This window comes from Bradyrhizobium sp. CCBAU 65884, from assembly GCF_028128835.1.
Taxonomy (GTDB): domain Bacteria; phylum Pseudomonadota; class Alphaproteobacteria; order Rhizobiales; family Xanthobacteraceae; genus Bradyrhizobium; species Bradyrhizobium ottawaense.
On sequence record NZ_LBJU01000130.1, the window covers coordinates 56,589 to 114,259 of the forward strand.

Annotated in this window: 26 protein-coding genes and 2 pseudogenes (2 of these 28 cut by a window edge); 14 read left to right on the top strand and 14 right to left on the bottom strand. The window is 58.3% G+C overall.

The genetic code is table 11. From position 1 onward, the window contains the following. Positions 1 to 6,921, bottom strand: partial view of a neuraminidase-like domain-containing protein gene (locus tag XI03_RS32210; protein WP_271594353.1) — the 5' portion only. 3,231 nt of this gene lie to the left of the window's left edge; the window shows 6,921 of its 10,152 coding nt (coding positions 1-6,921); its start codon is at positions 6,919 to 6,921; its stop codon lies beyond the left edge, outside the window. Between the two features lie 84 nt (positions 6,922 to 7,005). Next, a complete protein-coding gene (locus XI03_RS32215; RefSeq protein WP_271594354.1) occupies positions 7,006 to 14,430 on the bottom strand; it encodes a SpvB/TcaC N-terminal domain-containing protein in 7,425 nt (2,474 codons plus the stop codon). Between the two features lie 226 nt (positions 14,431 to 14,656). Here XI03_RS32215 and XI03_RS32220 point away from each other — a divergent pair, with 226 nt between their 5' ends. After that, the gene (locus XI03_RS32220) at positions 14,657 to 15,352 is read left to right on the top strand and encodes a hypothetical protein (RefSeq protein WP_271594355.1); all 696 of its coding nucleotides are present in this window, start codon (positions 14,657 to 14,659) and stop codon (positions 15,350 to 15,352) included. A gap of 341 nt (positions 15,353 to 15,693) precedes the next feature. Here XI03_RS32220 and XI03_RS32225 read toward each other — a convergent pair whose 3' ends face one another. Continuing rightward, on the bottom strand, positions 15,694 to 16,497 hold the full coding sequence (locus tag XI03_RS32225) for a hypothetical protein (protein WP_271594356.1): 804 nt from the start codon (positions 16,495 to 16,497) through the stop codon (positions 15,694 to 15,696). A 588-nt stretch (positions 16,498 to 17,085) separates the two neighbouring features. Between XI03_RS32225 and XI03_RS32235 the strand changes: the two genes are divergently transcribed. Then, positions 17,086 to 17,598 carry a hypothetical protein gene (locus XI03_RS32235; protein ID WP_271594357.1) on the top strand — a complete coding sequence of 171 codons (513 nt, stop codon included), beginning with the start codon at positions 17,086 to 17,088 and terminating at the stop codon, positions 17,596 to 17,598. 264 nt (positions 17,599 to 17,862) lie between these two features. On the opposite strand, the gene XI03_RS32240 is transcribed toward XI03_RS32235, so the two are convergent. From XI03_RS32240 to XI03_RS32250, 3 genes and pseudogenes are all read right to left on the bottom strand, one after another. Continuing rightward, positions 17,863 to 23,817 carry a DEAD/DEAH box helicase gene (locus XI03_RS32240; RefSeq protein WP_271594358.1) on the bottom strand — a complete coding sequence of 1,985 codons (5,955 nt, stop codon included), beginning with the start codon at positions 23,815 to 23,817 and terminating at the stop codon, positions 17,863 to 17,865. Beyond that, positions 23,814 to 27,128 (bottom strand): hypothetical protein, encoded by a 3,315-nt coding sequence (locus XI03_RS32245; protein ID WP_271594359.1) that lies wholly within the window; start codon positions 27,126 to 27,128, stop codon positions 23,814 to 23,816. Before XI03_RS32245 ends, XI03_RS32240 begins: the two co-directional genes overlap by 4 nt. 410 nt (positions 27,129 to 27,538) lie before the next feature. Then, positions 27,539 to 27,964: pseudogene (locus XI03_RS32250) on the bottom strand (DinB/UmuC family translesion DNA polymerase); the annotation flags it as partial. A 181-nt stretch (positions 27,965 to 28,145) separates the two neighbouring features. Here XI03_RS32250 and XI03_RS32255 point away from each other — a divergent pair. After that, the gene (locus XI03_RS32255; RefSeq protein ID WP_271594360.1) at positions 28,146 to 29,330 is read left to right on the top strand and encodes a cytochrome P450; all 1,185 of its coding nucleotides are present in this window, start codon (positions 28,146 to 28,148) and stop codon (positions 29,328 to 29,330) included. A gap of 482 nt (positions 29,331 to 29,812) precedes the next feature. On the opposite strand, the gene XI03_RS32260 is transcribed toward XI03_RS32255, so the two are convergent. After that, complete coding sequence (locus XI03_RS32260) at positions 29,813 to 30,094, bottom strand: hypothetical protein (RefSeq protein ID WP_271594361.1); 282 nt, start codon at positions 30,092 to 30,094, stop codon at positions 29,813 to 29,815. Positions 30,095 to 30,389: 295 nt separating this feature from the next. Here XI03_RS32260 and XI03_RS32265 point away from each other — a divergent pair, with 295 nt between their 5' ends. From XI03_RS32265 to XI03_RS32285, 5 genes are all read left to right on the top strand, one after another. After that, the gene (locus XI03_RS32265) at positions 30,390 to 33,566 is read left to right on the top strand and encodes an AAA domain-containing protein (RefSeq protein ID WP_271594362.1); all 3,177 of its coding nucleotides are present in this window, start codon (positions 30,390 to 30,392) and stop codon (positions 33,564 to 33,566) included. Then, a complete protein-coding gene (locus XI03_RS32270; protein WP_271594363.1) occupies positions 33,532 to 34,905 on the top strand; it encodes a hypothetical protein in 1,374 nt (457 codons plus the stop codon). The genes XI03_RS32265 and XI03_RS32270 overlap by 35 nt, the downstream gene beginning before the upstream one ends. Before the next feature lie 15 nt (positions 34,906 to 34,920). Further along, positions 34,921 to 36,873: an McrB family protein gene (locus tag XI03_RS32275; protein ID WP_271594364.1), complete on the top strand. Its 1,953-nt coding sequence runs from the start codon at positions 34,921 to 34,923 to the stop codon at positions 36,871 to 36,873. Positions 36,874 to 37,367: 494 nt separating this feature from the next. Further along, positions 37,368 to 38,453, top strand: a complete 1,086-nt coding sequence (locus XI03_RS32280; protein WP_271594365.1) for a DUF2357 domain-containing protein — start codon at positions 37,368 to 37,370, stop codon at positions 38,451 to 38,453. Then, entirely contained in the window at positions 38,450 to 40,861 is a 2,412-nt protein-coding gene (locus XI03_RS32285; protein WP_271594366.1) for a hypothetical protein, read from the top strand. Before XI03_RS32280 ends, XI03_RS32285 begins: the two co-directional genes overlap by 4 nt. Positions 40,862 to 41,123: 262 nt before the next feature. Here XI03_RS32285 and XI03_RS32290 read toward each other — a convergent pair whose 3' ends face one another. From XI03_RS32290 to XI03_RS32300, 3 genes and pseudogenes are all read right to left on the bottom strand, one after another. Next, positions 41,124 to 41,723, bottom strand: a complete 600-nt coding sequence (locus XI03_RS32290) for a hypothetical protein (protein WP_271594367.1) — start codon at positions 41,721 to 41,723, stop codon at positions 41,124 to 41,126. Positions 41,724 to 41,787: 64 nt separating this feature from the next. Further along, positions 41,788 to 42,105 (bottom strand): hypothetical protein, encoded by a 318-nt coding sequence (locus XI03_RS32295; RefSeq protein WP_442869761.1) that lies wholly within the window; start codon positions 42,103 to 42,105, stop codon positions 41,788 to 41,790. Between the two features lies 1 nt (position 42,106). Next, positions 42,107 to 42,338: pseudogene (locus XI03_RS32300) on the bottom strand (hypothetical protein); the annotation flags it as partial. A 59-nt stretch (positions 42,339 to 42,397) separates the two neighbouring features. On the opposite strand from XI03_RS32300, the gene XI03_RS32305 reads away from it, so the two are divergent. Then, positions 42,398 to 43,465 (top strand): hypothetical protein, encoded by a 1,068-nt coding sequence (locus XI03_RS32305; protein WP_271594368.1) that lies wholly within the window; start codon positions 42,398 to 42,400, stop codon positions 43,463 to 43,465. Positions 43,466 to 43,530: 65 nt separating this feature from the next. Further along, positions 43,531 to 44,514 (top strand): helix-turn-helix transcriptional regulator, encoded by a 984-nt coding sequence (locus XI03_RS32310; RefSeq protein ID WP_271594369.1) that lies wholly within the window; start codon positions 43,531 to 43,533, stop codon positions 44,512 to 44,514. 17 nt (positions 44,515 to 44,531) lie between these two features. Here the strand turns inward: XI03_RS32310 and XI03_RS32315 are convergent, their stop codons facing one another. Beyond that, the gene (locus tag XI03_RS32315) at positions 44,532 to 45,212 is read right to left on the bottom strand and encodes a hypothetical protein (RefSeq protein ID WP_271594370.1); all 681 of its coding nucleotides are present in this window, start codon (positions 45,210 to 45,212) and stop codon (positions 44,532 to 44,534) included. Positions 45,213 to 45,229: 17 nt separating this feature from the next. Continuing rightward, complete coding sequence (locus tag XI03_RS32320) at positions 45,230 to 46,282, bottom strand: agmatine deiminase family protein (RefSeq protein WP_271594371.1); 1,053 nt, start codon at positions 46,280 to 46,282, stop codon at positions 45,230 to 45,232. A 274-nt stretch (positions 46,283 to 46,556) separates the two neighbouring features. Between XI03_RS32320 and XI03_RS32325 the strand changes: the two genes are divergently transcribed. The 4 genes from XI03_RS32325 to XI03_RS40605 all read left to right on the top strand — a co-directional run bounded on the left by XI03_RS32325 (position 46,557) and on the right by XI03_RS40605 (position 53,897). Continuing rightward, on the top strand, positions 46,557 to 49,109 hold the full coding sequence (locus tag XI03_RS32325) for a PD-(D/E)XK nuclease family protein (RefSeq protein ID WP_271594372.1): 2,553 nt from the start codon (positions 46,557 to 46,559) through the stop codon (positions 49,107 to 49,109). After that, positions 49,109 to 52,456 (top strand): UvrD-helicase domain-containing protein, encoded by a 3,348-nt coding sequence (locus XI03_RS32330; RefSeq protein ID WP_271594373.1) that lies wholly within the window; start codon positions 49,109 to 49,111, stop codon positions 52,454 to 52,456. The genes XI03_RS32325 and XI03_RS32330 overlap by 1 nt, the downstream gene beginning before the upstream one ends. A 102-nt stretch (positions 52,457 to 52,558) precedes the next feature. Next, positions 52,559 to 53,071 (top strand): hypothetical protein, encoded by a 513-nt coding sequence (locus XI03_RS32335; RefSeq protein WP_271594374.1) that lies wholly within the window; start codon positions 52,559 to 52,561, stop codon positions 53,069 to 53,071. Positions 53,072 to 53,336: 265 nt separating this feature from the next. After that, complete coding sequence (locus XI03_RS40605; RefSeq protein ID WP_442869769.1) at positions 53,337 to 53,897, top strand: HNH endonuclease; 561 nt, start codon at positions 53,337 to 53,339, stop codon at positions 53,895 to 53,897. 282 nt (positions 53,898 to 54,179) lie between these two features. On the opposite strand, the gene XI03_RS32340 is transcribed toward XI03_RS40605, so the two are convergent. Both XI03_RS32340 and XI03_RS32345 read right to left on the bottom strand, forming a co-directional pair. Next, positions 54,180 to 55,514, bottom strand: a complete 1,335-nt coding sequence (locus XI03_RS32340; protein WP_271594375.1) for an McrC family protein — start codon at positions 55,512 to 55,514, stop codon at positions 54,180 to 54,182. Then, positions 55,511 to 57,671, bottom strand: partial view of an McrB family protein gene (locus XI03_RS32345; protein ID WP_271594376.1) — the 3' portion only. The gene runs 218 nt beyond the window's last position; only the last 2,161 of its 2,379 coding nucleotides appear in the window; the start codon falls outside the window, past its right edge; the stop codon is at positions 55,511 to 55,513. The genes XI03_RS32340 and XI03_RS32345 overlap by 4 nt, the downstream gene beginning before the upstream one ends.

Here is a 57,671-nt window from a genome sequence, read left to right on the forward strand (position 1 = left end):
AGAGATAATCTGGCCCAGCCGCTCGCGCTGCAACGGCTCACCCAGGAAGTCAGCAAGTCGGGCAAAGGCTCTCGCGAACTTCGCGGCCGTCGTTGGCGACTTCTTCACCTCCGGCAGTTTCAGGCGAAACACGGCTGCAACGGAGCGGTCCGAATAGAAGAATGGTAACACGCCGCCCATACTGAAGGTCCGGCCAGCCGTATTGGCGGGTGACCGGATCGTTCTGAGAATGCCGAGCGCGAGGTCGATATTGGACGCTTGACGCGGAACTGCCGTAACGAAGCTGCCCGGCGTGCGCTCAAGAACCTGCGCATAGGAGCTCGCGCCTGGACCCTCGACAATGATCAGCCGATCGGATTCGGGGTCGACTCCAACCTCTGTACTGGTTTGAGTAGTGACGTCGCTGCGCAGGAACTGCGGGAACGATCGATACTGCTCGTCCTCCACGAACCGTTGGGGCTGTGGGTAACCCGAGCATGACGAGAGCACAAAGCTGCCAATGATCTGCTCGAATATCGGGACTGGATCATCGCTGAGAAGGGGAACGAACGAGACCTGCACCTCGGGAAACGGGGTGTCGTGGAACGCGAGGCGGAAGCGGCTGACCGGATAGCCTTCGTCGAGTTTCTCAATCGCATCACGCGGATAGCGGATTCCGAGAGGAGTAACCTGCTTCCCGAGCCAGCGTCCATCGGCATATTGGCTCGTTGCCAGCTTGATTTCCCACTGTGTCGGTGGATTGGGCGGGGCTGGATACGGTGCGCCGGGGCGATCGGGCAGGTTCTTACCGAGATCCGGCTTAACCTCTAGTTGCTTGAACGTCGCCCATGCGAGATGGAGCCGTCCATTGTTCACGTACAGCAGCTGATGGTCGCCGCTGATCTCCAGATCGACACTTTCCCAAGGCGTCCAGTAGCGCTCGGCCACCCAGCGCCGATAGAAATACTTGTGCGGCTCGCCCGGCGTGCGCGCCAGCACGTGAAGGATCGGTATTCTTTCGTCGAATTCATAATAGGCAGCGCACACGGCGAGGCGTGCGACTTCCCGCAGCTTCTGCAGATAATTGACAACGGCGTCCTCAAGGTTCCCGGCCGTCATGTCGTTCTGGTTGATCTCGTCTTCGAGCTCGCGGAAGAACTGCGACTTGTCGTCGCGCAGCTCGGGCTCAATCCAGTCCTCCGGATAGAGGAAAATCTTGCGCGCCGCTTCCCAAACGCGGAAATACTTCATCCATTTCCAGGCATCCCAATCATAGGCCTGCCGCGGCGGGATCTTGACCTCCTGTTCGAGCCCCATCAGGCATCGCTGCACAAACAACTGCACGGCGCCGTGCGCCTGCACGATGCGGCTGCTCTGCATGCACGCGCCCATCTCCGGGTCAATCAGGTAGTAGGCAAAGATATCGTCCGCGGAATCAAATCGAGAGCCGACGAGATAGGCGACCAAGGCATCGCGTTTGCGTGCACGGATGCGATCCTGTCCGGCTTTCACCGCCGATTGCCACGCGGAATCATCGAACCGTTTCTTGATCAGCTTGCGCAGTTGGGCGGCGCGCTGCTGGCTCGGCTTGCTCGGCTGGTTGGCGTCGAGCAGCGCGGCAACCTCGTCGAGGGCGAGGCCGGTTTTTCGCAGGGTTTTCACGGCCGTATCGAGATGCCGGTAGTAGCTGGACTCGATGAGCGCAGTCCGGCCGGGGGAAAGTGTCGGAGGCGGCCAGGTCGCGCCATCCTGGCTAGCCTGCGCTGCGAGAAGAGCCGTCAAGTGTTCAAGCGGCCATCCTGTCAGGCGCGAGAGGCCAGATGCCAGGTCTAAAGCTTTCTCCTTCGGCACCGACGAGCCGTCCCGGACAACAAACGTCGCCACGGCAATCGCCGAGTCGAGTACGTCGCGGAATGAAATGTTCTTGTCGGCGCTGTCGGCGATGGTTACCGGCGGATAGTCGCGCAAAAATGCCAAACCGGTCAGGAGGCGTCGCCATTCTTGGACCATCTTTTTGGCAAGGTCGCCGGACTCGATGACGACCTCTCCCAGATCGGACTTAGTGGACGGCAGTGCCTCGATCGTCAGCCAGTCCAGAATTTCCGAACGGGGGGGCTGCCCTGTGGATTGCGGCTGTGCAAGCCACGTGATCGTCGCGTCCTCCATGTCCAGCCGGCGAAGAAACTGGACCGCTTTCCACAACTTCAGACCAGCCCGCCATAGCCGCGTCAAAGCCTCTCTCAGAGACAGACCGTCTGCGTTGGTTCCATGTAAGATATCGGTCACCTGGTCCGGCGTGTTCGGCATTTTCTCCGGTGCCAGTTCGAGCAGCGACATCAGAATTGCGCGCACGGTCGCTTTATCGACGTGCAGAGTGTCGAGAAGGATGCTGCTCCGCCCGGCGTCGCTGGCGATGAAGGCCGCCGTATCAGCCTCCAGGATGGCAGCGCGCTCAATCGCCGCCGCCTTTCGGTCGAGCGGGCTGAGAAAATAATCGACAATGGAGATTTGTTGGTCGAGCAGAGACGCCTTGCCGCCCATGATCTCGCTCAAACGCTGGCTCAGATTGTCGATCGCCTTATCTATCGCTTCGCTCGAGCATCCAGCCCACGCCAGCAGTGGCGAGAATGCGCTCCGACAGATGCTTTTAGCTTGCTCCAGCCATTTTTGGCCGTCTGCCGGAGGGTTCGAATTATCGAAATCCAGATACTGCGTCGTTTTGGCGCGAGAATCCGCAAGCTGATCCTGCGTTGGAAGTGTCGTCTGTTTGCCACCGGCCACCGCAGCTGCCCGATCCGATTCCACCGCAACGGCCAGCCGGTCAATCCCGGCCCAAACCATAGCGGAAGGAAGCAGTCCGCTTTTCAGACGACCTCCGATCGCGTCCTGACGCTTGCTGTCGTCGATCGGCAGCGTGGCGACGTCACGCAGATCCTTCTGCAGCTTTACGAGGAATTTGCAGTACGCATCCTTCTTGATCTGCATTTCCCCGATATTGGCGGGATCGCCCTTTTGGACGTCGCCGAGCAGGAAGTAGCGCAATTGAGAGGGCGTGAACCGCCTGGCTTCACCAGGCTCGCCGAGCAGCGCCACGAGTTGCAAAGTCGCTGCCGGCGACGCGAACTCGTCCTGCTGGTTGAAGAGCCGCAGCAACGAAAAATAGTCGTGCCATGGCAGCTGTAGCGCACGCCGCAGAACAATCGTGCTGCGGATGCGCGCGAGATTGTCGAAGCTCAGCTCCAATTCCCCGCGAGGCTTGATCGCCTCGGTCAGGATCAGTTCGTATTCCGTCTTGTTTAAACCGAAGCAGACCGTAAGAATGGATTCGATTTGCGGGTCATCCAGGCGGTCACCCTTCTTCTCGACGTCTTCCGGATAGAGCTTCTCCAGAAGCGTCTGGTCGTCCTTGCCGCCGAATCCGTTAACTCGCGGATCAAGGAACAGCCTCCAGTACATGGAAGGCTGCTCCGGGCGCTCGGCAGTGAGCGGGATCCTTCCGAACAACACGATGGTGTCATCGATCGACAACCCAAGACGGTTTCGCAGCCGGAAGGCGGCCGAGAGCGCGATAAGGAATTTATCGTCAAGCTCGCCATTTCCCAATCGTGCTGCACTGATGGCGCGGTCGACCTGCTCGATGGTCCAGCCAAGCTGTTTCCATAGTCGCAGAAAACGCGAGGTGCGCGGCAGCACGTCATCATGCTGGTCTCCACGGTGGCACTTGCAGCGCGGTTCCCAGACGACGTTCTGTTTCTGCAAGTCGCAGTCGTGGTGGCGCTCGATACGCAAGCCGCAGTGCTCGCCCAGATAAGCAGTTCGGGTCAAACGCTCGAGCTCGGCATAGCTCAACTCGCAATGACGAAGGAAACTGTCGACGGTGACCTTGTCGTTGACGACGAGCGGTTTGCCGGCATGCTTCCAGAACTCGTCGCGTTCTTCGGTGTCGCGTTTCCCAACAATCACGCCCGCAACGACCGGGTCGATGGCAAGAATGTCGGCGGCCGACGCAAGGTCGGGCTTGGGCCTGAATGCGGCGGCCCGGCGCAGATCGCGCCGGCTGGAGCCGACGAGTTCGAGCAGCGCAGCGATGCTCACATCACCAAGATCGAATGGCAGCGCGTAGCCGGAGTACGCGCTGCGAGTGGCCTCATAGGCCGCAGGCTGCACGTATTCCGGCTCCGCGGCCAGCTCTGCCTCCGTCAAGGTTGTCTGACGCAGAAGCCATACGGACCAGTTGTCGTTGCAGCCGCAGCCACGCCTGAAGCACAGCACGGCGTGGGTGTCTCGAAGGAAGAACGTCTCGCATGGCCCATCTTCTCCGCACGGCATCTTGGAAAAGTGCGCCTGAGACGTGATCGGGATTGATTTTTCCTTGAGTTTTCCCAGCAGCCCCGCAGAAATGGCGTCGCCATCCGCAATCTTGCCATGCCAATGTACGTCCACGGGCACGCCCGGCATGCCCTCTAAGCAGGCGACAGCATCCTCCAACGCCTCACAGATCAGATCGATGTAGGGAAGCGGCGTCTCGGCGTTGGCACAGGTCAGGTCGATGTACTTGAGCCCGGGAAGTCGCTCGAAAAGCAAATCCCTCGCGTTGGTGATTGTTGTGTGATGTCCTTCGAGGCATCCCTTGACCGGCACGATGGCCCGGTGCTTGAGAAACTCCAGCACGTCCGTCAGATAAGCTCCGGCGCCGTGGATGGATTCGCAAGGCCGACATTCACAGGAATCCGCAAGCTTGAACAAACGGCGCAAGTCCGGCGTGAGATCGGTGGGCGTCGGTGCATTGCCCGATGCGCGATTGGCCCAGCCGGTCACCGGATCAAATGCATCGTCACCGGGCACGATCGAGAAACCGCGCACTGCCGGAAGTGTGATGCCCTGTTTGAGCGCAACAAGCTCGCCGACGAGCATGTTCTTGGCGAGATGAATTGATCGTGCGCGAGCGAACGTGTTTTGGACGTCCGTAACTGAAACTCCGGCCGGACCGTCCTTGCCTGTGACTTCGTCCAGAAGGCGATGCTCGCCGAAAGCCACGATATCCGAAGCATTCCTCAAGCCAAACGTGACCAGCTTCTTTCCGAGCTCGAAATTCAGGGTGAGCCGTGCAAGGCTCAGGTGGGTCGCGACTTCTTGATCGAGCTTCTCGCTTGCAGGGCCGTCGAGCGCGAGCTCTGACTTGACCGTTTCGCTGATCTCACGAACTTGCTGCGCGCGGATCGGTTCGCTCGGCTGCCCGGCGACCTTCTCGAGCACCTTGGCCGCGAACGCGGCCGTGCTGCTGTTGCCGACCGGCTTGGAATTTCCCCGGTGATATTCCTCCCAGTCCGACAGATAAACCTCTACCGGGAATTGCTCGGCAAGGACGCGGCGCATGATATTCACGGCGGTCTTGCGACGCCCGACCGCGAGCGCCCCCGCATCGGCGTTCAGGAGACCTGCTCCTAATTGCTCGAGCCCCTCGCGTGACATCAGTGCAAGCCGTCGCTTGGCTTGTTCGGCCTCCTGCGCCATTTCCGGACCGACCAAACCGGCAATATCTTGATTGCTGAGACAGCCAAGCGCCTTCAACATCACCCACCCCGGCGCTTCGCCGTCCGGCTCGCGGTCGCCGGCCACAAGTGCGTTGGCGCTGGGGCGGGCCTGCGCAAACCTCTTGATCACCGCCCAAACGCCTCCAGGCTGGTCGCTGCTGAGCGCCTTAATCAGCGCTTCGAGTTCGGGGGGGTACGCCTTGTGGTCGCTGTCGTTGTCCAGGACGCCAGGCAAACCACTGCCGATCTTTTTTGCCGCAGCGTCCCGGAAGGCATCCGTAAACGCCATACGCGTCGTCTCGAGTTCTTGAGCCGAAGCGCGCACCAAGACCGGAACCAGCGGAACTCCATCAGAACCGGTAATGCGGGGGCGCAGCAGTCCAACGATGACTCCGGCATCGATGAGGGAGGCGCGATTTAGGAGGTCGTCCGAGTTGCTCTTCGCGGTCGTTGTTTCGGCAGGGCCAAAGGGCCCCGTATAGCTCGCGTGCAGCAGTGCATCGCTGCGCAGCAGGCCGTAGAAATATTGCTTCAGGGTCTTTTCGTCGGGCCGTTTGTCGGCGGCAGAAGGGAAAACCGGCAACGCACGCGCCGTATTCAACGCATCTTTTGCAAGCCGCCTGGTCCAATACATTGCAATGAGCCGGCTCTTGCCGACCGGATCATTCGGGGCCGCCGCTTCGATTATCTGGTCGGGATCATCGGCGGCTTCGATTTTCTCGGCATGCACGTCATAGAATGCAGCCGCCAGATCGTAGTCGGTTTTGTCGGCGTACTGCCATGTCTCGAACGCGACAGCGGTCGCAAGTTTGTCGAGAAGTGAGGCGTCGCTCTGAACCAGAATTGTGCCGTCACGAGGATCCTCCACTTGCCAGCGAAAGACCGGCATCTTCGGATCGCGGATCACGGGGAAGCCGTCATCGTTGTTGTCGGTCGCGTAAGACAGCTTCGCGGTTCCGTTTTCTTCGCCGGTCTGAACGGCCGGCGCGCCCGTCGGCGGCAGAATGGTTTGCCACCCCTCGAAGCGATCCAGGCGCTGGAGCTTCACCGTAAGGCCGCCTATCGCCTTTGCGCCCTCATTGTGCGTAACTTTGAGCGAGAGAGTCTTGATCTGGTCCTGCAGCACGGCTTTGATCTCCCTGAGCAGCGCGGTTAGCTTGTCAATGTTCAGTTTCTGATTTCGGGGGAAGAATATCTTCCAGTAGGACAGGAGAAGACTTTCGCGGTTTGACTTTTCCTCGTTGGCCGCGAAACCTTCGGCTGCGCGGATCAGATCAGCGATCGATACGACCGGCGGGCCATCAGACGCCACATCTTTCAATTGTCGTTGCGCGCGGCGTGCGTGTGCCGAAAATCGATCGCTAGACGCAGCCAGGACGTCGATTGCGTGAAGTAGTTCATTATTCATACTGGGCGCTCACAAATGCTAAACTCTCGAGCCGTCCTCCGAATAAAACTCCCGGGAATTTCTTTTTGCCCATAACGGGACAAGTTAATGTGGAGCACTCATTGGCACGTAGCTGCGCCTTAGCGAGGAAGTGAACTGTTCAAGACTCATGTTATTCTGGGAGGCGAATTCTCGGATGCGGTCTAGCCCGGGTCCTTCTGTCCACTTACCGGCGACTCCCTTTGTAAAAGCCTCCCATTGATTGGGGGTTGGTCCGGATAATCCCGTTTTCACCTCCGTCGCATAAGGGACGCCCTCAGGTGAAACGCTGACCGTATCAATCCGCCAACTCTTGCCGCTCGGAAGTTCAATCTCCATTTGATTTGCGAGAATTTCATGCTTCTTCACTGAAACGAGAATATTGTCCCATTCCTTTTCACCCCAAGCACCCTTTGCCTGCGGGCTCATATTGTTCCACTCACCCTCGGTGGGCGGCGGTCGAGAAAGCTTAGATTCCGCTGCCAACGGCGCACGTTCGGCTTCGACCAATGTTCCTCTACCTCCAGCGCTAGCAAGTGAGAATGTATTGACCGAAGCCGCGGCGGATATCGGTGCAAGGTCGGCAGCGACACCTATCCAATGCGCAGCTCGAGGGCTTGCGCCAAGACCAGTTGCAATATGCTCTGCAGCTAGCGATGTAATCGTTTGCTGTGGCTGCCAATTGATCAGCGTTCTTAATCCAGCACCCGCCATGTCGGCGGCATGCGCGAATAGAACAGCTCCCGCGACTTTGGTTACCACGGGTTCCGGCGCAAGCAACATGCCAGCTGCAACGGTCGCCTCACCAAATCCGGCAGCAATCTGCATTCCACCCGCCACTATCGGATGCGAGAGGACGGCCGCCGCGGCGCGAAGCATGTCAGAACCGAATTCGGCCCCAGCGTTCCACACGATACCGCCGACGGTGCTCAGCGCGAGCAATCCATCGGGGTCCGTCATCTTGATCGGGTTATTTTGAACTGAGCTATACCCGCTTGGAGCGGAACGCGATCTCGTATCGAAGGCGAACGTCTGCGCCAAAAGCTCGCGCAACAGGGGCTCACAGCTAGTCCATCGACCCAGATATGCCGCGTAGTATCGCGCACCGTGATAGTAGAGTCCCGTCTCCTCGTCGCGCTCCTTGCCGATATAGCGATATCGCTTGGCGCTCACCTCCGCTCCCGCGCGCGCAGAGTGGAAAGAGGTCGAGCCGAACGGATGGTACTCCTCGAAGGAAATCACGGCGGCCTTCTCGCTGACCTCGACGATCGACGACCCGAGATGATTTGCGAGCTGAAATCGCTGGCGCGTCTGTGGGCGAAATAGCGTGATGGTCGCATCTGCCGTCTTGGTCTCGATCAACGCAACCCGGCTTTTTCCATCCATAACGTGCAGGGTCTCGCGAGCGAGCTGCAGCTTGCCGGTATTGGCGGCGGTGCGGGTGTAGTACTCGACGCCATCGAGATAGATCCGCTCTTCGATCAGGCCATTGTGGACGTAGCGCTTGCGCACGCGCTGCCCCGACGAATCGTAAGCGAACCACACCTTTCCGCCGCCGCGCCGGTCAGCAAGGCGGAGCCGTCCGCCATAGTCCCACCGCATTTCGGAAAGGTGCGGCATCTCGACCATGTTGCCGGCTTCGTCGTAGCGATACTTCGCACTCGGCGAGCCAGACGTGTCGGTTTCGATCAGCCGGTTGCTGTCTGTGGCGTAGGAGTAGGTTCGGCTCCACCCGCCCGAATCGGCCTGATGTCCAAGCCGCTGGATATTGCCGACTTCGTCGTAGACAAAGGTCTCTGTGTATTTCTGCAGCTTCTGAAGGTCGTTGGGATGCGGGATGCCTCCGGGTGCCACGTCGTCCTCGTTCGGAGCCGTCCCGGGAAATTCGCGGCCTGTGGCGCGAATCAGCTGATAGAGGGCGTCGTAAGCGTAGCGGCCGCCGCCCGGCTCAACCGTGCCCGTAAAGTAGATCGCGGCGTCACTTCGGTCCTCGACCGCAAGGATGTTGCCAACCGGATCGTAGGTATAGCGCAGGTCTTGCAGCTTCTCCGTGCGGCCGTTCCGCTTACGCGTGCTCAGGAGCTTGATAAGACGAAAGGTCTTGGGGTCATAGTCATAGGCGATGCTTACCCCACTGCCCTGCTCAACCAGCTTGCGCTGGCCGCGCTCGTTGTAAGTCATCGCGCTGATCATCACCGTTTCGGTCGATGCACCGCCTATCTGGACCGCGGCGCGGGAGAGCAGACCACGCTCGTTCAGGACGTAGTGGGTAGCGCTTTTATCAGGCGTAATGCGTGTGGTCGGTCGGTTCAGATTGTCGTAGTCGGTTTTGGTTAGGAAAGCCGTCGGCCCGAGCAGCGCGTCTGCGGCCTTCTCGGCCACTTCCACATGGTCTGCTGTGCCCAGAGCGGCCCAGTCAGGATCGACGCGGATCTGCTTCGCAAGCCGGCGAACAGACTGCGCGATGTTTCCGCGATAATCGAAGCGATCATTGCGCAGCATACCGGCGCCATCAAAGATAAGCGCCACGCGGGTGCGCAGGTTGAATTTGGTCGCGTTAGCCTGTGTCTGCAGGTCCTCGCCGTAGTAACGGCGCTCCAACAGACGCTCGGCGGCGTTCGACAAGACGGCTTCTTCGGAGACCGCCTCCGTTTCCGGTTCTGGCAGCGGCTCTGGAGGAGTGCCGCGGAGACGGTAGAGGACGCGGCTCAAGCCCCCAGGGGGCGATGGCGGAGGCGACTGCGGATCGGGATCCGGCTCGCCGAACGGCGCGACCGCGGAAGAGGTATTCGATACAAAAAGGTGCGTCGGGCGGCGCAGTTCGTCGTAGACGAAGCGCTGAACGAAGTGGCGTGCATCCCACTGCCGCACAGGGCGGTCGGCCACGTCGGGCAGCCGCCATTTGTCGCCGGAATCGGCGAGCCATTCATGCAGGCGCCGTCCGGCAACATCGTACGCGCTCTGCGCGACTTTTCTGTGCTTGGCGTCCTGAACCGAAAGAATCTTGCCGGTGATATCCAGTGTTGACCGCGTCTCGTATGTCCCACGCTCGCCATTATCGGCCACCGAAAGGAATGCACGCCCCATGGCGTCGAGATGCAGGACGCCGGGCGTACCCTTGTGGTCACGCGTGAGTTCGACGACGCGTTGCTGCTCAGTCGTGCCTGCTTCGAAGGCCTCGAGCCAGTCGGTAGCGCGATCACTGGTATCGTTCTCGTCCCAGCGCTCCTGCCGCCACGCGAAAAATTTCGTCTCCGAGAAGGTACCGTCGGGATTGTCAGTGCGGACCAACCGCGAAAGCGGGTCATAGTGCAGGGTCGGCGTGACGCCCCGTTTGACGAGTTCCTCCTCGTCTTCGTACTCGTAAGTGGCAGAGAAGAACGGCTCATACTTCTTTACCGGATTGCCCTTGTTGTCGTAGATCACGCGCCCGGTACCGACCCAACGACGCTGAACCTCTTCATCCCTGATCGTAGCATCCGGATTTTTCGCTATCGTACCATCCGCGTACTTCACCGGCACCGGTCCCGGTTCAGCCAGCGTCTTGTGCATGGCCTCACGCCCGAACCCGTCAGTGTAGACGTAGGCTTCCTCGTGGGTTGATTTTGACGTGCCGGGCTTCACCCGCGAGATGACGTGCACCCGCGCTGGCTTGATTGTTGCGACTGACGAAGCTCCGGCAGGCTGGCCGGTAATCCATCGCCGAAGTTCGTATTCAAAGCGCGTCGTCGGGTCCTTGGCGCTATCACCTTCGTTATTTTTTCCTGCGAGAATTACGCTGGTAACGAGACCCAACGCATTGAAGGTGAACAAACTGACGTTACCGTTCGGATCGGTTATCTGCTTTGGATTGAGCAGCCGATAGTCGATCTCGGCGTGAGTGACGTTTTGCAGGGCATCTGCGGTCCTGACTACTGTCAGGCAATACTCGTCGTAGCTGATGCGCGTCTGCGCACCAAATGCGTCGACTGCTTCCACCGGTACGTAAAAGCGCGCCCGGTCCGGAATCAGAATGCCCGACGGTATCCACCAGCTCCTCGCCGGTGTATCGGGCATCACGCGACTGATCCCGGCGTTCGCTGCATTCACATAGCCACACTCCGTAGTCAGCATGCTGTCGGTGACGCGGTCGCTCCCGATCGCCTTGACTATGATGCCGGGCGTCAGAGCCAGTGCGAACTGTTGGTGGAGGATGGCGCGCCTTCCAATGGTCCCGAACGGGGCCGGCCCACCGAGGCCATCCAGCCAATATTGCCGGCACTCGGCGCGAACGATGCGCTTCTGTTCCTTTTCCGGGTCCGGAAGTGTCTCGAATGGAACAGGCTTCGCCGCGGCGAATTTGGTCCTCACATCGTCTGCATTCACGATGCGGTCATGCGGCAATCCGCAAAGCTCCCACTGGGTCGACGTGGTCGGGACACCCACGCGAAACCAATCGCTCCGACGATCTTCATTGACGTACGAAGACTGCGATACCGTGCACCATAACCGATCCTGCTCCTTCTCGAGGGGTTCTCGTCGTGGATAGGCGATCGAGGCTGATGTGCAGACATTGCCGTAGTCATCGATCTCAAGGGTAAGATCGTGGGATACGCGCGGATCGGCCAGCTCGCGCTCGTAGAGACTCTGGATTCTCTCCGAGTTGTGGGCGAGGAACACGCCGTGGGCCTGGCTGCCCTTGCGCTGTAGCGCTCTCACCTCATGCGTCATGTCGGTGACCGAATAGGGTCGGTCCGCGAGCGCCGAGCCATCCTCCCAGTACACCTCTTCGCGAAGCGGCATCCCGCGTAGGGCCCGCATGGCCTCACGGGCTTCGTCGGTCGGCAATCCTGTGGGAAGCCGCATTTCCGGCAGACGGCGATCGCCATCACCATGCCAGAACTCGGTCGCCAGCCTGCTCTCCAATCGCTCGTGGTCGAACCACGCGCCGGTGTGAAACCATGATTTGGTGTGGATCGGCGGCGTCGTCAGCTCCGAGGCGGTGCATCGATCAAACTTCTCGGCATCAAACGTTTCGACGAATGCAAACCCGCGAAATTCGCGCTCCACGCCATCATAATAGCCGTGATGGTATTCGTAACGTGCGCAAAACTCGGCATCCGAAACCCGGTCGATGTGCTTCACGCTGCTGACAACCTGGACCGGGAAGCGCAGCCGCGTCACCCAGTGACGACCGATCGCCTTGTCCTTCAGGTAGGCGCGAGTCGACGTCGTATATTCAATGTAGATCTCGCCGCCGAAATTATTAACGACAGACGTCAACAGATGCGGCTTCGTCCCACCCATGAGGTCGATCAGCATTATCGGCTGGCCGCGCCGTGCCAGCAGCGGCGACGACCAAAACAGACATGCCGTGCCGTTGCCGAGCAGGTCCGCTACCTCGACCGTCGAAGCGGCGTCGACGGCCGGCAGAGAGTCCACGAGATGGACTTCGGATAGGGAATTGCCCGACTGGTTGAACGCGATTACGATCGCGTTGCGTCGCGAGTAGATGACGTCGGTTGTTCCGGAACCGTCGATGTCCGCCAGGCGAATCCTGCGTGGATCGAACTGATCGGGTGCGTCGAACGCCGGCGCGTTCTCCAGCGTGATCCTGTCACCGAATGCCCCGCGACCGAGATTTGGCCAGTAGCAGACACTGCTGTTGCGGATCCGGACAACATCGATCAAACCGTCACCGCTCATGTCGGCCAGAAAGATCGTCTCGGTCCCGTCGCCAAACAGAAGGCGCGGCCTCTTCTCCGAGCTTGAGTCGGCGACGACACGAACGGCGGCTTCAAACCCGGCCCTCCCGCGGGACCTGTGCCACAGCAAGGCGTCGTCCTGCGTGATGAGCACATCTGCCAGGCCATCACCGTCCAGATCGAGAAGCCGGAGGTTCGGGCTGTCCCAGTCGATATGAGGCACGCCGGATATCGGGACGAACGGGAGCCAGTCCTCCGTGTCGGTCCTGGTCCAATAGCCGGTGCCGGGCGAACTGAAGCGAACGAGTTCGAGTTCGCCTTCTCCGTCGAGATCGACCAATTGCATGTCGCCGCGGAGGTTGGCTGCGGATGGCAGATTTGGCAGGCGGCGCGGGGCTGTGAGGTTAAGATCACCAAGATTTTGCTTGTAGTACCATCCCTGATCGGTCGACCAAAGGACGCCTGGAATTCCTTCACCGTTCAGATCGAGCCAACGCACATACTCACTCGATGTGCCCGACTCGAGACCAGCGAGACTTTCGGCAGGGAAGGTCTTGCGTTCGCGGTGCAGTGTTGCCCGCGTGTAGCTGAACTCGACCGGCGGCAAGGAGCCGTCGCTGCCCTGGTCGTATCCGCCTCCACCCTGTTTCTTGATGTAACCGTTCCGGGTGATGGAAGTCAGGTACGAGAGCAGAGGCGTCTGCTCATACTCGAAATCCGTCGAGCCCACGAGTGTTGCCCCGCTACCGAGGTCCGCGAAGCGGTGAAAGACCAGAACGCGCCGGCATAGCCGGTAGGTACGGACCTCGAACGTCGGCCTGTAGGTCGAGAACGCATCCAATCGTACCGGCCAGATCTGATCGGAGGCCGGAGTCGGCAACGTTTTGTCGTGATCACCGTAGTCGAGAACAACTTCAAAGCACCAGGCACGATTGTCGATCGCTGCAAGAGGTACGAAGCGCGAGCCGGATGTCGTATCGAGAGGCACGCGGTTGCCGTAGAGAATTCTCTTGAGATAGCGTTGTGCCGTTGCGACGAATTGTGGCTTGCCTCGATCATCTGGTCGAAAGCGCGTGGCCTCGCTCAGTACATCCGACCGGACTCCGCGCCCGTTCTCGGTTTGGTAGCCGTATTGAATTGCGTTGCCGCGATCGTCTCGAGTTTCCTGAAGCAGCCAGGCAAATACCTTTGATGGATCGCCGGGGTCGCAAATTCGCGCCTGCGGATCTTGGCCAAACACGCTGGTGACATTTTCCTTGGTTGTAACTCGCCAGGAAATATCGCCATCGGTCTGCCTGACCCACTGCTCGATCCGGGCAAAAAGGCCCTCTACGCGCGGCCGATAACGCTTGATAAGATAGTCGCCGAACTTTTCAGTGTCGGGCTCGTCGCCGCCGTCATCGCGGGGACGTCGCGCGGGAACAAGGTCTTCCGCACCCGAGAGGACAAAAACGTCCGTTGCGTCTTCGTAAAGCGGGAGGCCCCGATCAGTCCGGCGCGAGATCTGCGCGACCGCAAGCTGCCAGCCGATGCCAAACGCGCCGTTTCCACCGCCTGTATTGTAACTTAGATCAAGAGACGGCTTGAGACCATTCCTGCCGGCTGGGGCCGCGATTGGAATCGTCAGCGATGCTGCGCCACTCGCCGGGTTAGCGGAAAACTTTTCGCCAAGCCCTCTGATCGCGCCGCCGCCTTTCGGCTGCGTGACGGCAGGGACGTCCAAGGTCGGAATGTGAGCAGTGTCTTTCTGAGCTTTATCGGCCGCCGGCTGTACGCCGGACGATGCCCCTCCCCCCCTGAAGGCCATCGACCACCACCCCAGTGACCCAGACGTGGGTCAGTTAGAATGCGCTTGATCAAAGTACACTTGACACGATGCTACAACCGCATGAGCGTACACGCAATGGATGCACAGCAACAAAAAATCGCGGTGACGAGGACGGGTCCGCAAGGCAGCGCGCACAGGGTCTTGCGCGATCATGAGTATTTTGAGCCGGTTTGGTTGTACCGACCGGACTCGCAGTGGGGGGGCAATGGCGACAGATCTCTTAAGCGGAACACTGACGAGCTTGGTCAACTACGCCGCAACCACGGGAGGGCTTGGTACTGCCGCCTATGGACTGGTCGACGTCTCAAAGGCATTCTGGGGCGGCATTTCCAATGCAGGGTTTGGTCACATCAAGCGGGCTCTCGGTCCGTACGAGGCAGCGCTCCGCGATACCGGGACCACCTCCCCAATGGAGGTTCTACGAGCCAATTGGCTCAATGGCGCGCCGCTATCCCAGCAGAAGGCTAACGCCAAATCGCTGATCAGGCTTGGTCTATCGCCCAAGAATGCCTTCGGAATGGCGGAGGCTACTGGCATCGATCCAGACGCGCTTCGGACCGCAGCAAACAAAGTCGATGCGGGCGCTGCTCTGGATCCACAGGACGTCGGCATTCTCGCCCGCTTTGACGCAATAGTGGATGCGGTATTGGATGGCGCATACGAACGAGCCGATCAAAAATATCGAAATTCTTCTAAGGGGCTTTCAGCGCTAATCGCGATTATCCTTGCTGGCGTAGGTGGCGGGGTTTCCCATGCGCAGGCCGGCGCGTTTCAGTGGCTCGACTATCTGACCTCTCAGGATTTCTTGGTGGCCCTGCTCGTTGGCGCAATCGCGTCGCCACTTGCGCCGGTTGCCAAGGATCTTTCCTCATATCTCGCCGCATCGGCGCGTCCCGATTGAGTCAAGTCCACGCCGGCTTAGAGCCATCGAACCTCAGGCTACGGCAACTTTGTCGACGACGATGGCTTCATTGCTACCGGAAAGCGCGTGCAGCAATTTGAAGACCCCAGAGATGTCGCAACGACGAGATTGTCGTTACTGATAGCCGCTGCCGAGTCTGCAAAGTAAATCGAACAGGGCAGTCGGAATCGGCAGCGTCTTCGATTGGAAGATGCCCAAAAAGAGGAAACTCCGTCAGATCTATCGAATCTGACAGTGGTAGGATACCACCATTGTCTGGTGATGCCAAATCACCCTCTGCCCAATGATAGCACGAGATCGAACCATCCAGCGCGAGACGGCTATCGCGAACAGGCTACCTCTTTTTCTGGAAGGTTGTCTTGAGCGTCATCATCGGATGGAAACTCCCCGGATGCGATCCAATGCACCTGAGGACGCGTTATTAGAAGCACCCGTTGGCCCGCGCGCGGCGCCTGATTCAATTTAAGCAGCACCTTACAATGCGACGTGGCACAAGCGCACTGTAGCGTCACCCCGGTTGTCCTATCAGGTTGAATGTTGAAAGATAGGTTCTTCAAGATCGCATAAAAGTAGGGAATTCCTTTGAAACTGCGGAAGTGTGCCTGAACGTTTACGGTTGCACCATTGTTGAGAGCGTCAAGCTGGTTTTGGCTCAAACTTACTAGATCGCTATCCCACTTCAGCGGGAAAACACGGCTTACCACATCCGAGAACAGCTCATGCTCACGCGCAAGCGCGCGGTTCGCCTGTACATTACGTTGGTTCAGGTAGTCTTGGTACGAGGCCATCAGATCTGTGAGATCTTTGATGTCCTTCTGCGACGCAGATGAGAACGAAAGAATCGCGTCGCCAATTCGTCCGAGAAAATGTAAATGAACAGCGGCGTACACCAGCAGTAATAGGGCAACTGTTTCAAGGATCTTCCGCGTCGCAGTCTTCGCCAGCATCTTGAGCCCGCGAGGACTCAAGAAAAAAGACCATTGCCGCTTGATATACCCGCCAATGGAAAAACACTGGCTGCGAATCCAGGCCTTCGGGTCTGCGACGACGACCTTGATCTCAGCTTTGATCCAGCTGCTGAGGACGGCAAGGGCCCCGTCGTTTGGTTGCTCGACATCTGCCACTGGATCTCTCGCTGTAGTCTCAGTGTGCTCAGGCATCCAGGTTTCTGAGGCCCATTCTGGCTTAGTCGCGGTTGAGTAGCAATCGGCATCTAACTCGGCTTGAGCGTCTATTGGCTCGACGAGCAATTCGGTCGCAAACGGCCGCCTCCCGCATCCGTTCGTCCAGCGCGCCGGCAAGAAACTTCCGCGACTCAGCACCCGGCGAACGCGTTAGCCTCTCGGTTCAATGCTTCGCCGGCACATGGACCGAGTCAAACGGCGATCGCGATACCAAATCCAAGGCGATCTTCGGTCCTCACCTAGTCTACAGCTTCCTGACGACCTCGCAAAACGAAGTTGTCGAGCCTGTCCACGCAAGGCGATACCCGTCCTGACCACCCAAGAGAAGCGCAACATCTGGATTCGGGCCGCTCCGAGAAGTCGTAGACGGACTACTCAAGATCCTTGTGCCCGGCGGCGACGAGGGAGTACGCGCCTGCCGCTTAAGCATCCCTTGTCGTGAAAAACACGCTGCATTGGCCATCTCATTGCATAAAATGCCTGGTCCGGAAGATAGCCTCGCTACGCCCTAGGAATGCGGCGAACTTCATGATCACCGAACCAAAGCAAAAGGCGCCAAGAAAAGTGAAGCGGCGGCACAAGTCGTCCGAGGAATTCGTCGACTACATCGTCGAGATCGAAAGCTGGGACTTCAACTATTGGCTGGCGCTCAACACCCTTCGTAACGCGCTCGATCCCTACCACGAGCACCGGCACGTGGAGATGAAGGGTCGGCTTCTGCGGCCGACCGGACTGAAGCCCGACCGCATGGACGTGTCGCTGTTTCCGTCAATTAGCCTGGAGGAGGAGCGTCGGAAGGACCTCAAACCGATCGCCGTCGGAGCGATCGAGGCCTACCCGGAACGATTGGATGCGAGTCTAAGCATCCCGTCAGACGCGCTGACCGCAGTTCTACAGATGCTGATCGCCGGGCGCCTGAAGTTCGTCGTCATGCGCGGGTCGAAATTCCGCTACCGAAGCGCGCGTTTGCAAAGCTACAGACTGGGCACGAAGCTCGAGGAAGATGAAGATCCAGAAGGCGCTCTAGGCCCGCAGGGATAGCGCCAACGTGAGCGGATCGAGCATGGTCTTGACGTGCCTCAAGACGCAGCCGCTTGGAACGAGGGCCTCGCCCTGCACGGGTCGCGAGGGCTCGAACCCAAAATCGTCTGACCGGAGCACAGCGCCTCCAGATCTCTCCTGCCAGCAAGGGAGTTGCCCCCACTACGAGAGCGATGATGTTATTCGGGCGCGCCTCAAGGCTGCGATTCACGAGATACGCAAGATCGTCATGCCGCGGAGCAGACAACACATTCTTTTTGCCGCCTAGCCATTCGTTGTCGTGAAAAACACGCTGCACTGGCGGTCTCTCTGCATCAGATTGTCTATCCCCGAAGAAATGTCCCATCTGAATGTTCTCGGGGCCGCATGAGGATCGCCATCGATCATTGCCGTCACAACACGATCATGGAAATGGCCAAGCCGCGCACTCTTCGGCTTTAGCTGGATGATGCCGGTCGTTAGCCCGATTGCTTTCAGGCGGCCCATCAAGTCCCGTTGTTGTTCTTCGGGACGCTCGTCAACATACCTCGGATTGTTGCCCGGCCGGGCGGGCTTCCATGAAATTGTCAAAGACTTGATAACAACGCCGACTTCCTGCAATTTCCCCAGAAAGTCCGCTAGTGCCCCCCGATTTCTCTCACCGCTTGCGAGGTACGGATCGTCGATCTGCAGCCTCACCGATTGCCCTGCGATGGCAGAAAACATGCTCTTGAAATCACGAGGATGACCCGGCTCATGTCGAAACGCTTGTGTGTTTAGTGCGCAGGCTGAGAACACGTTCTCAATCTTCTTGAGGTGTTTCTCGTGCCGCTCTTGCCAGTCATCCGCCCTTGCCGAGTTCGAGAGATAGACTTTTGGCCCAAACAGATCGTCAAAGATCGGTTGATCGAAGTTACTCGTGTAGTACTCGATCGTCTTGTCCGCCTTACGAGCAGCAATGCGTGGTGCGTCTTCCAATTTGGTCCGTGGAATTAGGAACACGTCCAGCTGGTCGCCTGCTTCAAGCGGGAGTAGCAGGTCAATGATCTGTCGATCGAGCGTGGATAGCGGTGATTGCGAAAGCGGAAGGCCCGAGCACACCACCAAGCGCGCTTTCCGATCTGGCCGAGCTTCGCAAAAATCGCGAACGAGTCTAGCAGCCGCAATCGCGCGTTCCGGATCGCGAGCGCCCTGCACCGAAACTGCACAGAACGTGAGCAGCGAAGCGCCTCTGAGCTGCTCTTCCAAACCGGCATGGTTGATCGCCCTGACCGGCACTGCCCTTTCCGGTGCATGCTGAGGCCGCTCCGCATTATCCGCATGCAGGGCACGCAACCACGATAGAACGGGGAGGCGATCAAAAATGTCCCAATACACCTGATTCGAGTAGTCATTCATGCATTGAGAACAACTGGTCGCGCATTCGGTGCGGCGGCAGTCAACGACGCGAATCGCCGCATTCACCAGGGCGCGTGCTGAAAACTGTGGGTCTTCCAGCAGCCGCTGAACGTATCCCGCCCCACCAGCCACTGCGTCGGACAGAACGACAAGCGGCCTTCCCTCTCGGAGCTCTTTAGACGCTCGTATGTCGCGCGGATTAGCCTCGAGGAGATCGGCGGCAGCAATGCGTAATGATTCCGCTAGGGTGCGCAAGAAGCCTTCGAGCTTGTCCTCACGTTCTCGCTCATCTTGAGCATCTTCAAAGGAAGGCGGAGGTACCGAAAAGCCAATTGCCCGAATATCCGTTTCGAACGTGTGGCCCAAGTCGAACGGATAGCTAATCTCCTCCTGGGAACATTTTTCGCCCGTCCGGGGATTTTTGTGGACCGACTTTACTGCTTTTTGGCCCATCAGAGCTGAATGCGGCGCGGCCTCCGCGTACTCACATCGGCTACACCAAAAGTATCCCGCCCCCTTCGGGCCGCGATTGATAACAAAGAGTCGGCCCGCTGCCTCACCAGCCGTTGGTGTCGCAGGCGCAAAGAACGTACGGACCCCAGCCAAGTCCGTATCAACATAGTCGCGGAAATGTGCTCTCGTTAGCAGACGAGCTTCGTCAACCGCCCTCGACCGTAGCCGCGACGACCCAGGATCACGCCCCTGTCGTTCATCAAACGCAGTGAGAAATGCAGTGGGTTCAATGAACCTGATGATTCGTGACTCGGGTTCAGCTGAGCATTGCTCGCATACGATGCCAAACTCAGATCTCTGGAAATGGATCTCTGGATGGCCACAGCTCTTGCAAATTCGGTAGTACTTGTCCGGCATGTACTCCTTGGACCGACGTACGATGCCGCGACTGGTCCAGATTCGCCCACCAGCGACTACCTCGGCACCTGGAGCGTATTCGCCTATCGCAAGCGCCGCGTCGCGATCGAGCTGGAGAGACGCACCCTGCGCGAATCGGCTCTCGTCGGCCGTCGCGCGATTTTCGGAGATCTCAAGACGAATAGAATGAACAGGGAAGCTGTAGGTAGGTATGACCGCTGACCGCGACAACACGGTTACTAAGAACTGATCAAGAAACTGCGCCTTCTCACGCATTTTCGCAGCAAGGCGATTTGAAGCCTTTCGCTTATCGTCCTCGCTAGACACTTCATCCATAATGCGCCGCTGCTCTGCTGCGGCGGCATCGAGCGCCTGCCACCTCTCTGAGATATCATCAACGAACCGATGAACGACTGACGTGACGTGATTTCTTAAGTCGTCGCCGACCAGACCAACAGTACTAAGTTCGCTGGGAAGCCAATCATGCAAGGTTTCGGCGAGCCGAACAAAATGCGTCCCCTGCTCTGTCGCAATCCAGGTAGAGAATTCAACCCGAAGCGCCTGTTGATCTTCCCCTGTTAATGAGTCCGAGAAGAATTCTTTCAGTCTTGGAGCCCCCGTACGGTCACGATTGGTCAATCGACTTTCGAGGAAGCCAGCCAAAACCGTGGATACTTGATGCCTTCGAAAGAAGCTCGGGTTATCCAAAGTGAGGTAAGGAACGGCCGGCTTAGCGTTCAGATAGCTGTGAAGATCGCTGTACTGCGCCTGGTCATACCGGCTATTTCGCGCGACCAGCAAGGCGGTCGGCGCAACTTGCGCTCTGCGCCCTGCTCGCCCCGCTCGCTGCTGATAGTTGGAAATGCCAGGAGGAACGTTACGGCAGAGAACCGCCTCAAGGTCTCCAATATCGACGCCCATCTCCATTGTCGTCGTGCAACTGAGTAGGTTCAGTTCGCCTTGCCGAAACTTCTCTTCAATGTCAGACCGTAGATCGGGACCGATCGCAGCTGTGTGCTCCCGGGCAAGTGCAGCAAGTGGGATTCCCGCGTATCTGTTGACGTAGTGATGCGACTTACTCATCGATGCCCGCTCGGCAGCATCTATCTCCGTGACGCTGCCTGCGCAGCGCCACGAAGTACACTGGCCGGCGATATTCAGCTGCGTGCGCGCGCCGCACTTGCTGCAGCGGTACAGTGGATCGTCGGCAGCGCAAACAAAGTGCAGGCCTGACAGGTCGATAGCCATGCCGCTAAAATGACGTGTGAGCAGCCTGCTGCCTGTTCGCTCGGCTTCGCTCCAGAAGGCGTCGAGCGTACTTACCGCCTCCTGGCGGGTAATGCCAAGCTTGTTGCAGAGAAACCAGGTGAACCTGTTATCGGATTGTCCTGCCGGGACAAGTGTACGCAGCAGGCGGGACGGGCCCTCCTTCGTCCTTGTCCACGCTCGACGTTCCTGCGCTTGGGCCTCGCCCCAGATAGAGTCGTCTTCCAGATCGATGCGATGATCAAGGCTATTGATCGCCCTGTACCGTCGCATCACGTCCAGCACAAAATGTACGAGTCCTACAGCCTTGTCTTTCAGCGCAGGGACAGCACGCGTTATCGCCGCCGCCGTATTTCGGGCGCCTCGATCATCGTATGTCACCTTCACGAGACCAAGTGATTCCAGGGAGATTCTCGTCAGGCCTTCTGTGCAGAACTCTGCAACGATCATCGAGAGTAGGCGATCCTTGGTCTGGGTGTTGCCCATCGGATCACGCGCGAAGCGATCGTAGAGCTTCAAGCCGTCTCGACGCAGCTCGCGATAGACAGACTGCGTCAGGTCCTCCAGGTTGATGGCTTCTCCTTCCTTCCTCAGCACGCGGAATATCGCGGCTCGTAGCGCCTGGTCACGAGATGTCCGCTCGAAAAACGGAGCGAAGAACGCTGCATCTTGCCTGTTGTCGGAAAAGACAAGCAGGTTTCGTCCGCCCATAGGCGCGTCCTGTGCGCGGTCGTGCGGCTTGGGTAAACTCTCGAGAAGTTCCTGGGCCGCGACAGCAGCCAGCGCATCGTCCCCTGGGTGAACCGAGCTGATAGGTTCGGGGTATCGGCCGGCGGGGCTTCGGCAAGATGAGCAGCGTTTGACGTACGTCCGACCCTCGTCTTCGTCGTCCTGCATTTCAGCTCTTAGAAGACCGATTATTCCAGGACCACGCCCGTCGGCGAGCGCGCCAGTATTGGGATCGAAATACTCGACATCGCTCTGCTCGACCTCAGAGGTCTCCTCATCGTCATACTCGGACGCTTGGTCTTCGGAGATCCCGTTCAAGCGCAGTACGAGACGCTTCGCATTGGCTTCGGGTTTGGCATTTAGCCGAACCCCGTCATCCCAAGCTTCGACGTATGGCTCACCACAGTTCCTACAGACTAGAAGCGGATACCACGGGACACCGTCCTCGCACTTGACCGATTTCCCGAATGCCATACCGGTCCAGTGCTCCGGGTCATTGGCATCGAGGCGCAGGCACACGCCCTCTACTCCTGATGCGGCGAGGTGGTACCGCGCGGGAAGTAGAGGGAATGCGCCGGGCGTTGATGGCTTTGCTAGGACGCCGACCGATATGAGGGATGCACAAGCCGCATGTTGATCGGCAATACTTTGTTCAGGGAACAGCGACCTTGAGAGCTCTTCGAAAGGCACTGAGCCCCTATCCTCGAGAAGTCTCGCGGCAGCCCGCACCTGCTGATTTCTCCCGAGCAGCGTGACAAGACCATCGCCCAAATCCCCATCTGCTGGCAAAACGAGCCGTGATAGCCCTAACTCAGCGACGAGGAGGTTCCAGGCTTCCACGAGCCGATCGCCCTCGGTCTCACCCTTCATCCGGAGTTCTGAAACTACGTGCCCCAGGTCAATCCATTCGGAAGCGGTCAGGCTCCCCGGGACTACGTCAGAACCTAGGGCTGGGTGGGCTTGTCGGTTCGATACGATGACCGCCCGCTCGCCATCAGGAAAATCCTCGCCGAAGAGGTCTCGTGCGAACCGCACAAGCTCATCCTTCCGGGCCGGATCAAGACTTGCCGATGTGCCTACGCATTTAAGTTGTCCCCTTGATAGGCCCAACCGGGTCTTAAGTTTTCTCAAGAGAAACGCCACTTCAATCGCCTGAGCACCTGCGTAGGTGTGAAGTTCATCAAGTACGAGCCACCGTAGCATTGCCTGCTCCAGTAACGATCGGTTACGCGGAAGCAAGAGGATGTGCTCGAGCATAGCGTAGTTGGTGATGAGGATATGAGGCGGTCGCTCAAGCATCTCTGCCCGACTGAGCAGCCAATTTTTCGGAACGCTCCTGGCCGCGCCGAAATCCCTTTCGAACGAAGGCGTCTCAACTATCTTGCGCTCTACTTCGGCGCGGGTTGCTCCTGACCCCACTTGGCCCGTGTATCTCCCAAGCGTAATCCCGGGATCGCGAAGATCTTGAAAGAGCAACCGCGCGATGCGGTGCATTTGATCATTGGCGAGGGCGTTAAGCGGATAGATCAGGATTGCGCGAACGCCCGGCTTAGAAAGATCATCCTCATTCAAGAGGTCGTTAATGAGCGGGAAGAGGAACGCCTCTGTCTTACCTGACCCAGTTCCGGTCGCCACGAGATAGTTCTCACCGGATCGCCCCAAAGCCTCCGACTGATGCTTATGAAGCTGCCTTCGGAATATCTTATCGCTTTCCGGCGTCTCGGAAAGGATCGCCCATCTGCGATTCAGTTTTCCAGACTGTACCAAATCGTAGAGTGAGGCCCCCTTTTCAAAGTCTGGCAGACTCTCGACGAAGGGGCCTTTGACGAGCGACACGCTGGGAGAATTCAGCGCTTCGCTCATTTGACGCGCGAGCCGCGGTGCACGGATCTGGGAAACGGGAGCCGCTGTCGAAATGAACCGCGCGAGTGTGGCGCGAAGCTGATCGCGAAAGACGACCGGGTTCAGTTCCTTCATTTAGACAACCTTTCGGACGAGAGCTCCCATAGGAGCAAATAGAACGCCAGCAGTTCAGGAGCGAGCCGTATCAGGAAAGAGGCGTCGCTAGCGACCGAGCGGTATGGTCGCTCAAGCCTGGCAGCGAGCCGGTTCAGATACTCCAGTACGGAGTCATGCCTAGAGGCGTGAGCGAATCCGGATATGAATGATGGTGCAAACTCAAAGATGCCATGCGTCAATTCGATTCCGAGCGGCGGCGGTAAAGTGTTCTCCTGAATTCTCGAAGCCGCATGGGCAAGTGAATTCGCCGTGCGGATACGCACCTCGTTCGACCCTTCTTCTTCGAGGCCAGCATCGTAAAAGCGATCGATCAGCCTTCCGAGCGCTGCCCCGTAATGGGCCGGTCCCAACAGCTCGCTCCCGGGCTGCCAAAACCACCGGGCGCCCGCGTTGGTGTCGAATGTCTGAAATAGTTGTCGATAGCGATCGAAACTGAACCTCCGTAGAGGTGTATTTCTTCTATGCGCGTCATCGAAGTTGGCGAAGGCCATAAGAAACGCAGGAGAAAGCCCAATCGCCTGATGTATCTCAGGAATTGATTTTCGAGCTGTTTCTGCAAGCAATGCCAGTTGTTCGGCCCCCTCTGCCACATTTTCTTCGGCCAAAGAGCGGAAACTCGTTGCTGGAGATGCGTAAAGGGAAGGAAGAATTTGCAATGGATGGGCAAGAGGAACCCAACTCTTTGCAACTCCGACCTGCCGCGGCAAATGAGCGGATGCCAGGAGTAGATCGCGACCGTCGGGCGTTTCCGCCACGAACTTTCCAAGAGCCATCCATCGTTGCAACAGGAACTGGCCGGCTTGGTCCCAGCTCTCCTGCGAGAAGCACAGGGCCATCCAAGAATTAAGCGTAACAAAACGCTGCGGTGCCTCCTCAACGACGCAGCCCCGTAATGCCAATGCGAGCGCAACTACGTCGAGCGCACGAAAATCTACTGGGTCCGACCCGCCTCGGGGCGCCAGAATGAGCGCGTAGCTGTCGCCACGCGAATTTCGGAGCGGGCGAAACGAATCGGTGGCTGTTGGGCGCACCGCCAAATGTGCCAAAGAAACATCGCCGCTGAATTCGTTGCGGTTAATCGTGACGAAGGTCCGCCTCGTATTTTCAAAATCGAGCGTTGCATGCAGCCAGCCGGGAGCTGGGCAAGGTACGGGCCGATGTCCGACAGCGAAATCGCATTCGCTCCGACTACCTGTTTCGTCTTCAAGGGAAAATCGGATCGCATCGATACTGATCGGCAGCTCGAGGCGCAGCGACAGTATATCGCGCTTCCGTTCAATTACGAACGCTGTCGGTGCCGCGGCAGGCACAATCCGGGCAAGGACGATTGGAATTGACCCAACCGACGGCTGCTCAACGGTGATCTCATCTCTGGCAGAGGGAGTGCTGAGATCTACCATAGAGAGGATACGCGTGGCCGAGCGTTTGAATGCGCTGGGTTCCAAGCGTCCCCTCACGTTGAGCTTTGCGTTGCGGTCGGGGCAACGTATCGCGAGGGTGCCCCCTTTATCCTCATCTCGGATGACAAGAGATTCTCCAATCCTGATTGGAAGCGATCGCCCCTCCCCGTCCGTGAAGGTGAGCGTCAGACCGGGCCGGGGAATTTCGAACTCGATCCGCTCGTGACCGACTAGGAAGGCCAAGGTCGCCGAGTCATAGGCCGCATCAGCATCGAGACAGAGGCGACCAGCGTCGTCGGCAACGATGTGGCGGCTGTTTTCTGGCGAATAGTTTGTCGGCCGCCCATCGCTGTCAAAGATCGACTCGTCTTTCAGCTCTCGCAAGCCAGGCCACAGCCACGCCTTATACCGAACCAGGGCGCGGCTACTGCCTCGCAGCCTCAATTCGGCCTTCACCGCTAAGAGGCCGGTGCCGGAGACTGAAAGGGAAGACAATTCATGAATCGCTGAGCGACTCTCGGACGAAGCCGTCAGCTGCGAGACCTGTTCGCGCCCGTCGATGGTCAACGCAAGGTCGAACGCCCCATCCTCCAGTTCCCCGAACTCAATGCCGAGCGACGAGCCTCCCGCAAGAAGAATGCCTTTGGGTCCTTTTGCCACCGCGCCGCTCTGAACCCAGATTCTCGGTTTCGGTTTCGCAGTGACCCGGATTATCCGCGACTCGATTGCGATCGCTGCGCCTCCCGGCCCAAGTTGGCAGTGACTTGCGTGGCCGTGCAGGCCGACCTCGAAGGCCGGCTCGCCATCGACAGAGAACGGCGACTTGGCAACGAGCACCACTGCGCGGGCATCAGCAACGAACGCCGTCTCGCGGCCAGTGTCGACCTGGCCTGCGAGTCGGCCAAGCTCACTATCGAAAGCCAGGATGTGCCGCTCGCTCGTAAACACCGGGAGCCGTTCCACGTGATCGCCGAAACTCCAGTCGATGTAACTGGGCCAGGGCGTCGGCAAGGACCAGTTTTGCCCCCCACGTAGCTTGCGTGTGTCGCCACCAGTCGAGATCGAGAGCCGACCCTCGACCTTGGGCAGCGCGAGAGCCAAACCGTCTCGGCTCCAAATCAGCGATGGCCTGGGAATAGCGTAAGAATGTTGTCGCCCGCCAGAGATTGCACTTTGTGCGCTTTCGATTTCCTTGAAGAACCGAGCTTCGAACTCGTTCCGGGGCGTCTCGTTCTGGCGATACCTCGTGAACAGGAAGGCATAGTGCGCGCTCTGATCAACCTCGAGCACCATGCGGGGAATATTCACTCCGACGGGAAGAAAATGTGCCGCGTCATCCTCCCAGCTGTTGAGCGCAGCAGTGTTGTCATAAGGCGGCGAGCCGAAGGCTCGCTCCGCGAACATGAACGCCTTTACAACATGATGAAGTTGCGAGTTAGCGATGCCCGCTTGCGCGAGGTAGTCCCGCACCAACCCGGAACCGTCGAAACACAGCCCATGTTTACGGCAGACAGATCGAAACGCTTGGTTTATCCGGTTTCGCACATTGCCAGAGAGACTAACGCTGAACGTCTTTTCGAGAACCGCATAGACTGCGTGGCCATCCTCTCCATAGCCGTGCGATAGAACCGAAGCGAGGTTCCAAACGGAGGTCAGCGGCCATCTTCGAAACGCTTCGGGTATTCTCTCCGCATCTCCACGCACAAACGCCGCAAAGCATGAGGCAAATCGTGCGCGATCCGTTTCACTGAGCTCGACGTGAGCAAGGAACGGCGTCGCGTCGGCCAAAGCCAATTTTCGACGAATGACTAACTCTGCTACGTCTAGCCCGCGGATGTAGTCGGGTACTTTTGTAACTGCTTCCACCACTGAGCCTCCCCCCGGGGACTCTTTCAGACTCTTGGCAAGGTACTGGTCCCGCTTGGCAATGGGTTGATGTTCGGATCGTCGACGCGCTGCCCCGGTGCAAAGGGTCTTGCGGCGCACATTGTCGCCAGCGCCCCGAACCGATCGTTGTCGGGACGACCACTGAAGCGCAGCCATCGATCTTTAGGAGCGAATAGATCCCCCTCGTGCTTTCTGCTCCGGCCTTTCCGGCACAAAGCCGCTCCTCGCAACTTCCCCGCGCTGGCCAGCTTCGATTCAAGCTCTTGCAATCTTTCTACAATTAATAGGGCGGCAATCACAACCAGGACGTTTGCTGATATCTTTATACCTTGGTACCCTGTCCCTCGCACGCCTGCGCAGCGGGTTTGCGGCCGCCGTGAATCTACTCCGGATCAAAGCCCGAAATCCAGTTGCGGCTTCGCACCATTCCCGACCCGCAAGGAAGACAGTGACACCCCCAAAAGCCGAACCGCCTTCGGAAAAGGCATGTTGTCCTGCAAAAGGCCGATTGCGACTTCGGCGAGGTCATCACGGTTGGCGACAGCCGAGGAGACGGACCGGCTGCGCGTAATGATCTCGAAGTCGGCAAACTTCACGTGGAACTTGCCTAGTGTCTCGACGAAGGCCGGCCCTATCTCCGGCGAGATGACGAACTGCCCATTGGGCTTGCGATGGTCAGAGGCGAGTTTCGCCGGAAATTTGTTGCAGGAGATGCCGGCCGAGGCGTTGAGGCCGGTCTCCGCCTTGATCTTCTCACGTATGCGCAAAGCGATGTCCCTGGCGAGCGGGATGCCTTGAAGGTTATCGGTCACGTCGATAGGCCCGTTTGCGTTCGCAGCCGCGGGCTATGATGTCGCCTCTCGCATTCGGTCCCGGCGCGAGGAGGAGCGTGCCGGCTTCGCCCCTGGCAGTGCAGCGGACGCCAGGATTGCGCTGTTTCGCGCCTGCCATTATCCTCAGCCCCGGCACATGCTGGCCCGCATCCAACAGGATCATCCCATGCTGACCGCGAGCTTGGCCCCCCTGGACGAGACCATCACGATCGCGGAGCTCACGCGCGATCCCTATCCGATCTACAGGCGCCTCAGACGCGAAGCGCCCGTATTACGCGTCAAATCCGTGGGCCGCACCTTCCTCACCAAGGCGGCCGACACGAAATACGTGAAGGACAATGCGGCGTTGTTCAGCTCCGACGACCCGAACACGCCCATGAAGCGCGCCTTTCTCGCTCATACACTGATGCGTAAGGACCACGACGAGCACCGGGCCGAACGCATGGCGATGATGCCGGCCCTGATGCCGAAGACGATCGAATCCGTTTGGGCGCCGCTGTATGCGAAACTGGCTGCAGCGTATCTTGACCGGCTGCCGCGCGGTGAGGTGGTCGATCTCTATCCCGCTCTCGCAGGACCGCTTGCCGCGCGGATTCTGGCGCATGCGATGGGTGTTCCGGACGCAAGCGATGAGGACATGCAGCGATGGTCGCAGACGCTGATAGACGGCGCCGGCAATTTTGGCTGGACGCCGGGGCCTTTCGATGCGACCGACATTGCCAATGCGGAGATGGACAAATGTATCCGCGCCAACGCCGAACGCGTGCGTACCGAACCGGATTCCTCAGCGCTCTCCTTCATGGTGAACACGAAGAATCCGATTCCAGAAAGCCAGATGATTGCCAATGTAAAGATCGCGATCGGCGGCGGCATCAACGAGCCCCGCGACGCCCTGCTGACGATCCTCTACGGCCTGTTGACCAATCCGGACCAGCTTGACGCCGTGCGCGCAGGCGGCAAATGGCGATCCGCCTTCGAGGAAGGGGTGCGGTGGGTAGCGCCGATCCAGGCAAGTTCACGGCTCGTTATGGAGGACACGGAGATTCGCGGCTGCTTGATCCCGAAGGGCGACACCGTGATGACGATCCAGGCGTCGGCCAATCGAGACGAGGACGTCTTCGATGATGGCGAGAACTACAACGGACTGCGCGAGCCCAATCCTCACCAGGCCTTTGGCAACGGCCCGCATCATTGCGCGGGCGCGCACCTGTCGCGGCGAACCGTTGGCGCCATCCTGCTGCCCATGCTGTTCGAGCGCTTCCCCAACATGACTTTGCTTGATCCCGCGAGCGTGCGCTGGCACGGATTCGGTTTCCGCGGCCCGCTCAATCTGCCGCTTCTCCTGCAATAGGACCGGCGCGAGTGGATAGGCATTGTCTATTTTGTCTCATCCGCTGCCCTAGATCATCCGCAATTCCTCCTAATCAGCGCGCCGGCGCCGACCTTGCCGGTATTCATCCAGTTCAGAGCTCGAGTACAGGTACTTCCAGTCACCCTCGGTCGAACTTCGACACGAACCCGGCCTTCGTCTGCGCGCCGATCGCGATGTTCTCAGAACAAACCGAACGGATTCGCGCACGCCACCGGCGCCGGCGCGATGAAGACGGGCCGAATTCGAAAGATCTCGCGTTGTAGCCCGCACTGATCACCAACCTGCTTGATTCATGCGGGCTGAGGTTCTTGGCGAGGTACCGGAACCAAACCCAGCACCGCTCTTCCACTCCGTTTGAACCGAGGCAGGTACGGAGAAAAGCCATCCCGCACCGTATTCGGCGTAATCACAGTCGCCTCCGCCGCCGCGTTCGTCACGCCGGTCAGCTGCGACAGGCACAATCACCGCGAGCTCCGCAAAGGCTTTGCCTTGCCGTCGCTGACATGAAACAGCTGGCGGGTGTGGAAACCATGGGTCAAGGCATTCTTCATGCACATACGCGTAATAATGCGGCTCGGCTGGCCCCATGTCGTCGCCTTCGTGCCCGTCCGCCGGCGACAGGACCCGTAGACCTCGAGCCACTTGCGCGTGCGCGCGTTGAACTCAATCAACACCGCGATACCAAAGAGCTCCCAAGTCACCGTCATATAGTCGATGGCGCCCTCCGACCGGTCCACCGCCACGCCGCCGGATCCAATGACGAGAGCGTGCCATCTGCGGAGTCCCAGGGCTCTAACCAGTGGAATCCCATAGCGGGGAACGTTCTAAGAAATGTCCCCAGCCATATTCATTTCATCGCCTTGAGATGAGTCCAGTCGTTTACAGACAATCCGCAATTGTGTACCGTTTTCTTGTACTTAGGCCTTTGGCGAGCTTGTGGGGACGGTATCGACGCCGACCCTGGGGTACGTTCGAATTCTCGCGGCCTGTAACCAATTGTCTGACGGTTGATTTTCGGATGCTGAGCGAGAGGTCATAGTGTTCGACCGGACCATTCGCCAGCTGCTTTCGCTTTTTCCCAAGGGAGCGACGGATGATCAGCTTATTTGGCGCCTCAGCGCATCCGGCATTCGGTTGAATGCATCGGAACTGCTAGCTGGTCTCGGTACGCTGGCCCAGCGTGGAGAAATCGTTCGGGATTCAAACGGACGATGGCAAGTGTCTCGTCCGGAGACGAAGCCAAAGCCAGCAACCGCCGAAGGCAAGCCCAACAGGAATAGCGGAGTAGCTTTCGGTACGCTGACCGCCGTTGAAGCTACCTGGTATCCTCTGCAGCAATCACCCGAAGACGTTGTTTCGACCGGACCAGAGACCTCAGGTTCTCTGCCAGATTGGGGACCACTCCTCGGATACTACGCAGCAACCCAGCGCAAGGACCCACGCGGGAGGATCGAAACGTTTGCAGATCGCCATGGCTCGATTTGGCAGCTCTTTCGACTCACAGGCACCTGGTGGTCTGGCGTCTCGATTCGTATCAGCACAGAGCTTCTGCCAGAGGCATTTGTCCAGGCATTATCCAAACGAAATCTCTCGTCCCCGGCCATCGGTTGGCCTGTTTCGATCTTCCCTTCATCTCAAGGCCAATTGTTCATACCGGCTCTGATCCTGCCGGTGGACTTCCGCTTAGAAGGGAAAGAACTTTTTCTCGATATCGAGGCCGCGGAGCCGGCACTCAATCCCGCATGGACGCGGGAGGTTTGCCGGCACACGTCGTGGAAAGCCGCCGAATTGACCGAGCAGCTCTTTCCGGAAGGAGAGGAAAACACGATCGGCGCTCTCAGCGATCGCATGCGTCATTCCCTCGCAACGATCGGCGGCATGACCCTACGTCCCGGCGATTTGGCTTCCGAAATTTCGTTGTCCGGCAGCGGTCTAAGAAACGCTGCGGCTCTATTTCTTCCCGAAGAAGGAAGCTTCACCAAGGCTGTTGCTGAGGATCTAGAGTTAATTCGCGAGTGGTCCAAGGATAGGCTGGCCAACACCGCCCTTGCGACCGTCCTGTCCAACACCACACCCCATGTCGGAGCCGACGACCATGTCAACGTGATACCTCCCGGCGAGCGTGGGATGTTGACCGATCACCAGCTGGACGCAGCCGAGGCCGCACTCGAACAAGGTCTGACGGTTATTCAGGGACCGCCTGGCTCAGGCAAAAGCGAAGTCATCTTCGCGTTGCTCATTTCAGCAGTGATGGCCGGAAAATCTGTTCTTTTCTCAGCCAGGAATCATCAAGCCGTCGATGAAGTAGAGAAGCGGCTGAAGGCTGTCGTGCCTGATTTCCCCCTTTTGACCCGAGCCCGAGATGCCGATGGCGAGCGTGATGTCAGCTTTTTTGATGCCTTTCGTGAACTTGCTCACGAAGATACGAGTGATTTAGCCCAACGCCAGGAAATTGAGGCGGCAACAAGCTCACTTAACACCCGCGCGACTGAACACCACGATTGGCGTCGAAAAGGCAGAGATGAAACTGCCCTGCATCTTGCACTTTCCGAGCTGGTAGAGCGTCGTGACTTGATAGGCAAGCACAAGAGATCTCCAGCCCGCAAAGGTGCACGACCGAGCTTACTCCATCGGATCCTAATGGCCATCAGGCGTCTTACCGGGAGGTCCAGCGACTCGCTGGATCCCTTGCCCGAGAATGCCTCACTTCGACAGATCAATAATCGCGTTGCAGACCTAAGGTATCAATTGCAACAGGCCGCCATCTCTTCACAGGATGCGGCTCCAACTGATTCTGACTACGCCTCTCTAGGCAAGGATATTGCCGCATTCTTGCCGAAACTGGCCGAAAGCCTGACGAAGCCAGCACACGAAGAGCGTGCACAAATCGCCACAAGAGCAAAGGAGCTCGAATTCAACAGTGTAAAGAGCGCCCGCCGCATGCCCCTTGAGGATGCGCAAATGGTGCTGCGCCATCGTCCGATCTGGGCAGTCAGCACCCTCTCTGTGCCGTCACGCGTTCCTCTCGCACCTGGTCTTTTTGATTATGTCATCTTTGATGAAACGAGCCAAAGCGACATTGCGTCTGCTCTTCCGTTATTGGCCCGAGCGAAAAAGGCGGTTGTCGTCGGCGATCCGATGCAGCTCAATTTCGTTCGGCCGCTCGGCTCGGGCACCGAGCATGCACTCATGGACGCTGCTGGACTTCCCAAACAAGGCCGATCATCGTTCGCTCAGAGTATCAATTCTCTATTCGATTTCTGCGCAAGTCGCCCGGCAGCGAAGCGTTTCCTGCTGGCCGATCAATTTCGATCGGCGCCGGCCATTGTCGATTATCTCAACGCAGATTTCTATAACGACCAGCTCATCGGCCGAAGGTGGGAAGAACAGTTCCGGCCTCCAAAAGGCTATCGCCCGGGTCTTGTCTGGGAGGACGTAACTGGCCACGAGACAAGAGGAGATGGTGGTCCGGTCAACAAGGCAGAGGCAGAGCGGATCTCGCTATTGCTGAAGAAATTCGCTGAGGACGAATCGTTCATCGGATCCGTCGGCGTTATTTCACCCTTTAATGCTCAGGTCGCGGAAATTCAGAAGACCGTCACCTCGCACATGACTCAAGCCGAGCGCGATCGACTTTCGCTACGAATTTCGACCGTCGACAAGTTTCAGGGCGGCGAAGCCGATCTCATTCTTCTGTCGCTTGTCATAGCTGCAAACACGCAGCAATCGACCCACGCCTTTCTGAAGAGGGAACGACGTCGGCTCAATGTCGCTGTAAGCCGCGCGAGGGCACTCTGCATCGTGTTGGGTGACCTTTCCAACGCCAAGACATGTCGAATTCGACATATCGAATTCCTGGCGGACCGTGCAAGTCGGCCATGGTCGCCTCCCAGATCACAGCACTTCGACAGTAGTTGGGAACGCAGGCTTTATACTGCGATGCAGGCGCGCGGTCTGCAGCCCCATCCTCAATACCCGCTTGGTACACGGTACCTAGATTTCGCGCTTTTTGCCGGGAAGACAAACCTCGACGTCGAAGTTGATGGAGTTCGCTGGCACACGGATGTGACCGGCAATCGGAAGACCGCCGATCGGTTGAGGGACAAAGAAGTCATCGGCCGCGGTTGGAAAGTTCTGCGCTTCTGGGTCCATCAGCTCGCAGAAGACATGGAGGCATGCCTTGACAACATTGAACGAGAGCTCGGCCGTCACTAACGGGCCGGCACTTCAGATCCCACCAGCCTCATGGAAGTGGATAGGCCTGATCGGCTGCCTCGGCTTTCTTGTTATCTGCCTCAACGCAGCACTGTTCCTTCTTGTGCAACAACATGAGCGCGGGATCGCGACACGGGAAGACGACGTGCGTCGACGTCTTGTAGAAGCGACAGCCAAAGAAGCTCAGCTAGGCGCGATCAGGCTTGAAATAGCCTCACTTGAGGAAGCCCGAACGATCGCGCTACGCCGAAAGGACGATGCAGAGAAGGGAGCCGCCGACGCTGAGCGGATTCAGGTCGACCGCAACCGACTATTTGCTGATAAACGCACAGCCGAAGCTGACTTGTCCAAGATCACCGCTGAGGTTGAGGGTCAGAAACGACAGCTTGAGGCTCTTAAATCGGAAAATGCGGCCGCTAGCAAAACGGCAACGACCCGATCTGAAGAAACTAAGGCACTAGAGACTAGACGTGACGCACTAATCGCTGACATTAAGAAGCTGGAAGACCGAAAACTGGCCGCTGATCGGGAAGCCGAAAGCGCCCGCAAGGACGCCTCCGATGCAGTCAAGTTAAAGGTGGATCGGGACAACACATATCGCGAGTGGCAGGAACGATCGACCGAGGTCACACGCTTAAGACTCTTGGTCGAGGGTCTGAAGGCGAACCAAAGCACCATCGCCGTCAATGAGGCAGCTGCCAAGAAGGCAGATGAGTCGCGGACTGCAGCAGAGCAATCCCTGGCGAAAGCACGGGATGAAGTTCAATCGGTACAACAACGACTGATCCAGCTTAAGGCTGACGTGTCCCGGTACGAGCAGATTCGAACCACTCAGGCCGTCGATGAAGCGGCCGTTCAACGGGCAGCGACTGCCCGCACGGAGGCCGAGGCCTCTCTTGCCACGAAGCGTGACGAACTAACTACTGCAGAGAAGAGGCTGGCAGTGACCCGAACGGAGCTCGCCGGGCTGGAACAACGAAGACATCAAATCGCAATCGACGAAACGGCCGCAAGGCGCGCTCAGGAAACTCGATCTGAGGCAGAGAAAAATCTCGCTATGGTGGAAGAGCAGATCGCCGATCTGCGGCAGCGCCGGGACAATACCTCGGCTGAGTTGGATGATTTGAGACGAAGATTAGATGACGAAAACCGACGGCTCCAAGAAGTGCGCGCAGCGAGCAATCCACCGACGCCCCCTGCACCCGGCGAAGCGGCGCAGCAGTCGAGAGGCCCGGCACTAGGGCCAACAAGTTCAGGTCCACGCCCGATCCCAGGCCCGAGCCGACTAGCCCCACGACAACCTGCCAACCCGGCTCCAAGAGCCTCATCACAGCCGTAGCGGAAGAAATCCACCGTGGATGCCTCACAACTTGTCCTTCCTGCCATCATCGTGCTGACGGCTTTGGCGCTTGTCATGAGCGGCATAGCAATCATGTTTCAGATCCGGCGAGATCGCCTTCCAGATGCGACTCGCTTCGAACACATACGTGAGCTGAGAGCTCAGGAAGAAGGCCTCCTTGCTGAAAGGCGGGCAGAACTGAGCGTTGTCGAACAGAAGATCCAGCAGCGGGACCGTCTGATCGCCGAAGTTGCCAGTCTCGAAGAGCAGCGAACCGCGATAAAGGCTGAGCACGCAACCTTGCAGGATGCTCGCCGTGAAATTGAGGAGGTGAAGTCCCAGGCAGCGGAGGTAGCTGGCGAACTGGCGAAGGTCTCGCAACAGCTAGATGAAAAGCAGGCCGAGCTTGAGCAGATTACGGACGAATGCAATCCCGAGAAGCTCGAATTTTTGAAGAGGGAGTTGGCCCAGGTCACAGCGGAACACGATGCAATTTCGTCGCAACTACCCGCACTTCGTGCCGAACGCGATATTGCGCTTAGGCAGATCGAGGAGGCCAAAACGAGCATTGCGCTCGAGGCCGCGCGGACGATCGAACGCGACAATCTCGCAAAGGAAATTGAGGATCTCCAGGGGGAAAAGGAACCCCTTGAGGCCCTAAGAAAGGAGGCCGATCGTGTCAGAGCGGCGCGTGACGCACTTGCTGAGGAAATCGCGCGCTTGGAAAGTCGCAAGGCACGATTGGAATTGGAAACAGGCGGCGAAATCGGCGAAAGCGACCAGAAGAAGCTGCTTGATGACCTGACCAAGGTACCCTTCAGCCTCGAGTTTCCAGCAATCAAGCTGGGCGCGCCTCGCACGGAGTCTGAAGCGCTACATTTTGTCAACGAGTACCTCAAAGCCTACAATCTTGAATACAGCACTCGAACGGTTCTGGCTTTTCATACTGCGCTCAAAATCAATGACCACTCACAGCTGACAGTCCTTGCCGGTGTCTCGGGTACAGGCAAGAGTCTCTTGCCCAGACGATATGCTGAAGCGATGGGCATTCACTTCCTGCAGATCGCGGTCGAACCTCGCTGGGACAGTCCGCAGGATCTTCTTGGGTTCTACAATTACATTGAGAAGAATTATCGGGCCACCGATCTTGCACGTCTTTTGGTTCATATGGACCCGTACAAGTCTGTTGCTCTGTCGGACGCAGACCGCAGCGATCACCTTGCGCTGGTGCTCTTGGATGAAATGAATCTGGCTCGCGTCGAGTATTACTTCTCCGAGTTCTTGAGCCGTCTCGAAGCAAGGCCCCGATACCACGAGGCCGGCGACGAGCGCAAACGTGCGGACGCGATGATCCCGATCGATATTCGGGGACTAAAGACGGCAACCTCGCTGTTTCCGGCCCACAATGTGCTGTTTGCGGGGACCATGAACGATGACGAAAGCACTCAGTCGCTGTCAGACAAGGTGCTGGACAGAAGCAACATCCTCCAGTTTGCGGCTCCCCATGAGTTCCACAACTTGAACAGCGCGCGCGGGGGCGACCGTCCCGCGCAAGCCCAGTCGTTCAAGTCGTGGCGGACTTGGGTTCGCCCGGCAACCGGATTCAATGGCGCGGCTCGAAGCGCGGTTGACGCTGCGATCAACAAACTCGCCGAAATCATGGAAGACTGCGGTCGCCCGTTTGGTCATCGCCTGAGAGATGCAATGATCGCATATGTTGCTAACTACCCTAAACCTCAGGGCGATGATTACCGACTGCCTCTTGCCGATCAGATCGAGCTTCGCATTCTGCCGAAACTTCGAGGTCTCGAGATTGACAGTCACCGCGCAGCCTTCGACAAACTCGATCGGCTGCTTCGAGACGAACTAAACGACTTGGTTATGGCAGAACGGGTTGCAGAGCTGCGCGAGCGGCAGGCCAGAGGCACTGGCCTATTCGTCTGGCGCGGCCTAATGCGCGAAGGGTGAGCGCCGTGCTGGAGATCTGGCTGAGGCCGTGGGCCCTAGTTCAACCGGAGCGGCCTCACCGAATTGCCCTGCGTAGCCAGGACATTGAAATCAGCGATAACCACGCAGCCTCGATCTGGCTCTACGAGGCCAATGGTGAACGAGCGACCGTAAATGGCCGGCAGAATACGACCGAGCCCGTTTCGGGCTTTGGGTCTGGAGATGAAGAGCGACATCTCTCGATCATCCCATTTCCGATCAGAAGCACGCCCGGCATATCCGTCTCAACCGCTAGCCAAAACATTAGGATTCACTGGCCAAGTGCACCAGAACGTCCGCCCACCAAACTGGAACCTCAGACAGAAAAGGAAAAGGAGGCCCACCGCCTTATGCTTAGAGCCCAAGCGGTCTGGGGGCGACTCAGAGACGTAGAGACCGCCCTGGGCGATCCAGCAAGGCTTTGGCAGGAATTGCGGCGACGGTGGACCGAAGAAGGTGACAGCGCCCCCCCGAGCATGGATGTCATAGCCCTGCACGCTTTCGCGCTCTGGCGAACGATCGAAGAGCTGGCCCGATCACCTCGTCGTATCTTGCGAAGAACCCATCGGCAGATCCCAATATCAAGGGTTCAAGAACTCGACCGTCGAGCCATGACCTGGCTCGTACGCCAGCCCGGAGAAACCCTCGCTGAGCGGGCTGGTGATCAACAGCGAATACTGGCAGTTGCGCGAGAAGAAAACTTCGACACCCTCGAAAACCGAGTACTTCGTGCTTACTGCGAACTGGCCTCGCATGCGGCCAGGGACTATCTCGAACTGAACAGCACGAAGCGTCTAACGACCCGTGCGCGCAAGGTCGATGCCTTCGGCCGGTCGAGTCGGCGGCTGGCGCGGGAGCTGGCTGACCACGGCGTGAGACTTGCCGATCCCGGCGTCACTCCCAATTTCGTGCTTCAGCACAATGTCAATTACCACCGGGTCTGGACCTCTTGGCAGGAATTGCTTGATCGCGATCGGGTTCTCGACGAGCTCTGGCGCTGGCAAGCTCGATCATGGGAAGAGTTCTGTACCCTGGCCGTCGTGGTTGCCTTGGTGGGTATCCCAGGAGCCGAGTTGATAGCTGCGGCACCGCTCGATTTCTTGAGTGAACAGAACCGTGGGTCCTGGATCTCTCATGACAATCCACTCGCCGCTTTCTACCTCCCGCAGCAAAGGATGATCATCGAGGTCCGTTACAGGATGCGAAAACCAGACAAGCGTCTGTCAGACTTCGCGGCGCCAATATGGATACGGTTCGGACGAATTGGCGACGTCGGGGGCTTCCTAGGAAACGTCGTTGTCTGGCCGATTTGGGCCATCCACAGCGGCCTCATCGATGGAGAGCTAGCTGAACTGGAGCGTGTTCTGGCAACCGGGACGAGAGCAAATATCGTTGCCGCCGCCATTCTCCGTCCTTCGCATAGCGATGAGCACTGCGACTGTGAAAGTAGCAAGGGCGCGCTCTGCCTTACGCTTGGAACGCAAAGCGCCGCGTTGTGGACGAGCCTCAGCGAGTTGACGCGCTTGTTTACCTCAACTTTGGCGCCCGGGGATCGTCAATGAGACGTGTTTCAGGGCTCGACGTCAACGGATGGAGAGATATTGCAGCCCGCGATTGGGAGATCGAGGAGCCTGACGTCCAATTAAAGGTACCTCGAATTGTTGATGGTGGTCTCGGCACCGTTGCTGTCAAGCAAAGTTCGGGCGATTGGATCGGGGGACCACAGGCCCTGCTTGCACCGCACGGTCGAGGACAGGGGTGGGGTGAACTCGGCAATCCAGAACGCCGAGTGTCGCTCGCTCCGATGTTCGACGATTTACGATCGGGCAACACGCTCACGGTCAACGGAATTTATGGCGCAACCGTCAATGCGCTCGCGCGAGGCACCGACGATATCATACTGAGCGTGCCTGACGTCGAGGACTTCGACGAAGCAGCCCAGTTCCGGATGCTGTCAATCTTCCAACGCGATCGGAGACAGTTTCGGCTTCTTTGGAAGCCAGTCGCGGCATTTCTTCACGCGCTCGATTGCCACGCAATCCCACAAAATGCCGACGGGGCACTTTTTTGCTTTCTGATTCATTCCGGCACGGGCATTGAGCTACAGACGCTTCGACTTCGCCGCGATTCAGAACATCCCGACCATGTCGCTCCCGAACGTGACGGTTACGGCTTCCGGATCCTGCGCAATCTAGGCTTGAAGCAGCTTACGGATCGAGCTCATGCCAGTGTGGTAAGAGCCAATCCGGTGCTAGGCGAAAGCTTTTGCGAGAGAAGTACACTTGGTCTGAGATTGATCTGTGGCAACTGCAGAACGGGCGATACTGAGATACTTCGTCTGAATAATGGGAACTGGATCGAAATTATTGCGCCCGAGATAGCTGAGGGCGATATTTTCTCGAATACTGACTCTGGCAGAGATCTGGATTTTGGGATCTCGGAAACAATCTCCTCTACGTTCCTGCTAACGCCCTTGGCTGCCCCTTTTGCCTCTGTCCTGTCCAGACGGCTTCAGGCCTTTTTTCCCAATATGACGATTCTGGATTGGGACGCCGCAGCGCGTGGTAGTCTGCGTGCCGGCCGCCTGATCGAGAGGGGATTGCCGCATTACTTTGACCGGCTCACCCCAATAAGTCTTGCTGTCATGAAGAGGGACGAACCGCAATTTGACGACCTAATCGGAAGTAAGGCCACCTTGCCAGCAAACAGGGAGTACGTCTCGCCCCCTTATCGCGATCTGAAGTGGATCGCTGGCAAACACAATATCGAGTTTTACGTACTCAAGGGAGACGATGAAATTCGATTCTGGAGTGTGCATCTGAACGAGGCTCCAAAGAGAGATGTCGGTGTCGAGTTGCGCATTAGACAGACGCCAGGGCAAAGCTGGGCAAAACTGTCCTTGACCTCGCCGGAATGGGAACCGCTTCAGAGAGCCCCCATCTTTCTCGACTGGACCAAACTCGATCCAATCAATGCCTCACCTGAAGAAATACTCGAAAAGCTGAGAACGCCACCACCAACGATACCAATCCGTATTGTTGAGCCTCCTTCAATCGAGTTCTGGACAGGGAGCGACCGCCTCAAGGGCATGAATTCTGCACTGGCGCAAATGCATCGCACGGGAGGATATAATCTTTCTGTGCTCGCGCCACTTCTCTCCCGAACGCTGCGAGATCCCTCGACTCAGGTCCATCTCCGCCCCATAGGGACCGACGGGATCCTACCCAACGAACTATCAGAGCAAGCACAGAGATGCCTTGCCGCGGCGCTGGAGGAGTGCGCCAAACAAATTGCTAATGCGTCTCGACATCCTCTTTCTGACAACGGGCCAGTCCGATGCCTGACCTGGACATTCACCCTCTGTCCGACAAGCATACAGGATATGATCGTCGAAGCCCTAGAAGCAGACTTGAACCAAGGTGAACACCCGCTTCTAGTGCCTCGATCCGCTAGAAAGGTTCTGATACAGGGTGCAGGTCGCGCCGTGACGAGTATACCGCGACTGCGTCGCGTATTGCATTCCCTAGTATCGCGCCCTGCAAACGCAGACACGATGAATGCTCTCGCAATGATCCTTGCACGGAGAGAGGAGGCACCGCGGGCACTAACAGCGGCCGTGGTCGAGAAGATCGTTGACCTTGCATCGAACGAGCTTGTCTATCTCACAGAGAAACTGTCTTTCCAAACTCGTTTCAAGAATGCGCTTTCTGCAACAGCGGGTTTGTTTCGGTATCGCGAAGTCGAACCGTTTGCGCTTCTCGCTGGACGAGACGCGGCGGCTCAGAAGCTTCGCGACAATCTCGAAAAAGCACAAACTATTCTAGAACGCCGTCGAAACAGGGTTCCGCGATTCGACGAAAAGCTCGGTCTCATTTCAAGCATCCGAGATTTTCTCGATGGCGCTGGCGATCCCGCGATCCTTGTGCGGATTGAAGATCTGGGGGACGATGAAGCCGACGGCGAAGACTAGCGCCCATTAAGCGAACATCACTCCTAAAAGAGCTGAAGTACGGTCTCAATCTATAGCTGACGTTATTCTCTCACCGCCGCTTCCGACCAGCGCGATTTGGACGCCGGCGGCGGCACAGCAGGGGAAGAGGCTTACCACCGTGGTTCCGACTCGTATGCGATCTTTTCAAGCGCCTTGGTCGCTTCACAGTCCCAGGTAGGTCCCTACGAGAACATCAGACCTGTGTGGAATTTCAATACGATAAAGATCCCATTTGTTGTCCTTATCGCGCAATCCGGTACGCGCGGCCGTTGCGTCGGCAGAAGAAGCCCTCCGATCCCTGCAGCTGGATCCAGCCAGAGTCCGCACCTGACAAATACCGGTGCTCCCGCCGAAGTCGTTCCTCTTCCTTGAACTGGTGATATGCCACTTCTCGCTCCCGGCGTAGCCGCTCTTCCTCCGCTTCTATGTATTCTCGTATCGCACCAACGATCGCCGGCGGCTCGGTTCCTTGAGCCTTCTCCGCTTCGTAGAGCGCCAGGCAACCGGGCTCCAGATCGTCATTTGGATACTTTTCCCAAGGCTCTTCCCAGAACGCAAGCAGGCGCTGAGCCACGTCGGTAGCTGTGAGCGCAGGACCCGGTAATCGATTCAAGAACGCCTGAAGGTCTTCTATGGGGATCCAACAGGGCGCTGCTGCCTTCGCAAGTTGCTCTCGAGGGTCGTCCCATTTTTGCCAAGCTGAGCTCGCGCGATCTAACGAATCCACGATCTCTCGCGCGAGCCTCTGAATTTTGTGGGGATCGCGAATATGGCGGAGCGACGGACTTCGAACGTAGTCCGCCAACTTTGGGGAAACGGCATCTAGACGATTGCTATCCATGCGACGCGCACTCCATGTGCCCCCTCATGATGCAATCTCGTGTGGTCATCAAATTGGGCAGAAATCAACCGCTGACATTCCTAATGTTCGTCGTGCCGCTGTCCGGCTCTATCCGGAGCAATTCCTTAAAATCGACGGTCTTGCCCTTGGCCTGCAGTTTCTCCGCGCGCTTCTTCGTCGCTTGCAGCAGAGCCCGCTGCGAGCTCGGCATGCCCCAGCGCGCCATGACGATCTCGCGTCCACCGGCTGCGTCCCGCACTCGGCTCCGGGTAATCCGGAAAGATCCCGGCATGGAAGGCAGGTTGCCGACGTGGCTGTTCTGAGCGGTGAAGAGACGCCGGACCGCGTCGACGTTCTTCGTCATCGAGTACAGGTTGCACATTTCAGGTCTCCGGAGCGGCCTGGCGGGGGCACGCCGTCAGTTGCAGCAGCGTGGCGGCCGGCCCCGGCCGTAGCACACTTGCTGCAGCGAAGGCGGCTCGCCAGATCGTGAACGGCCGTGGTCGCCGGGTGGCGCAGAACAGCCAGGTCGACGTCCCGTTTCGTCTTGCAGCGCGAGCATTCTATCTCGAGCCACGAGTAGCCGCCGTTAGCCGCCTGGTCGACAGTCGGCGAACTAACACGTCCAAAACTGTCGTACAGCACCGGTACATAAGCTCCACCAGGAGCTTATGATGAAGAACACGATTATTGAACTTGGTACCTTAGCTTCAGTCGAAAGACCGGCCGGTTTTCTGCTCGAACCGTTCAAATGGGCAATCCCTAATCTGATAGCCATGCTTCGGGGCCAGCCCGAATATTTATCAGATTTGATCCATTTCAGCCGAACTCGGATGCATCTGATCGGAACGGCCCTCGCACACGTTCAGGGTACGCCGAGTTCAGAGTTAGCGAGAATCCTTTTTCGAGGATCAGCAGAAATGATCCTGGACGCGACCGTCGGTCACCAGCCATCCGGCCTTAAGCGTGCAGTGAGCGTGATGCCGAGTTGCCTAATGGAAGCGGAAAGCTACCGGGGGCTTGTAAAGCTCCTTGCTGAGCCGGACGCCGCGCGCCTGATCTTTCATACGTTCGAGATCCGTGATTCGACGATTAGGGCGATGAACGATGTTCCGGAGGCGCTGCGCCGGGTCGTTTTCTCGATGCATGAAACTATAGGAGACATGAGCTCTTTTTCAAAAGGCCTACACTGCATCTCAATGCGTAGTCGCAAGCTAAGCTTCGATCAGCTTGTCTCTGAGCTGGCACGTGCCCGTCAACCCAACCAGCTGTTCGCAAGACTGAAGTCTATTGTTGAAAGCTTGCCGCTGCCCGACGCTCTGCCGCCAGCTCGCGTGGGGCACGCCGAGCGCATCGATTCCGGGCGCCAACTACGGGTTCTTGGGAAGAAGTGGGGCAACTGTTTGGAAAGCTACGTCTGGAATGTAGAGCATGGGCAGTGTGCGATTTACCTTTGGCGAGATGCTGGTTCGCAAGCTGCCTGCTCCGTCACCCGAAGCGGTCGTCTCGGTTGGTTCCTGGACGAGGTTAAAGGCCCCGAGAACACCGACCTTGAGCCTCAAGACCACGATAAGATCCTCAGCGCATTCGAAGCTGTCCAGATTCCTTCTGAAGCAGTTATCAGTTCGATTGCGCAGATCATTGCGAACGACAATCTGACTTGGAGGCCGCGACCGCGACGCCGGCGGGTCCGAGGCGTCGCTCCTCCGCCGGTCGAAATGTCGTTGCCGGATCCTACGTGAGCCCGCTTGGCGAATCCGCCTATGCCCCCTTAGTATTCTTCTCTGGGAAGGGCTCGGGGACCAGAATGCGGTATGAGAAATTGGAGACACTGCTTCGCGTCGCTCTCGACATGCGAGGCAGCGCGGAAGGGATTTCGCTCGAGGAAATTCAACAGAGCTATCGGGTTAGCCGCCGAACCGCGGAACGGATGCGCGATGCCATCGAACGCGTATTCCCGCAAATGGAACAGGCCAATCCGGGAGAAGTTCCTAAGCGATGGCGGATTCGTCCCGGACCAATCGCGAACCTTGCTGGTATTTCAACTGACGAGCTGTCTGCTCTCACTACAGCCGCACTTCTCGCAAAGCGGGACAATGTCGCGGATCTGTCCGCACGGCTTGAGACGCTCTCCGCGAAACTCAAGTCCCTCATACGTCCGGACGCAGCACGCCGGATCGGTCCAGATCTCGAGGCGCTGATGGAAGCGGAGGGAATCGCGCTGAGGCCAGGCCCAAGGCTGGCCATCCCGAATACTCTCCTTGAAGAGCTCCGCCACGCAATTATCGCCTGTCGGAAAGTCCGACTTCATTATCGAGCAAGAGGCACCGGGAAACTGAGCCGCCAGCTGGTCTGTCCTTATGGATTTCTATACGGCAACCGGCACTATCTCGTCGCTTACAGCCTGAGCGAGGGCATCAGCGACTACCGACTATTTAGTCTGGGCAATATCGAAAAGATCGAAGTTCAAGAAGCGTCGTTTCGAAGACGAAAGGACTTCAATCTACAGAAGTTCTCGGAGCGATCGTTTGGTGTATTTCAGGAAGACCCTCTTGAGGTTGTATGGCGGTTTACCCCGCAAGCAGCGGCCGATGCGCGTCAGTATCTTTTCCACCCGACAAAGGCTTTCGAGAACGAGGAGGATGGCTCACTTCTGGTCAGATTCCGTGCCGGCGGAGCTTTGGAGATGTGCTGGCACCTATTTACCTGGGGCGACCAAGTGCAGATCATTGAGCCCAGGCGATTGCGAACGCTGCTACGACAGCAGCTGCAAAAGGCAACCAGAGGCTAGCCACCGACCAAACTGGCCTACGTGCTCGACAGCGCCCTCATGCTCGTCTTTAAACATGCCGTCGGCGATGTCGCGATCCTTAAGGATGCCGTTCGATAAGCAACGTTTTCGGGAGAGCAGGCGTCTTCTCCGGCCTTTTTCTTGAGGCCTATTCGCGGCCCAATGAACAGCTGCTCATTGCGCGAGGGCGTCTCGACTAATCTTAAAAGCCCACAGTTAATTTGGCTCCCGTGGATTGATTGCTGAATGATCCGCTTTTCACCGACAGACCAAGTGTTGTTCGCCCTTTCCCGGTTGACGTTCGCTCCCCGCACAATTCGCTGGAAGACCCAGCGGTGTTCATTATCCAACTCACGAATCAGCAAACCACCGTGCCGTTCGCTCGAACCGCAAGTAATATCGATCCCCGAATAAAACGGCGCCCGTGCTCCATTATCGTGAACATACCATGTACCGGATTCGAGCTGAGCTGGCGCACCGTGCGCGTACGGATCCTGCCAAATATCCGATGCACGGCCGGTGTGAAGATACAATTCAAGAGCGGTAATACGCCAAGATCGCCCCCGGTCACCGTAGACAAGCTCGTGTGAGCACATGATCCGACGCGCGACTTCGATAAACCTGCTCGTTATCTCCTCAAAATTCTCAACTCCCTGAAATCCCTTCTCTTTCAGAAAAGTCGTGACTGTCTCAACCATCGTAAGGTCTTGCTCTTTCAGGCTGGCATCGGTTGGGCAAGGCAATGAACACCACCGCCCCCCTTTCCGATCGCGTCGATTCGCAAAAGAATAGTCTCGCGTCTAGGAAACGCACTGGCAAGCGCTTTGCCCGCCAGTTCATCCCGTTCGTTATCGCCAAACACCGAACCGATCACTGCACCGTTGGCGATGTAGACGTTTAGATAGCTGGCAGCGAAACTGTCGGGATATCCCTTCAAGTACTGCTTCCGTGGCGCGAGCACCGGCTCTACTTTCAACTTCGGTCCGCGGCTCGTCCTCACCTCTTCCAGTAGGCGTACATCGTGCTCGCGCCAGAAGGGAGGTTCGCCATCTGGATCGTCGATAGTTTCGACTAAGACTTTGTTTCCCGGAGCGCGGAGGACATATCCGTCGATATGGCCGCTTGTGATCGGCTCGGAGGTATCGCCCTCGAGCCAAATTGTCTTGTGAATACCCAATTTCTTGAATTCTGACGCGATGGCCAGTTGCCGATCGGCCTCCCGCCGCAAAGGATTGCGGTTTGGATTGAGCAGACAGCTTCGCGTCGTGATCAACGTGCCGAGCCCATCGAATGCAAGCGCGCCGCCCTCTGCGACAAACGACGTTTCGACGCGCGGTACGCCAAAAATTGAAGCTGCGGACTTAGCGAGTTGGTCACCAGCCCGGGCTGGACGGTCGGGCGTACCGCCCCAGCCGTTAAAATTCCAATCGATTGCCACGACTTGTCTCTGACCGCGATCGGTATGGATGGCGAAAGTCGGCATGATGTCTCGCATCCAGAAATCATCTACCGGCGCTTCAATGACGGTAACGGTTGGACAATCCAAAAATCGCTTGCTGGCCTCGCGGAACGCGCGGCCTCGCGGCGCGAGTAGACGGACCGGCTCGAAGCGAGCAATCGCGTATACGACTTTAGCCAAATCGCGCTTTATCCTAGAGGCGTCGCGGGCACCCCACTCGCGATGAACTGCCCAAGCCATCCAGCAGCACTTGTGAGCTTCCCAATCGGCGGGAATCCGAATGCTCGCCTTGAGCCTGTTTTGAGTCATTGGAAGCAAACTGAGATCCTGAAGCTACACCAAGTTTTCCCCCGCAGCACGTCAGATTTGGACGCACTTAGCTCTTCTACCTGAGGCTTCCTATTGGCAGGGCTTCTAGGATGAGGAATAGTATTCGAACAATTGATTTCCATGATCTATTGCCGGGTGGGGCCTTGTGAGCGCAGTGTTGCCAACTCGCCGAACGGTTGTCGTTCATACAAATCTTGCAGCCCATATGGCTCGGGTCGCTGCCGCGCGGCGGGGAGAAATCGGACTTCAGATCATGAGCATGGGCCAAGTTGCCGCACGCGTTGCAGGCGGCTTCCTCAGGCCCATCGATACCGATGCACTGCGTGAGGCTGTCCGGGACGCGTTGCCGACCGTCACTCTTGGTGAGCTTGAGCCAATCAAGGGCCTGCCTGGCATGGTCCGCGCCGCGGTTGGCACTCTCGACAAGATCTGGCGGGCGGATATCGATCTCTCTACCTCCGAGCATCCACGTCTACAAGCACTGGCCGCTCTGGAAGCCCAAGTGTTGGAGCGGCTGCCGCCTTCAATGAAGAAGCCGCGCAGCTTGGTTGATCTCGCGCTCAACCGGCTGATCCATGCCCCCGCTGTCTTGGGCCCAGTCGAAATTCACAGCCATAGCGAAATGCCGGTTTGCTGGCGCCGATTGCTTCTCGCACTTGCGAATCGCGTACCCGTGGTCTGGGTAGCCGGTCCGCGGTCGGTTCCGGATTGGGTCATCGGCAAGAACATTGAAATTCAACAAAGTTTGCCATCCGGAATTGCGCCAGATGTTTACTCTTGCGCCACGCCGCAGCACGAGGTTTTGGAAGCCTTTCGATGGATGCGATCGCTTCTTGCTGATGGCAAGGCAAAGCCGGAAGATATTGCCATAGCAGCCGCAAGCCCTGCCGATTACGACGACTACGTCTCGGCGCTATCCCACGAAGCGAACATTCCGGTTCACTTCGTACAAGGCATCCAAGCCGTCGCGACCCCGGCAGGTCAAACCGCTGCGGCGTTGGCTGACGTTCTCGTGAACGGGATTTCCCAAGCACGCGTACAGCGTTTGCTGCGCCGGCTGGATGGCAATGAATGTATTGCCGCGTTACCACGTGACTGGACCCGCGTTCTTCCTGCCGACGCCCCTCTTTCAACTCTCGAACGCTGGAAGCAGGTGTTCTCCTCAGTTGAGTCTACCGCTTGGCCGGGCGGGGTCGACCGGTCCAAGATCGTGCTTGACGTGTTGCAGATTCTTGAAAAAGGTTCCGCGGGAGCACAGGAAGCCGGAGAAAAGCTGCTCCCAAAGTTGCCTTTGAAGCTCTGGCAGCTCGCACTTGAGGATGGGCCGGCCACAGCACTTCCCGTTACCCTTACTCGGCTTCGCATTGCTGACGATCTCGAACCAGCTTCGCATCCAATTTGGACACCGGCGATTTCACTTGCGGCCTCCCCCCGACCTTTCGTTCGCTTGCTCGCACTGAATGCCGGTCGATGGCCGCGCCGAATTTCAGAGGATCGTCTCGTCCCCGATCACATCATTCCGATCGAGGATCTGGACCCACTACCCGTGTCAGACGCGGACCGCAGTGATTTCGCGACCATTGTCGCCAGCGCTACCCAAGCATCGATCTCCTTCAGCCGGCGTGACGTCGAGGGGCGTCTGTTGGGGCGTTCGCCCTTAGTCGGCGAGTTCAAAGAGACCTACTTAAGTTACGGCAGGATCCCGGAACATGCCGCAAGCGAGCCAGACCGTTTGACCGCTCGGCCGACGGAATTCCGGGCTACACCGTCGGCGCGCTCCGGGTTAGCTGCGTGGCGAGACTGGTATAGGCGCCAAATCAACGCGCACGACGGTCTCGTTCGCCCAAAGCACCCACAGCTCTATAAGGTATTTCAGCAGCCTATGTCTGCGACTTCGTTGCGGATGCTATTGCGAGATCCTATTCGCTTTGTCTGGCGATACGCTCTGGGATGGCGTCAACCAGAGGAGACCGACGAACCGTTTAGTGTAGATCCACTCACTTTCGGCGTTCTCGTCCACGAAACTCTTCAGCTCGCCGTCGGCACGCTCGAGTCAAATGGCGGTTTTGCAAAAGCCAAATCGGATGATGTCACGAAAGCCATTGAGGAGGCGGTTCTTGCGACGGCCGCGCAATGGGAAACCGAGCAACCTGTACCGCCCCCAATAATCTGGCGGAACGCTTTGGAGGCAACCCGCAAAGTTGCGACCGCGGCCTTAACTTATCGTCTTGATCGACTGCCAAAACAAAAGAGTTGGACTGAAATTCCATTCGGCATGGCAGATGGCCGCGGCCGTAGCCTCCCATGGGACCCTTCGGTATCTGTGGGAATTCCAGGAACGGGGATTATCATTCAAGGGCAAATCGATCGGCTGGATTTGTCGGGCGACAATCGCCAGGCGCGTGTCATCGACTACAAAACTGGGCGCCTGAGTCGGGACATGGCGGATGTCGTGCTCAAAGGCGGCACTGAGCTGCAGCGTTGCCTTTATGCCTTTGCTGTCCGAACGCTGCTTGGTCCCAACGTTAAGGTCGAAGCGGCTCTGCTCTATCCGAAGGCGACCGACGGCCACCAGGCATTGTTTCCGCTCGACGATATCCAGGGGGCTCTGGACACACTCGCTGCGGCCATATCGTGTGGTCGAGACAATATTGAAAAGGGACTCGCGCTTCCCGGCATTGATGCGGGTGATGGCTTCAATGATTACGCGTTCGCACTACCAGCCAATCCGAGCTATCTGACTCGAAAGCGTCCTGTCGCCGATAAGCGCCTGGGCGACGCCATCAAGATCTGGGAGGCGCCATAATGAAGACACGCGAACTTCCAGACCTGGCTGCGCGCACGGCCGCCCTTACCCACATCGACCGGTGCATGTTGGTGGAAGCTGGTGCGGGCTCAGGCAAGACCTCGATCATGGCCGGGCGGGTGGCGTACCTGTTTGCTCAGAGCGTGAGCCCGAAGAATGTGGCGGCGATCACATTCACCGAATTCGCTGCCAGCGAATTGAGAATCCGTATTGAAAGATTCGTTAGCTCGCTTTCTATCGGCCAGGTTCCAGACGACATTGCCAGAGCCTTCCCCGGCGGGGTGTCAGATAGTCAACGTCAAAACCTGACCCGCGCAAAGCAATCCCTCGATGAGCTTCTCTGCACCACCATCCATGGGTTCGCGCAAGTTCTGATTAAGCCCTACCCGGCGGAGTCAGGAATAGATCCTGGCGCCGAGATCGTCGATCCGACCGAGGGAGACCTCGCCTTCAATGAGCGATATCTAAATTGGCTTAAAGAGCACCTCGCCGGCGAACGCGACGACGATGTAATCGCCGAGCTGGTGCTTGCTGACGAGTCTCGCGGCCTGCGTGTTATTCGGAGCATTGCAGATTTCCTGCGGAAGACTCGTGATGCCAGGCTCCCAAATCACGCCTGGTCAACCTCCCTTGCCAAAAAACTCTCAGCAGCAGCCGCGGCTTTTGAGAAGGAGATAGCTCAGCTCGAATTTCAGGAAGAACAAACCGGCCAAGCGTGCACAGCATTTATCGAAATGATAGATGCGCTCGGTGGCTCTGATCTAGTAGCCACCAAGCCTAGCAATCGCGCCCTTGTTCAAGCAGCGAGCATTCCTCGGCATGTTGCCTGTTTCACGCAGAGCGGCGGGAAAAGACAGCTGAGAACAAAGGGCGCTTGGGAGAAAGCTGCTGCTGCTGCAGGCAAGAGCAAGGCTCATGGGACAATGGCCTTTCAGGCCTGTGCAGCCAGGTACGACGCCTGTCACGAGGCGCTCAGTGAATTGATGGCTATGTTAGCCGGCGAGCTTCTTGCTCGTATCGCGAATGCCATGGACTGGCTTTTCGCTGACTGGCGCGAGTACAAACGTTCTGCCGCGCTCCTTGATTTCGATGATTTGCTACATACCGCCAGGGAGCTTTTGGCCAAGAACGATGACGTCCGGAGAGCGCTCGGAAAGCGCTACCGGCACGTCTTGGTAGATGAATTTCAAGATACGGATCCGTTACAGCTTGAGATCCTGTGGCGTTTGTGTGGCGATCAGCCGAATGATGTAGACGGGGATGCGTTGACAAGAGTCCTTCGTCCGGGCTCTCTCTTTCTGGTCGGGGATCCGAAGCAGGCCATTTATCGATTCCGCGGCGCAGACGTAAACGCCTATCTTCGGGCGCGAGAGGCGATTGGCGAACCATGGGTGGCCAACATCGTTGCGAACTTTCGCTCGGTTGAGCCAATCCTTGCGTTCGTCAACGGAGCCTTCGCTGGCCCTCTCTCCATGGCTGCAGGGCAGCCGGGTTTTACCGCTCTGGCAGCAACCCGTCTTCCGGAAAAGAACGCACCAACTGTCGCGGCACTCGATGTTGTGGTCGAGGATGGCGAGGATAGCGCCGAGCAATTGCGTGATGCAGAGGCGGACAGGGTCGCAGAACTCTGCTCAAAAATAGTTGGTAACCTCAAAATACGCGAGAATGGCGAGCTGAGGCCCTGCCGGTTTGGCGATATTGCACTCCTTGCTCCGGTCGGAACTGATCTCTGGCGGTTCGAGGAAGCCCTAGAGCAATGCGGAATTCCAGTCTCGACGCAAGCCGGGAAAGGTTTCTTCCGACGGCAGGAAATTCAGGATCTCATCGCGCTAACTCGCGCAATCGCGGATGCGCGCGACACGCTTGCCCTGGGGGCTCTACTGCGTGGTCCTCTGGTTGGATTATCGGAAACTGAGCTGCTCGATATTGCCGACGGCATTCCCACCGACCCGAACCGCCCCGACCGCCTTCCAAATCTCACGCTTTGGACCGAGCTCGAGAAGATCGATCATAAGTTGGCGCGCGACGCCATCAAGATCTTGCAGTCTCTCGCGCGAAGAGTGCGTACGACAACGCCCTATGCGCTACTTTCGGACGCCGTCAGTCTGCTTAACGTCCGCGCGCATTTTCGTCATCGTTTCCCCGCCAGTGCTGATCGTGTGCTCGCAAATCTAGACCTATTCCTGGAGATGTCGCGCGCCTACGATGTGCGTGGGTTCCTCGCATTTGCGAGGGACATGAGGGCAAATTGGGAGGAACAGGTTCTCCAGGTCGAGGGGCGTCCAGACGCCGAGGAACAATCCGTCGCTCTGATCACCATTCATGCCGCTAAGGGTCTCGAATGGCCCGTCGTTATTCCGATCAACATGACTGGAGCGCCCAAGTCTGAGACCGGGCTCATGCACGATCGACGATCAGGCGAGTTTTCGGCCCCGATCCTAGCGATCGAGCCGGCAGGCTACTCCCAGCTAAAATCCTGGAATGAGCTCGAATTGGCTCGTGAACGCATTCGCCTTTGGTATGTTGCTGCGACCAGAGCTCGAGATTTGCTGATCCTGCCGCGCCATTCCGCACAGCTATCTGACAAGTCGTGGGCGCGGCTGGTCGACCTCGGTCTTCCGGCTCTGCCTACGATAGAGCCCACTGATCTCGGCACGCAAATCGCGGCACTGTGTGCTGCTGAAGAAAACAAGCAGAGCTTCGAACTGTTTGGACAGCAAGCCGGCGGCATTTCAGAGGCGTATCACACGATCGTTTGGAATCGACCAAGCCGCCATGAGGTCGATGCCCCGCCTCAGGTTGAAGAGGAGCGGATTTTTCGTGATCCGGAGCAGGTCAACGAATCGATCGAGCCACCTGAGGTGCTTGGTAGCCCTACTCGCGGCACGGTACTCCATAAGCTAGTCGAAGAGGTGTTAACAGGAGAAACATCCGATACGCCGCCAGAGCTTGAGCGGCGGGCGATTGATCTGCTGTCGCAATTGGGCCTTGAGGCCTCGGAAGACCCGAGGGCTGGCATTTCGCCTGTGGAGCTCGCGTCAACTGTTCTTCGAACCCTGATGCTTCCGGAGATCGTGACCTTGCGTCCACATCTAGTGCCGGAACAGACGGTGTTCGGTCGACAATCCGAGAATGGAGAGGAAACACTCGTCTCGGGTATAGCGGACGCCTTAGTTCGCGATGTTCACGGAAACGTCCAAACAGTTATCGACTGGAAAAGCGACGTTCGCATGACTCAGACGAAGCAAGCCGAATATAAGGCTCAGATTCGAGCTTACTGCAAATACGCAGCGGCGGGCCATTCAATGCTCGTCGCAATGACCCCCGGTCATATCTTCTCTGATTAGAGTTGTCGCATAATTGCTCTTATTACGGTCGTGCAAAGGCCTGCTCTACCCGCTCAGCCTACCGAGAAGAAGAGCGGTTTCAAGCTTACTGGCGAGGAGCAAATGAACGTAGATGAACTCACCGACGAACAGCTGGACACCTTCGAGGCGAACTATCGAAGAGTGAACAAAACCGAGGGGGGTAAATACTCGCTCAGCGAGATCTTGCTTGAGAAGCTGCGCCGGAAGCCGACGGCATTCGGTACTCGCGAAGTCGCTGCGAAAATCCTGGAGCTGGCCAGAGGGTCTGACGATGGGTTGTGTACTTACGGACAAATCTGGTCTGAGTTTCGACCGAACGCGCCTTGGGAGGGGCATAAGACGCTCTCAATAGTCGCCTCAAGTCTTGGACGCGTGGTTCACTATTGCGTCACGAACGACTTGCCAATCCTTACAACACTGGTTGTCCAAACCGGGACTAGACAGCTTTCTGAGAAAGCCATTCAGAACATCTACAACGATTGCAGAGAATTGGGCGTAAGAGTCGGCCCAGATCCGGATGCGTTTGTGAGAAAGCAGGTCGACTTAGCACGAGCCCTAGCTATCAGTGATTTGCCTATCCCGGCGACTAACTGAGGAAGCTCCCCACAATGCTTGGGGTCGCTACACGCCGCGAAACGCAGCCATGAAAAACTCAGGGCTCTGCAACGAGCGCCGAAACACGTAGGCAATATGAATGGTGGGTACTTCTTTCCTTAGAGTGCATTGGATTTCGGGGGACTACAAGGGCGCAATTGACTACCTGCCTTGGAGTTGGTTTTCGTGAGAGGGAACGGCTAGTGATTTGACGCACGAATTTCTTGGTACTGATGGCGTCATCCGGTCCGCCCGCTGCTCGGTTATGATCCGTGGAAAAAGTGCGACTCTAGATTATGGCGGCAAGTATTCTCGGGCAAACCTACGAAACTACTGCGAGCCGGGCCTGCTCAAGATTGTTTTCAGGAGCCACACCCGCAAAGTACCTGAGCAGCTTTGGTGGGCCGAGGACGGAGGGGATTTCAAGCCGGGCTTCGCAATTCCAGGTATCGGACAGGAGGACCTCGAGGCTGAGGAAGGAGAGCCCAAGTTCGTAGCACACCTCAGAAGGGAACGCGCTCCTAAGTTGCGAGAGAGAAAGATAGAGCAGGTGCTCGGTGAGCTAAGAGAGCTTCGGTGCGAAGCGTGTAACTTTTCCTTCCGAGACCAATATGGCTCTTTGGTTGGAAATTTCTGTGAAGTACATCACCGAAAGGGTCTTGCGGCGACCGGTCCTACTGGCACTCGGCTCAAAGATTTGGCCGTTTTGTGCTCGAACTGCCATCGGATGATCCACCGGACGAATCCCATGATGTCGGTCGAGCAGTTCGCTAGACGGGTCGTTCAAGAGAGGTTCACACTCTCAGCTGCTCGGCGCGCCAGGTAGAGGAGGAGGAAGGATGACCAATCCGGTCAAGCTGGGCGTCGGCATCGGTAAGCCGGATCCGGAGCCGCTGATGAACAAACTCATCTAAGCGCTGGCGGTCAGAGCCACGAAGCGAGTCATTCGCGTGCAGATAGGCCGATCGAATGTCTGCCGGTCCGGGCGCCGGAGTCCACTTGGACCAAGTCACAGCAAAAGAATGCCCGCTGCGGCCGCCAATCCCGCACCGGCGTTCTCCTGATCTCAGGCCCCGATCGAGACGGCAAAAGACTCGGTGCGTGCCCATCAGGGCGCCCCAATCTGGCCGGCACCCGAGACGACCCGAGCAGCCACGGGGGCCGTCGCGTTCACTGCATCTAGCGGCCACCAGCGCTTGAGCGTGCCGTCGAGCAAGTCGTCGACGGGCACGCCAACGAGCCGGATGCGAACATGCTGCGCCGCTGCCGACGGAGCGAAGAGTAGTGTTGTGGCCCGCTCGAACTCGCCGCGCGCGAGCGGATGAAGGAGCAGCACCTCGCGCGGCTCCGGCATCGAGTACGCCAAACCATAGGTCGTGAGCTGGTATAGCTCAGCCGCCGAAGGTGGGTTCTCGTGACGGTTCTTGTACTTCGCGTCTGCCACCGCGACTACCTTCGTACGCCGGCGGAACACAAAGTCCGGGCGGATGGTCGGCTGGTTCCATCCCCCAGCGTTCTCAAGGTAGCTAAACACGCCCGAGCGAACGTCCTGCATTCCAATGCGCACATCGTCGGGGCTTTTCTCCGACAGATAGCGCCCGAGGAAGCGTTCGAAGACCAGGTTCATGTTGAGCGTGAAGCTGGAGAGCGGCATCGCCCCCGCCTCGACGTGTCCGCCAAGGCGCGCACCGTAGTGGATGAGTTCGATGAGCGTCAGCGCGGTTCGGTAGTGGCTCGACCGACGATCGAGGCCAGATAGCATCGTCTCGAGCCGGTCCGTGCTGAGCGGGCGATGTTCGAGGTCGCCGAAGAAGCGGTCTGCTGCGCGGGCCAGATCGAGCCGCAGATCGCGCGACTCCATCACTGACGCTGCGAGGCGAAGTCCAGCGGCCAAGACCCGGTTCAGCTCGTGGTCCACCGTCAGGTCCTCGTAGGTGCAGCGCACAGTCGCTAGGCGTGGGTGGGTCGCGATGTGACGCAGGTCGAGACGGCCACGCGGCGTGGCGAGGTCCTCATTGCGCGGCTGATACGTGGGCAGCAGCCCGCCACGGACGATGCGCTGGACGGCGCGAAGCAGTGAGAGACCGAGGAGGTCGATGAGCCCGTGTTCCGCGCTCTCATACGTCGTACGCGTCTCGGTGATGACCAGATCCGACAGGTCGAAGGCGTACGCGACCATACGCATCAAGTTGTCGAGGCGCAGCTTCGGCAGGATGACGAGTCGCAAAGAGCTGAGCTTCACGGTACCGATGTGCGGACCGACCGAAACCGAGAGGCCAGAGCGAAGCTCGGTGAAGCGCAGGCTGGCGCGGCCGTCCAATTCCGCGATCAGCTCGCGGTCCGCAGCGGAGAGCCGCACGTCGCGCAGGAGTTTGCCAGCACTCGGCGTGTCGGGCGTGGTGGTGCTCCACTCGCGAACCTGCAGGACAGGAGCCGCAGTCATGCGTTCAGACCCTGTTCGTCGTGCGGCTCTTCAAGATCCTCGTCATCCGGGAGATCCTCGCCAAGCACGGCGTCGTACTTCTTGTCGTCCGGCGTGACGATCGCAGTGAGCGCCTGCGCAAGCGCGTCTTCACGCCCCGGCTCGAACAGCTCGAATCGCAGGTTCGCTGTGTCGCGATCGAACACGCCGCCCTTGTCCGCCGCTAGGATGTTCGCGAGCTTGTTCGGGTCCTCGTAGCAGTACTCCTGCAGGAGCGGCCAAAGCTCGTCGCGCAGGATCTCGCCGATGCGGCTGATGGTGGCAGCCGGCTTGCCGCCTGGCATGAGGTACGCGTGACCGACCTGGAGATTGCGGCCATCGCGCCCGAGCTGCTCAACGATGCGGCGGTTCAAGGCGCGCAGCCAAGTGCTGAGCGCGATGTCCGCGATGCTGCCGGAACGGAGAAGGTGCGGCTCGGGAAGTAGCTCTTTGAAAGCGAAGCGCCGTCGAAGCGCCGTGTCGAGCAGCAAAATGGACCGGTCCGCCGTGTTCATCGTGCCTATGACGAGCAGGTTGTCAGTGACCGTGAACGGCTCCTTCGATAGCGGCAGCAACGCGCTCGTCGTTCCGCGCTTCGATGTCTCGATGAGCGTGATGAGCTCGCCGAAGATCTTGGGAATATTCCCTCGGTTGATCTCGTCGATGATAAGGACGAAACGCTTGGCGGGTTGCGCCTGCGACGCCGTCACCATCTTTTTGAAGATGCCCGGCTCCAGCTTGAAACCCTCGCCGTCCGGCCGGTACCCCTCGATGAAGTCCTCGTAGGAGTACATCGGGTGGAACGTACAGGTCGCGATGTACGGATCGGTGCCGCCGCGCCCATAGACCATGTCTCGCTGCCGGTCCGAAAGCTGCGACGGCAGACAGTTGAAGTTGTGGCGAGCGATGACCTCGAGGGCGATGCGGTCCGCGTGATACGTCTTCCCGGTGCCCGGCGGGCCGTAGAGGATGACCTGCCGCTTCCGGTCGAGCATGTCGACGACCTGGCGCGCGATGCCTTCGAGTGGCGGCGGCGGATCGACCATCACGCCTGACGAGTGCGCAGCGCCGCTGACGACTGACTTGGGCGGTAGAACCGAAGGCGTGTCGGCGAGCGCGTTGAAGTTCGGCCAGGACGCGGGACCGATGCCGTTCACGAGCAGCGATGCCTCGAGATCTGCGACCGCGGGATGCGTCGGCTCGAGCGCGACCAAGCCCGTTCCGAGCCCGCTGATGGAGGTAGAGACCTCGAAGCTCCGGTTGTGGACCCATCGCACCGAAACCTGGTGCGGCCGTTCCGCTCCTTGCGCGAAGCGGTAGCTGCCCGTCACGGTGCCCACTGCGACGATCGTGGACGCGTCCGAGAGCAGCGCCACGAGGCTGCCTTCCTTCAGACGGTAGACGAACTCGGTCAGGCTGCGGGCCTCGGTTGACGAGGTGGGTAGCGAGGCGTCTTGAAAAGCCGTCTCGACGGCGAGGCGGATGTCGCGCTTCTTGTTTAGCGCGATGGCCTCCGCAAGGCTACCGACCTTCATAGGCCCCAGCGCAAGATGCTCGTGAGCCAGCATCTCCTTCCACGCCGAAACCTCGCCCGCGAGACCAAGGCACCAGTGATCTCGCGGGATGAGACCCTTACCGACTCGATAGCGAAGTTGGACCGGCAAGTCGGCCAGCGTTGGGAGGCTGTTCCAGAAGCGGATGATCTGGATGTCGAGTGCGTAGAGCCCCTGCCATTGCGGCTTCTCGCCCACGTAGTAGAGGGTGGCTTCTGACCACGACGTCGTCGCGTTCCACGTCACGAGGTCAGGGAACACAAGGTGCAGGTACTTGTGCATCCATGCGCTCTTGCTCCAGCGCGGAGCCGCGTCCTCAACGGCATCTTGGAATTTCTGCGGGTCGATGTTCTTGGCGTCCTTGCCATGGAAAGCGCGCAACGCCTCGACCGCCTCAAGCAGCTCGGAGCGGCGCTCCTCCAGCGCCTTCAATGCGTCGGCCTCACTTATGTTGGAGATCTCCCGTCCTCCCTCCAGCTTCGCGCGCCACGAGCCGGTCTTCTTCTCCTGCCACGGCCCAAACTTCGCCGCCGAGCCACCCGCGATGCTGCCGAAGAGCGCAAAGTTGAACTCGTCGTCGTTTTTG

Coding starts and splice junctions, on each gene's coding strand:
- XI03_RS32320 (WP_271594371.1), bottom strand. CDS start 46,282: ATGACTCAAAACAGGCTCAAGGCGAGCATTCGGATTCCCGCCGATTGG.
- XI03_RS32240 (WP_271594358.1), bottom strand. CDS start 23,817: ATGAAGGAACTGAACCCGGTCGTCTTTCGCGATCAGCTTCGCGCCACA.
- XI03_RS32215 (WP_271594354.1), bottom strand. CDS start 14,430: ATGGCCTTCAGGGGGGGAGGGGCATCGTCCGGCGTACAGCCGGCGGCC.
- XI03_RS32280 (WP_271594365.1), top strand. CDS start 37,368: ATGGATGTCATAGCCCTGCACGCTTTCGCGCTCTGGCGAACGATCGAA.
- XI03_RS32325 (WP_271594372.1), top strand. CDS start 46,557: ATGAGCATGGGCCAAGTTGCCGCACGCGTTGCAGGCGGCTTCCTCAGG.
- XI03_RS32290 (WP_271594367.1), bottom strand. CDS start 41,723: ATGGATAGCAATCGTCTAGATGCCGTTTCCCCAAAGTTGGCGGACTAC.
- XI03_RS32330 (WP_271594373.1), top strand. CDS start 49,109: ATGAAGACACGCGAACTTCCAGACCTGGCTGCGCGCACGGCCGCCCTT.
- XI03_RS40605 (WP_442869769.1), top strand. CDS start 53,337: ATGATCCGTGGAAAAAGTGCGACTCTAGATTATGGCGGCAAGTATTCT.
- XI03_RS32255 (WP_271594360.1), top strand. CDS start 28,146: ATGCTGACCGCGAGCTTGGCCCCCCTGGACGAGACCATCACGATCGCG.
- XI03_RS32340 (WP_271594375.1), bottom strand. CDS start 55,514: ATGACTGCGGCTCCTGTCCTGCAGGTTCGCGAGTGGAGCACCACCACG.
- XI03_RS32315 (WP_271594370.1), bottom strand. CDS start 45,212: ATGGTTGAGACAGTCACGACTTTTCTGAAAGAGAAGGGATTTCAGGGA.
- XI03_RS32310 (WP_271594369.1), top strand. CDS start 43,531: ATGCGGTATGAGAAATTGGAGACACTGCTTCGCGTCGCTCTCGACATG.
- XI03_RS32335 (WP_271594374.1), top strand. CDS start 52,559: ATGAACGTAGATGAACTCACCGACGAACAGCTGGACACCTTCGAGGCG.
- XI03_RS32285 (WP_271594366.1), top strand. CDS start 38,450: ATGAGACGTGTTTCAGGGCTCGACGTCAACGGATGGAGAGATATTGCA.
- XI03_RS32235 (WP_271594357.1), top strand. CDS start 17,086: ATGATCACCGAACCAAAGCAAAAGGCGCCAAGAAAAGTGAAGCGGCGG.
- XI03_RS32220 (WP_271594355.1), top strand. CDS start 14,657: ATGGCGACAGATCTCTTAAGCGGAACACTGACGAGCTTGGTCAACTAC.
- XI03_RS32305 (WP_271594368.1), top strand. CDS start 42,398: ATGAAGAACACGATTATTGAACTTGGTACCTTAGCTTCAGTCGAAAGA.
- XI03_RS32295 (WP_442869761.1), bottom strand. CDS start 42,105: ATGTGCAACCTGTACTCGATGACGAAGAACGTCGACGCGGTCCGGCGT.